55 protein-coding genes, 1 tRNA gene and 4 pseudogenes are annotated in these 56,843 nt (G+C 46.1%); 41 read left to right on the top strand and 19 right to left on the bottom strand.

The window, feature by feature from the left end; all coding sequences use genetic code 11:
- Positions 1-123 precede the first annotated feature (123 nt).
- From EAO36_RS04400 to EAO36_RS04385, 4 genes are all read right to left on the bottom strand, one after another.
- Positions 124-200 (bottom strand) — tRNA-Ala (locus tag EAO36_RS04400).
- 34 nt (positions 201-234) lie between these two features.
- On the bottom strand, positions 235-930 hold the full coding sequence (locus EAO36_RS04395; protein WP_120947312.1) for a 1-acylglycerol-3-phosphate O-acyltransferase: 696 nt from the start codon (positions 928-930) through the stop codon (positions 235-237).
- Positions 920-2,008 carry a hypothetical protein gene (locus EAO36_RS04390; RefSeq protein ID WP_235852365.1) on the bottom strand — a complete coding sequence of 363 codons (1,089 nt, stop codon included), beginning with the start codon at positions 2,006-2,008 and terminating at the stop codon, positions 920-922. The genes EAO36_RS04395 and EAO36_RS04390 overlap by 11 nt, the downstream gene beginning before the upstream one ends.
- A 3-nt stretch (positions 2,009-2,011) precedes the next feature.
- Entirely contained in the window at positions 2,012-3,388 is a 1,377-nt protein-coding gene (locus tag EAO36_RS04385; RefSeq protein WP_120947314.1) for a S41 family peptidase, read from the bottom strand.
- 158 nt (positions 3,389-3,546) lie between these two features.
- Here EAO36_RS04385 and EAO36_RS04380 point away from each other — a divergent pair.
- A pseudogene (locus EAO36_RS04380) lies at positions 3,547-4,784 on the top strand (anaerobic C4-dicarboxylate transporter).
- On the opposite strand, the gene nusA reads toward EAO36_RS04380, so the two are convergent.
- Positions 4,761-5,903: a transcription termination factor NusA gene (gene nusA, locus EAO36_RS04375; RefSeq protein WP_120947315.1), complete on the bottom strand. Its 1,143-nt coding sequence runs from the start codon at positions 5,901-5,903 to the stop codon at positions 4,761-4,763. The pseudogene EAO36_RS04380 and the gene nusA sit on opposite strands and share 24 nt — an antisense overlap.
- A 143-nt stretch (positions 5,904-6,046) precedes the next feature.
- On the opposite strand from nusA, the gene EAO36_RS04370 reads away from it, so the two are divergent.
- The gene (locus EAO36_RS04370) at positions 6,047-6,676 is read left to right on the top strand and encodes a tetratricopeptide repeat protein (RefSeq protein WP_120947316.1); all 630 of its coding nucleotides are present in this window, start codon (positions 6,047-6,049) and stop codon (positions 6,674-6,676) included.
- 13 nt (positions 6,677-6,689) lie between these two features.
- Here the strand turns inward: EAO36_RS04370 and carA are convergent, their stop codons facing one another.
- Together carA and EAO36_RS04360 are read right to left on the bottom strand one after the other, a co-directional pair.
- Positions 6,690-7,814: a glutamine-hydrolyzing carbamoyl-phosphate synthase small subunit gene (gene carA / locus EAO36_RS04365; RefSeq protein ID WP_120947317.1), complete on the bottom strand. Its 1,125-nt coding sequence runs from the start codon at positions 7,812-7,814 to the stop codon at positions 6,690-6,692.
- A complete protein-coding gene (locus tag EAO36_RS04360) occupies positions 7,814-8,365 on the bottom strand; it encodes a DUF507 family protein (protein WP_162983020.1) in 552 nt (183 codons plus the stop codon). Before EAO36_RS04360 ends, carA begins: the two co-directional genes overlap by 1 nt.
- A gap of 186 nt (positions 8,366-8,551) precedes the next feature.
- Here EAO36_RS04360 and traF point away from each other — a divergent pair, with 186 nt between their 5' ends.
- The 5 genes and pseudogenes from traF (at position 8,552) to hypD (ending at position 13,020) form a co-directional block, all read left to right on the top strand.
- Positions 8,552-10,015 carry a conjugal transfer protein TraF gene (gene traF, locus EAO36_RS04355; RefSeq protein WP_120955751.1) on the top strand — a complete coding sequence of 488 codons (1,464 nt, stop codon included), beginning with the start codon at positions 8,552-8,554 and terminating at the stop codon, positions 10,013-10,015.
- Positions 10,016-10,022: 7 nt separating this feature from the next.
- The gene (locus tag EAO36_RS04350; RefSeq protein WP_120947525.1) at positions 10,023-10,874 is read left to right on the top strand and encodes an ATP-binding cassette domain-containing protein; all 852 of its coding nucleotides are present in this window, start codon (positions 10,023-10,025) and stop codon (positions 10,872-10,874) included.
- A 67-nt stretch (positions 10,875-10,941) separates the two neighbouring features.
- Entirely contained in the window at positions 10,942-11,670 is a 729-nt protein-coding gene (hypB, locus tag EAO36_RS04345) for a hydrogenase nickel incorporation protein HypB (protein WP_120947320.1), read from the top strand.
- A 9-nt stretch (positions 11,671-11,679) separates the two neighbouring features.
- Positions 11,680-11,913 (top strand): HypC/HybG/HupF family hydrogenase formation chaperone, encoded by a 234-nt coding sequence (locus tag EAO36_RS04340; RefSeq protein ID WP_120955750.1) that lies wholly within the window; start codon positions 11,680-11,682, stop codon positions 11,911-11,913.
- Positions 11,900-13,020, top strand: a pseudogene (hypD, locus tag EAO36_RS04335) (hydrogenase formation protein HypD). The gene EAO36_RS04340 and the pseudogene hypD overlap by 14 nt, the downstream one beginning before the upstream one ends.
- Here hypD and EAO36_RS04330 read toward each other — a convergent pair.
- The 9 genes from EAO36_RS04330 to EAO36_RS04290 form a co-directional block, all read right to left on the bottom strand.
- Complete coding sequence (locus tag EAO36_RS04330; protein WP_120947526.1) at positions 13,004-13,852, bottom strand: sulfite exporter TauE/SafE family protein; 849 nt, start codon at positions 13,850-13,852, stop codon at positions 13,004-13,006. The pseudogene hypD and the gene EAO36_RS04330 sit on opposite strands and share 17 nt — an antisense overlap.
- Before the next feature lie 2 nt (positions 13,853-13,854).
- Positions 13,855-15,111, bottom strand: a complete 1,257-nt coding sequence (locus tag EAO36_RS04325) for a hypothetical protein (RefSeq protein WP_162983260.1) — start codon at positions 15,109-15,111, stop codon at positions 13,855-13,857.
- Positions 15,062-15,742: a hypothetical protein gene (locus EAO36_RS04320; protein ID WP_120955748.1), complete on the bottom strand. Its 681-nt coding sequence runs from the start codon at positions 15,740-15,742 to the stop codon at positions 15,062-15,064. The genes EAO36_RS04325 and EAO36_RS04320 overlap by 50 nt, the downstream gene beginning before the upstream one ends.
- Positions 15,729-16,475, bottom strand: a complete 747-nt coding sequence (locus tag EAO36_RS04315; protein ID WP_162983259.1) for a hypothetical protein — start codon at positions 16,473-16,475, stop codon at positions 15,729-15,731. The genes EAO36_RS04320 and EAO36_RS04315 overlap by 14 nt, the downstream gene beginning before the upstream one ends.
- Positions 16,426-17,160, bottom strand: coding sequence for a hypothetical protein (locus EAO36_RS04310; protein WP_120955746.1), 735 nt, complete (start codon positions 17,158-17,160; stop codon positions 16,426-16,428). The genes EAO36_RS04315 and EAO36_RS04310 overlap by 50 nt, the downstream gene beginning before the upstream one ends.
- 64 nt (positions 17,161-17,224) lie before the next feature.
- Positions 17,225-17,494: a hypothetical protein gene (locus tag EAO36_RS04305; RefSeq protein WP_162983258.1), complete on the bottom strand. Its 270-nt coding sequence runs from the start codon at positions 17,492-17,494 to the stop codon at positions 17,225-17,227.
- A 19-nt stretch (positions 17,495-17,513) separates the two neighbouring features.
- Positions 17,514-17,777, bottom strand: a complete 264-nt coding sequence (locus EAO36_RS04300; protein ID WP_162983257.1) for a hypothetical protein — start codon at positions 17,775-17,777, stop codon at positions 17,514-17,516.
- Between the two features lie 184 nt (positions 17,778-17,961).
- On the bottom strand, positions 17,962-18,801 hold the full coding sequence (locus tag EAO36_RS04295; protein WP_120955743.1) for a hypothetical protein: 840 nt from the start codon (positions 18,799-18,801) through the stop codon (positions 17,962-17,964).
- A gap of 61 nt (positions 18,802-18,862) precedes the next feature.
- Positions 18,863-19,645 (bottom strand): hypothetical protein, encoded by a 783-nt coding sequence (locus EAO36_RS04290; RefSeq protein ID WP_235852364.1) that lies wholly within the window; start codon positions 19,643-19,645, stop codon positions 18,863-18,865.
- 277 nt (positions 19,646-19,922) lie between these two features.
- On the opposite strand from EAO36_RS04290, the gene EAO36_RS04285 reads away from it, so the two are divergent.
- From EAO36_RS04285 to EAO36_RS04180, 22 genes and pseudogenes are all read left to right on the top strand, one after another.
- On the top strand, positions 19,923-20,315 hold the full coding sequence (locus tag EAO36_RS04285; RefSeq protein ID WP_120947329.1) for an NAD(P)H-quinone oxidoreductase subunit 3: 393 nt from the start codon (positions 19,923-19,925) through the stop codon (positions 20,313-20,315).
- Positions 20,297-20,806, top strand: a complete 510-nt coding sequence (locus EAO36_RS04280) for a NuoB/complex I 20 kDa subunit family protein (RefSeq protein ID WP_006015822.1) — start codon at positions 20,297-20,299, stop codon at positions 20,804-20,806. Before EAO36_RS04285 ends, EAO36_RS04280 begins: the two co-directional genes overlap by 19 nt.
- A gap of 8 nt (positions 20,807-20,814) precedes the next feature.
- Entirely contained in the window at positions 20,815-21,612 is a 798-nt protein-coding gene (locus EAO36_RS04275; RefSeq protein WP_120947330.1) for an NADH-quinone oxidoreductase subunit C, read from the top strand.
- Positions 21,612-22,840: pseudogene (gene nuoD, locus EAO36_RS04270) on the top strand (NADH dehydrogenase (quinone) subunit D). Before EAO36_RS04275 ends, nuoD begins: the two are co-directional and overlap by 1 nt.
- The gene (locus tag EAO36_RS04265; RefSeq protein WP_120947332.1) at positions 22,837-23,091 is read left to right on the top strand and encodes an NADH-ubiquinone oxidoreductase subunit E family protein; all 255 of its coding nucleotides are present in this window, start codon (positions 22,837-22,839) and stop codon (positions 23,089-23,091) included. Before nuoD ends, EAO36_RS04265 begins: the two are co-directional and overlap by 4 nt.
- Positions 23,079-25,406: an NADH-quinone oxidoreductase subunit G gene (locus tag EAO36_RS04260; protein WP_120947333.1), complete on the top strand. Its 2,328-nt coding sequence runs from the start codon at positions 23,079-23,081 to the stop codon at positions 25,404-25,406. The genes EAO36_RS04265 and EAO36_RS04260 overlap by 13 nt, the downstream gene beginning before the upstream one ends.
- The gene (nuoH, locus tag EAO36_RS04255; protein WP_120947334.1) at positions 25,403-26,392 is read left to right on the top strand and encodes an NADH-quinone oxidoreductase subunit NuoH; all 990 of its coding nucleotides are present in this window, start codon (positions 25,403-25,405) and stop codon (positions 26,390-26,392) included. The genes EAO36_RS04260 and nuoH overlap by 4 nt, the downstream gene beginning before the upstream one ends.
- A 9-nt stretch (positions 26,393-26,401) precedes the next feature.
- Positions 26,402-27,031 (top strand): NADH-quinone oxidoreductase subunit NuoI, encoded by a 630-nt coding sequence (gene nuoI, locus EAO36_RS04250; protein ID WP_120947335.1) that lies wholly within the window; start codon positions 26,402-26,404, stop codon positions 27,029-27,031.
- Positions 27,024-27,583, top strand: a pseudogene (locus EAO36_RS04245) (NADH-quinone oxidoreductase subunit J). The gene nuoI and the pseudogene EAO36_RS04245 overlap by 8 nt, the downstream one beginning before the upstream one ends.
- A complete protein-coding gene (gene nuoK, locus EAO36_RS04240; protein ID WP_120947336.1) occupies positions 27,580-27,882 on the top strand; it encodes an NADH-quinone oxidoreductase subunit NuoK in 303 nt (100 codons plus the stop codon). The pseudogene EAO36_RS04245 and the gene nuoK overlap by 4 nt, the downstream one beginning before the upstream one ends.
- Positions 27,883-27,884: 2 nt before the next feature.
- Positions 27,885-29,735 carry an NADH-quinone oxidoreductase subunit L gene (gene nuoL, locus EAO36_RS04235; protein ID WP_162983256.1) on the top strand — a complete coding sequence of 617 codons (1,851 nt, stop codon included), beginning with the start codon at positions 27,885-27,887 and terminating at the stop codon, positions 29,733-29,735.
- A gap of 1 nt (position 29,736) precedes the next feature.
- Complete coding sequence (locus EAO36_RS04230; RefSeq protein WP_120955742.1) at positions 29,737-31,275, top strand: complex I subunit 4 family protein; 1,539 nt, start codon at positions 29,737-29,739, stop codon at positions 31,273-31,275.
- Positions 31,272-32,795 carry an NADH-quinone oxidoreductase subunit N gene (locus EAO36_RS04225; RefSeq protein ID WP_120947338.1) on the top strand — a complete coding sequence of 508 codons (1,524 nt, stop codon included), beginning with the start codon at positions 31,272-31,274 and terminating at the stop codon, positions 32,793-32,795. The genes EAO36_RS04230 and EAO36_RS04225 overlap by 4 nt, the downstream gene beginning before the upstream one ends.
- A gap of 46 nt (positions 32,796-32,841) precedes the next feature.
- Complete coding sequence (locus EAO36_RS04220; RefSeq protein ID WP_235852363.1) at positions 32,842-35,157, top strand: DUF7494 domain-containing protein; 2,316 nt, start codon at positions 32,842-32,844, stop codon at positions 35,155-35,157.
- Between the two features lie 156 nt (positions 35,158-35,313).
- Complete coding sequence (locus EAO36_RS04215; RefSeq protein ID WP_013891231.1) at positions 35,314-35,655, top strand: 4Fe-4S binding protein; 342 nt, start codon at positions 35,314-35,316, stop codon at positions 35,653-35,655.
- Positions 35,652-36,782: a 2-oxoglutarate synthase subunit alpha gene (locus tag EAO36_RS04210; protein ID WP_120955741.1), complete on the top strand. Its 1,131-nt coding sequence runs from the start codon at positions 35,652-35,654 to the stop codon at positions 36,780-36,782. Before EAO36_RS04215 ends, EAO36_RS04210 begins: the two co-directional genes overlap by 4 nt.
- Positions 36,782-37,606 carry a 2-oxoglutarate ferredoxin oxidoreductase subunit beta gene (locus tag EAO36_RS04205; protein WP_120947341.1) on the top strand — a complete coding sequence of 275 codons (825 nt, stop codon included), beginning with the start codon at positions 36,782-36,784 and terminating at the stop codon, positions 37,604-37,606. The genes EAO36_RS04210 and EAO36_RS04205 overlap by 1 nt, the downstream gene beginning before the upstream one ends.
- A 1-nt stretch (position 37,607) precedes the next feature.
- Positions 37,608-38,174: a 2-oxoacid:acceptor oxidoreductase family protein gene (locus EAO36_RS04200; protein ID WP_120947342.1), complete on the top strand. Its 567-nt coding sequence runs from the start codon at positions 37,608-37,610 to the stop codon at positions 38,172-38,174.
- A 6-nt stretch (positions 38,175-38,180) separates the two neighbouring features.
- Complete coding sequence (gene lysA, locus EAO36_RS04195; RefSeq protein WP_120947343.1) at positions 38,181-40,118, top strand: diaminopimelate decarboxylase; 1,938 nt, start codon at positions 38,181-38,183, stop codon at positions 40,116-40,118.
- Between the two features lie 2 nt (positions 40,119-40,120).
- Positions 40,121-41,005, top strand: coding sequence for a DUF2156 domain-containing protein (locus tag EAO36_RS04190; protein ID WP_205586159.1), 885 nt, complete (start codon positions 40,121-40,123; stop codon positions 41,003-41,005).
- Between the two features lie 29 nt (positions 41,006-41,034).
- On the top strand, positions 41,035-42,795 hold the full coding sequence (locus tag EAO36_RS04185; protein WP_120955739.1) for a hypothetical protein: 1,761 nt from the start codon (positions 41,035-41,037) through the stop codon (positions 42,793-42,795).
- A gap of 276 nt (positions 42,796-43,071) precedes the next feature.
- Positions 43,072-43,917, top strand: a complete 846-nt coding sequence (locus EAO36_RS04180; protein ID WP_120955738.1) for a nucleoside 5-triphosphatase RdgB (dHAPTP, dITP,XTP-specific) — start codon at positions 43,072-43,074, stop codon at positions 43,915-43,917.
- On the opposite strand, the gene EAO36_RS04175 is transcribed toward EAO36_RS04180, so the two are convergent.
- Genes EAO36_RS04175 through EAO36_RS04165 form a run of 3 tightly spaced genes read right to left on the bottom strand, consistent with a single transcriptional unit; the run spans position 43,914 to position 47,830 of the window.
- Complete coding sequence (locus EAO36_RS04175; protein ID WP_120947346.1) at positions 43,914-45,590, bottom strand: methyl-accepting chemotaxis protein; 1,677 nt, start codon at positions 45,588-45,590, stop codon at positions 43,914-43,916. The genes EAO36_RS04180 and EAO36_RS04175 overlap by 4 nt on opposite strands.
- A 58-nt stretch (positions 45,591-45,648) precedes the next feature.
- Positions 45,649-47,217 (bottom strand): ribonuclease Y, encoded by a 1,569-nt coding sequence (gene rny, locus EAO36_RS04170; RefSeq protein ID WP_120947347.1) that lies wholly within the window; start codon positions 47,215-47,217, stop codon positions 45,649-45,651.
- On the bottom strand, positions 47,165-47,830 hold the full coding sequence (locus EAO36_RS04165; protein ID WP_120947348.1) for a 5-formyltetrahydrofolate cyclo-ligase: 666 nt from the start codon (positions 47,828-47,830) through the stop codon (positions 47,165-47,167). Before EAO36_RS04165 ends, rny begins: the two co-directional genes overlap by 53 nt.
- A 91-nt stretch (positions 47,831-47,921) precedes the next feature.
- Here EAO36_RS04165 and greA point away from each other — a divergent pair, with 91 nt between their 5' ends.
- The 12 genes from greA to EAO36_RS04105 form a co-directional block, all read left to right on the top strand.
- Complete coding sequence (gene greA / locus EAO36_RS04160) at positions 47,922-48,416, top strand: transcription elongation factor GreA (protein ID WP_120955737.1); 495 nt, start codon at positions 47,922-47,924, stop codon at positions 48,414-48,416.
- Complete coding sequence (dut, locus tag EAO36_RS04155) at positions 48,403-48,837, top strand: dUTP diphosphatase (RefSeq protein ID WP_120947350.1); 435 nt, start codon at positions 48,403-48,405, stop codon at positions 48,835-48,837. Before greA ends, dut begins: the two co-directional genes overlap by 14 nt.
- A gap of 8 nt (positions 48,838-48,845) precedes the next feature.
- Positions 48,846-49,466, top strand: a complete 621-nt coding sequence (locus tag EAO36_RS04150; RefSeq protein ID WP_120947351.1) for a hypothetical protein — start codon at positions 48,846-48,848, stop codon at positions 49,464-49,466.
- Positions 49,463-50,653 carry a hypothetical protein gene (locus EAO36_RS04145; RefSeq protein ID WP_120947352.1) on the top strand — a complete coding sequence of 397 codons (1,191 nt, stop codon included), beginning with the start codon at positions 49,463-49,465 and terminating at the stop codon, positions 50,651-50,653. The genes EAO36_RS04150 and EAO36_RS04145 overlap by 4 nt, the downstream gene beginning before the upstream one ends.
- On the top strand, positions 50,650-51,291 hold the full coding sequence (locus tag EAO36_RS04140) for a type III pantothenate kinase (RefSeq protein WP_120947353.1): 642 nt from the start codon (positions 50,650-50,652) through the stop codon (positions 51,289-51,291). Before EAO36_RS04145 ends, EAO36_RS04140 begins: the two co-directional genes overlap by 4 nt.
- Entirely contained in the window at positions 51,291-51,995 is a 705-nt protein-coding gene (locus EAO36_RS04135; protein WP_120947354.1) for a sulfite exporter TauE/SafE family protein, read from the top strand. Before EAO36_RS04140 ends, EAO36_RS04135 begins: the two co-directional genes overlap by 1 nt.
- Positions 51,995-52,519 carry a D-glycero-alpha-D-manno-heptose-1,7-bisphosphate 7-phosphatase gene (locus EAO36_RS04130; RefSeq protein WP_120947355.1) on the top strand — a complete coding sequence of 175 codons (525 nt, stop codon included), beginning with the start codon at positions 51,995-51,997 and terminating at the stop codon, positions 52,517-52,519. The genes EAO36_RS04135 and EAO36_RS04130 overlap by 1 nt, the downstream gene beginning before the upstream one ends.
- Positions 52,520-52,559: 40 nt before the next feature.
- The gene (gene rfaD, locus EAO36_RS04125) at positions 52,560-53,528 is read left to right on the top strand and encodes an ADP-glyceromanno-heptose 6-epimerase (RefSeq protein ID WP_120947356.1); all 969 of its coding nucleotides are present in this window, start codon (positions 52,560-52,562) and stop codon (positions 53,526-53,528) included.
- Positions 53,528-54,985, top strand: a complete 1,458-nt coding sequence (rfaE1, locus tag EAO36_RS04120; protein ID WP_120955736.1) for a D-glycero-beta-D-manno-heptose-7-phosphate kinase — start codon at positions 53,528-53,530, stop codon at positions 54,983-54,985. The genes rfaD and rfaE1 overlap by 1 nt, the downstream gene beginning before the upstream one ends.
- A complete protein-coding gene (gmhA, locus tag EAO36_RS04115; RefSeq protein ID WP_120947358.1) occupies positions 54,955-55,521 on the top strand; it encodes a D-sedoheptulose 7-phosphate isomerase in 567 nt (188 codons plus the stop codon). The genes rfaE1 and gmhA overlap by 31 nt, the downstream gene beginning before the upstream one ends.
- On the top strand, positions 55,514-56,317 hold the full coding sequence (locus EAO36_RS08930) for a sulfatase-like hydrolase/transferase (protein WP_120955735.1): 804 nt from the start codon (positions 55,514-55,516) through the stop codon (positions 56,315-56,317). Before gmhA ends, EAO36_RS08930 begins: the two co-directional genes overlap by 8 nt.
- Before the next feature lies 1 nt (position 56,318).
- The coding region (locus tag EAO36_RS04105) for a sulfatase-like hydrolase/transferase (RefSeq protein WP_328588042.1) at positions 56,319-56,843 on the top strand (525 nt) is incomplete at its 3' end.

Raw genomic sequence — 56,843 nt, 5'->3', positions numbered from 1 at the left:
TGGTGATAATAGCATTTTGCTTGTGGATAATGACATATCCCGTTAAATACAACAATACAAGTACTATCTGTGCTTATTTAGAATTTTAAGCAAAGAGTTTGGGTTTTTGTCTCAAAAGAAAGATGGTGGAGTGTAGGGGGCTCGAACCCCTGACCTCAACGCTGCCAGCGTTGCGCTCTCCCAAACTGAGCTAACACCCCAAAAGCGCAATTATAGCATGTTCGCCCATAAAACTCAAGAACCCAACTCTTGGTAATGTTGCAGATACGCCTTCTGCATACGCTCTTCTAGTTCCACATACCAATCTGTATTAAAATCAGGCTCATAAGCGTCTAATAGTACCATTCTTAAGCGTGTGTGCGTGGATTCTAAAGGTTTGCTATTAAAAATCTTGCGCGTATTGAGGAGCAAAATGGGTTGGATTTTGAGCTTGAAACGCTCGGCTAATAATTTTGCCCCGGGCTTAAAGGGCAAAAACTTCTCCCCACCCTGCCCCCTCGTGCCCTCTGGAAAGATCACTAAGGGGCGATTTTGTTCCAATTTTTCCTTAGCCATTTTGAGCAAAGAGGCTAGCCCCCTTTTATCCTGCCGATCAATTAAAATCATCTGCGGGGTTTTGAGCGCATAGCCATAATAGGGGAGATCGCCTAATTCCTTCTTAGCCACCCAACAGATATTGCGCGGATGGTAGGCCTCTAGGCAAATAATATCAATAATGCTTTGGTGGTTGAGCACAATTAAATTGGCACTCAAATCAAATTCGCCGACCTTCTCTAAGGGCGCACCCATCAAAAAGAAAAAGGAGCGGCACCACTTGCGCGTGCTGCGGCAATTATTGTGCTTGCGGGTTAAAAAATTCATCAAAATAATAAAACCCAGCCCTAACCCAACAACCAAGAGGGCATAAACCCCACGAATCCTACTCCACATTTGTTTTTTTCACCCAGCCAATTCTCTCATCTTGAGTCAAGATTTTATCATATTGCGCATGCGATTCGATAATTTTAACCGGTATGGAATGTGTGGTGATGGTCAGAATTGTCGAGTTGTCCGTGGGTAAGATCTTGATCTCGGTATTGGGCAAGAGCACCGCACTTTTATAACCCGAAAAGATATTCCACAACAACACCCCCACCAAGAGTAATGCCACTACCAAACTTGTATTTTTGTAGCGCGTAACAAAATACAGCACCGCCACAAATAGCAACAAAAACCCCAATACAAAATTGGAAAACAAGAAAAGATTATTTTTAGGCTTGAGGTTGCTCTGTGTGCTAATGGTTTCTACAATAGGGATCAAGGAAAATTGCACAGGTTTAAATTGCTCTTGAGTGAGCGAAAAATAACTAAAGGAGAGTTGGCGCATACTCTTGGGTAAAATACAATAATAAATCCCATGCGATTCGCCCGTGCCAAAATGCGAACTCTCAAAGCCTTGTTTAGTCTCTACCGGGATTTTCAAATCCTCTAAATTGGCCTCTTGTGCCTTGATCTCAAAAACTAAAATGTTATTTTGGCTATCATATTCTTTTACCTTGTGGCTCACAACTTGGAAATCACGCGCGACTACGCCGATATAATTGGGATTTTGGGAGAGATCGACCACTTGTAGGGGGATGCTAGAGACGCTGGAAGTATCCACATAGCCCTGTTCTTGTGAAAAAGCACTCACCTTTAAAGCAGGCACTACAGCTTTTAAACCCATGACCTTGTATTGGTAGATCGCACTAAAATTATCATTCCCCAGAGACTTCCACTGAGGGGTGAAGTTCAGGCGTTTGAGTTGTTTGGGATTAGGGATTTTAAGCAACTCCGCACCTAGGAATTTGGCTTGTGAGAACAACAATAAATTATAGGTAACAGAGATGGTCTGCCCCACATACACTGGCTTACTGCTCAGGTCTTGGGCATTTAAGGCTTTTAGGTAGATGACCTTAGCCTTCTCAGTGCCCGGATCAGCCCAACAAGGGAGGAGCACTAAAAGTACAAAGAAAAAAAACTTCAACACGGCCTACTTTTTAGCAACTTCTTTAGAGGCCATGAAAATATCCCAAACTTTCAGCATGTCAATCCCAATTTTAAGCTGGATGTCCCCACTGATGTCTTTTGCGCTCATCACGCTCTCTTTGCCTTCTGACTTGCCCTGTTTATTGTTTTTTTGATCCTTGGCATTGAGTTCTTGGAGCTCTTGTTGCAAGTGGTGTTTGAGATCGGCCTCTTTAAGACTAAAGGTGTTTTTATCTTGGGGTACAGGACCAGCAGGGATCACAATGTCAGGTTTGATGCCAACGGCTTGGATTGTGCGCCCACTAGGCAAATAATAGCGCGCAATGGTGATTTTAATTGCCTCCTCTTTGCCCACCGGGAAAGTGGTTTGCACGCTCCCCTTACCAAAGGTGTCTTCCCCAATGATGATCGCGCGCTTGTGATCTTGCAGTGCTCCCGAGACAATCTCGCTGGCACTGGCTGTCCCGCTATTAACTAAAACCGTGATGGGTAAGTTCGCATAAGGGGCGTGGCCATTGGCGCGGTATTCGATGTCCTCAGACTGCACCCGCCCTTTTTGGGAGACAATAACGCCATGCTTGATAAAGAGATTGGATAGATCGATGGCTTGGTTGAGTAGCCCGCCCGGATTGGAGCGCAAATCCAACACTACACCCTCTAAGCGGTGGGCTTGCTTGGCTTTTTTAAGCTCGGCCATGGCACTTTTAACCACATTGCGATCAAAGGAATTGACACGCAAGTATAAAAACTTCGTGCCCTCAATCCACTTGGCATGCACGGATTTAATTTTGATAATATCGCGCAATACTTTAACTACGATGGGCTTAGGCTCAGACTTACGCACAAGGGTTAGCTCAATGGGTGTTTTGGGTTTACCCCGCATCAAATTCACCGCATCGTCAATACTCATATTGAGCGTGCTTTCAGCATTGATTTTTAAAATCACATCGCCCGCCTTGATCCCGGCTCTAAAAGCGGGGGTATCATCTAAGGGCGCAATGACGGTTAGCGCGCCATCGCGAATCCCCACGGTGATTCCCAGCCCGCCAAACTCGCCATCAGTTTGGGCCCTAAAATCACGGAACTTCTTAGCGGTCAAATAGGAAGAATGCGCATCCAAGTTGCTGAGTAAACCATCGATGGCCTTATCCACGATATCATTAATGCTCACCTCATCGACATAATAATGCTCGATCTGCTCCACCACATTGGAAAACTTTTTGAGTGCATTGAGTCGCTCTTGAGTGGTGGGCTTGCTATTTTTTTTGAGGTGCTTGCTGTGCTGTTGGGTTTGCGCCTCATCTTTGGCTTGCAAAGCATTGGTAACCAAAAATACGCTCAAACACGACACGAAAAAACCCGTCATAAAAAACTTATTCATCATTTCCCCTAACACATTGGTATTAATATTTTATCTAAAACTCCTTTAGGTTATAATTTAAGTTTGCCATATTCTAGGTGGGAGCATGTGCGGTGTTGTTTGGATTGGAATTGTTAGTGGTCTTGGGGGCAATCTTTCTAGGTGTGCGCTTGGGTGGGATGGGGGTTGGCTATGCGGGGGGCTTGGGCGTGGTGGTTTTGAGTTTGGGCTTTGGGCTCAAACCTGGAGTGATTCCTTGGGATGTGATTTTGATTATCATGTCGGTCATCGGGGCGATTGCGGCGATGCAACTAGCTGGAGGGTTGGATTACTTGGTGAGTCTAGCTGAAAAAGTCTGCGCAAAAATCCTAAATATATCAATTACCTAGCCCCCTTAGTAACTTATACGCTCACAATACTAGCGGGTACGGGGCACACTTCTTTTTCGGTGTTGCCCGTGATTGTGGAAGTGGCTAAGGGGCAAAATATCAAACCCTGCCACCCGCTCTCCTTGGCCGTGGTTTCTAGCCAAATTGCGATCACCGCTAGCCCGGTTTCAGCAGCCGTGATCGCCATGAGTGGCTTTTTAGAGCCCTTGGGGGTTTCCTACCCGATCTTGCTAGCCATTTGCATCCCCACCACCCTAGTTAGTTGCTTGCTCACCTCTTTAATTATCAGCACCCTTCTACCCAACCGCTTAAGCGAATCGTTTGACAAACACACCCAAAACATGCCTAGCCACAAAGATAGCCCTAAGAGTGCGCAACTCTCGGTGCTTATTTTTGTCTTGGGCATTGTAGCGGTGGTGCTCTACGCGACTGCGATTTCTAAAAATGTGGGTTGGATCAAACCCGTAGTTTTGCATAGAGATGCCGCTATTATCAGTTTTATGTTAAGCATTGCAACCTTGATCGCACTGTTTTGCAAGATCAAATGTGGTGACTTGGTGCAAACAAGCACTTTTAAGGCGGGTTTGAGCGCGTGTGTGTGTGTCTTAGGCGTGGCGTGGCTGGGGGATACCTTTGTGAAAGCCTACATCGATCCCATTAAAGCCCTTGCCTCCACCATGCTGAGCCACTACCCCTTTTTGCTAGCCGTGGGGTTGTTTTTGACCAGCATGCTCCTCTACTCCCAAGCAGCCACCACAAAGGCGTTGATCCCCAGCGTGATTGTAGCGATGGGGCTAACCCCCGAGCACCCACACGGGGTTTATATTTTGGTGGCTTCCTTTGTGGCAACTTCGGCTCTTTTTGTGCTCCCCACCTACCCCACGCTTTTAGGTGCGGTGCAAATGGATGACACGGGGAGCACACGCATTGGCAAATACATTTTCAATCACCCTTTCTTTTTGCCCGGGGTCTTGATGATCGCCTTGTCTGTGGGTTTGGGTTTTTTACTCGCCCCCTTGTTGATCTGAGGGTGTGGCCGGGGTTTTGCTAAAGAGCGACTCGAGCATGCTCAAGCCCACTTTTTCGGGCACTTTGGGCGCGCTCTCTTTGGGTTCTAACACATCAAAATCAATATCATAGCCGGTCAGCATGCACGCTAGGCGCACATTCACACCATTACGCCCGATCGCCTTGCTCTTTTGATCGCCATAAAGGGTTACCAGCGCGCTTTTTTTGCCCTCCTGTGCAAGCTTAATCTTGATCACATGGGCAGGTGAAAGGGCGTTAGCGATGTAAATTTCGGGCACTTCATTATAATGCACGCAATCGATGTTTTCGCTACAAAGTTCCTTGCTAATGGCATTGATTCGCACGCCCCGCACGCCCACGGTCGCCCCGATGGGGTCAATTTGGTTATTCAGCGAACGCAGGGCTAACTTGGCGCGATCTCCGGGGATACGCGCAATGCCCATCACCTCAATTTCTTTATCAGCAATTTCAGGGACCTCTAGGTGCAAAAGGGCTTCTAAGAATTTAGGCGTGGTACGGGAAAGTTCCAAGATTAAGCCTTGCTTGCTGAAACGCACATTCTTTAAAATCGCGCGCACGCTATCGCCCACCTTGAAAGTCTCCCCCTTGATGCGGTTTTTAAGGGCTAAGACCGCTTGCATGTTTTCAATCTCGACATAGGTATTTTGTGCTTCATCCACGCTCAACACCACACCCTTAACAATCGTATTCAGCATGGCCTTATATTTTTGGAAGTATTGGTCTTCCAGGCTTTTTTGGATATTAAATTCCAAATCCTTAAAAAGGGCATTGACTGCACTGCGCTTCATGTCCTTCAAACTAATTTCATAGTGCAAAATATCACTGGGTTTTAAGGACGGATCGTCTCTGTGGGCTTGGCTGAGTGCGATGGTGTTAGTGGGGTCTTGATTTAACCTAGGATCGTCATCGGCGCACACTTCCACCGCATGCAAGAGGGCTAAATCCTTGTTCGAATCATCAACCACAAAATTAGCGCGGGTGTCAATGCACTCCCTAGCCACTTTTAAAATGCTATTTTTCACCACGTCTTTGATCACCTCTGGGCTCAAGCCTTTTTCATAGGCGATCAACTCTACAATGTCTAGTATTTTTTCCACTCTGTTCCTTAATAATGTTGTCAGATTGTTTAGAATTGAAAGAAAGTAGCGGGCTATTATAGCAAAAACTCCTCTAAAATTGAAGGCTTGTGTTAGAATAGGGTGGTTGGTTGTGGCTGACGATTAATTTTTAAGGAGCAGGCATGGTATTGGGTTTAAAACATTTGGCATGTGCGGTACTCTGCGGGGCGTTGTTAGCCAGCACGCCCGTGTGCGCTCAAGATAATTTGGTCAATCAGGGCAAACAAGCAGAGAAACAACACGAATATCATAAGGCCTTTGAGCTTTACAAAAAGGCCAGCGATCAGGGCGACCCGCTAGGCACGGCCTATTTGGGGCACTTGTATAAAAAGGGTAAAGGCGTGGCTAAGGACTACAATAAAGCTAAGCAGTATTTTGAAAAGGCGATTGAGATGAGTAAGGCTAAAGGCGAAGAGGGGAGTGCACCAGCCATTATCTTCGCCAAGCTCCATTTGGCCAAGATGTATCAAGAGGGCAAGGGGGTACCCCAAGATTACAAACATGCCTTCCAAATTTACCAGAATTTAGCTCTAGATTTAGCACGCCAACAGGGCACGCTAGATTTGCAAGCCCTCAAAACCAAGCACTACAACGCTTATGGACGCAAAATGTTAGGGATTGTGCTTTACCACTTGGGCGAGGCTTATAAAAAGGGGTATGGTGTCCATGAGGATTCTCAAAAAGCCCTAGCTTTACTCAACAAAGCCGTAACTTTTGGGAGTCACCATGCAGAAAAAGAGCTCCACCAATAGACTTACCCCTTGATTATTGGGTGCTTGCATGGCTTACTAACCTTGCAAATTCTTTGAAGATATACAGCCCATCTCTAGGACCCGGACTGGCCTCGGGGTGGTGTTGCACCGAAAAAATGGGGGAATCCAAGTAACGCACGCCTTCAATGGTGCCATCAAAGAGATTTTGATGCGTGATGGTGGCTACTTGGCTAATGCGATCGCCCACGCAATAATTGTGATTTTGCGCGCTGATCTCGATGCGCCGTGTGGCTAAATTGAGCACCGGGTGGTTGCTCCCATGGTGCCCAAAGCGTAGTTTGTAGGTGGGGAATCCATGCGCAATGCTCAAGAGCTGGTGTCCTAGACAAATACCAAACATGGGGATTTTGGCCTCAATAAGGGTGGCGATCTCGTGAGTAGCGCGTGTGAGTTTGAGTGGATCGCCCGGACCATTGGAGATCAAAATCCCGCTAATCTCTTTTTTTTGGTAGGCTTCTAAAAGCGCGCTAGCCTTGCTATCGGGGGCAAAACAAAGAGGCTTCAAACCCACTTGCACCAAATTGTTTAAAATATTTTGTTTGACTCCAAAATCCAACACGCCCACACAAAAGGGCGGGTTTAGGGTGGGATAACCCAGTGCCCCAAAATCAAACACCCCCTGCGTGTCGGGTTTGGGGTGGGTTAGTGAGGGGATGAGGTGCAAATTAGCTATTTTGGTGGCGTGATCCAGCAAAGTCTGCAACTCCTGCCTTTCTAAATCTTGGGTGGAGATGATCGCCTGCATCGCCCCTTCATCTCTAAGCATCCCCACTAAGGCGCGCGTATCCACTCCACTCACCCCCAAAATCCCATGTTGGTTTAAAAACGCCCCCAAACTCTGCTTGGCTCTAAAATTAGAATAACGCGTAGGGTAATGGCGCACAACCACCCCAGCACAAAAGTTGTGTTGTGATTCGCAATCTTGCCCATTGATTCCCACCACCCCAATCTCAGGCGCGCTAAAGACCACAAACTGCCCTCTGTAACTCGGATCGCTTATAACTTCTTCATAGCCACTCATCGCCGTGTTAAACACCGCTTCGCCCACCACCACCCCGGGCGCGCCGAAGCTCTGTGCCTCTAACAAAATGCCATTTTCAAATAAGACACGCGCCATTATAAAAAGCCTTTGCGCCTCAACTCTTCCTCATACATGCGCTCAAAAACCAATTCGTATTCATCACTACCCACGGGGAGCTTACGTTTATAATGCTTGATCTTTTCGCTCACCTCTAATTCCACGCTCTCATAGAGTTTGGCATAGGTGTCGATGGATTTAAAAATGAGATTGCGGATCATATTTTCAGAGACCGAGAACATAAACAGGTCCTCATCTAGGATTTTTTCTAAAATCTGATGGGAAAGGACATTACAGCGATCTTCCCAGCCGAGCACAAAATCCCTTTGGGCGGCTACACGCCTTTTAGCCTCCCAAAACAACTGCCGCTCATCCATGCGCATGAACTCGATTTCATCAAGTTTTTCTTCTAGCAGGTCGCGGACCTTGTGATCGATGGCACTCTCTTGATCCACATTGTCTTGCACCACTTGGTAAGTTAGCGTGGTGAGATTCTCTAGCGTGCCTTTGAGTTCTAGTAAGGGCGATTGGATTAAATCTTGAGCGATCTTATTCGCGATATAACGGACATGGTTGGCTTTCAATCTCATTTTTTGCCCCATTTTTAGAAAAATAGGTTTCATTTTAACCTATCTTAGGTTAAAGCCAATTAAAGAGAAGGCGGGCTATTTTGGCGATCTTTAAATTAGAATATGCTACAATCTAGGCATAACTAGTTTAACACTGAGTAAATACTGAGTCCAAAGCTGGTTTAATATCAAAGTAAAGGAGTGTGGTTGTTGTGTCTGCAAAAAAGAGTGTTATTTTATTGTGCTCTAGCTTGTGGAGGACTGGAAGGACTTGAATTTGGTGAGATGGGGGATACCAGTTTTGGAATGGGGGGAGCTGGGGTCGCTTTAGAAAACTCCAGTTGGGGACTCTATTATAACCCTGCACTCTTGGATATAGACTCCCGAACGAAGTTTGGGTACAGCTTTGGGGCCTCTATAGGGCAGGAAAATTTTTTAGAGTTGGGTGCCCAAGCACTCAGTGGGTCTGCCTTAGGTAAAGATGCTGAATCTTTAAATCAGTTGCTCCAATCCCATGCTGAGGGCATGGGAAGATTTATTATGGGTCAGAGTTCTAGTGTTACAATTAATGCCAATGAAGGGAAGGCGGCCAAGGCTCTAGTGAATGGGGCCAATGCTTTCCAAAATTTATTAAAAAGCAATGGGATACATCTATCTTCTCAAAATGGTATCGTGGTGCAAATCCACCCCAAAGTGAAGCGCAAGGGAGGGATTGGGACTTTTGGAATCGGGATTTTTGCCAGTGCCTTTGCAGGGGGTAGTGTGCTAGCAAACCCCAAATATAACCAAATCATTGTCCCCACCTCCACCCTTGGTTTGCCCCCCTTGCCCCCGGGTGCGCATGTGCCTCCCTTTATCCAGATTGGGGCTAATAAAAATAGCCTCACTCTGAGCCAAAGCAACCAAAACGCATTTCTCAATAGCTCCATCCTCTCACCCAATGCCAAAAATACTGCAGCCATTAGGGGCTTGGCTATTGGGAGTGTACCCTTTGGTTATGCTTATGGGTTTGATTTCCACAAAGGGGGCAAACTCTCTGTGGGCGTAGCCTTGAGGTATCTTTACACCCTAAGCTACGGGGTGGGCTTAACAGGGAATATACAAAGTTTAATCGGCCAATTTAACTCTTTGGTTTCTAATTTTAACTTTAATTTTAGCGATGTGGTGCAACAAAGCCACTTTGGGCTAGATTTAGGCACAGCTTACCGCATTAAGGGCTTTACAATCGGGCTTGTGGGCAAATACTTAAACGCCCCCAAAATCCGCTATAACTCCGGCATCTCAGATATGCGAATCGATCCACAGGTGCGCTTGGGGCTGGGTTATCGCTGGAAGTGGCTGAATTTAGCCGTGGATTTTGATTTAACCAACAATAAAACGCTGATGATTGGTAGGCGTAGCCAAATGATTGGCGGGGGCATTATGGCAAATTGGAAATGGTTTGGCATCAAATTTGGGGCGATGGGGAATGTCTCTAAAGAGGGGCTCAATCAGGGCGTGATTTTGACCGGGGGCTTGCGCCTCTTTAGGGTGTTGGATATTTCCGTGCAATCTAGCCTCAAGATGATCGGATTTAACAATTCACAAGATTCGGGTCCTGTAGGCTTTTTGGGTAACTTGAAAATCCCCACCTACTTAGCCTTCCGTATTGGTGGGGGTTGGGAGTGGTAGCCCTCCTATGCTCCACATTGAGTTTAGCAAACAGCTAGAGGGGGCTAGGGGTCCCTTTGAGCTAGAGGCTAACCTAGATTTAAAAACCCAACAAATTAGCGTGCTGTGTGGCCCTTCAGGGGCAGGCAAAAGCTCCTTTTTGCGTGTCTTAGCCGGGTTGGAGTTAGTCAAAAAAGGGCGCATTTGCTTTAAAGAGTCTGTGTGGCTGGATACCACTCAAAAAATTTGCCTCCCGCCCCAAAAACGCCCCTTGGGCTTTGTCTTCCAAGATGGCGCACTCTTCCCACATTTAAATGTCTATGACAATATCATTTTTGGCAACCCACGCCACCAAGCGCACATTGAGGAAGTGATTAGCTTAATGGGTTTAGAGGGGCTTTTAAAACACCCCACCCCCATGCTCTCTGGCGGGCAAGTCCAACGAGTTGCCCTAGCGCGCGCATTGGTGCGTATCTTAGGTCAGCCCAATGCCCTTTTATGCCTAGATGAACCCTTGAGTGCTTTGGATGCAGATGCGCGGGCGCATTTGCAAGAACAACTCAAATATATCAGCGCGCATTTCAAACTCACAACTTTAATCATCACCCACGATCTGCTAGAAGCCTACAAACTCGCCCACAATTTGATCTGGATTGAAGAAAAGCCCCAAAAACACACATGCCTTATGCGTGATTTTAAAACCCAAGAGGGTTTATGCGCACGGGTGCTAGAGATTAAGGGGCAGAGTGTGGAATTGGTTTTAGAAAGACAAATTGTCTCTTTACCCCTCAATTCTTTACAAACACCCCAAACCTTAAAAGAGGGGGATTTATGGGTGTTGATCCCCCAGCGTGCAGAGCGGGTGGATTGGCATCTGTAAATCAGAGCGTGGGTATTAGATTTAATCTTTTGTGCTAGTATGCACCAAAAATTTTTAGGAGTAACACATGCTAGACACTAGAACCCAATCGCTCAATAACAACCCCAATTTGAGCAAAAAAGATGTCAAGGTTGTCGAAAAAATCTTAAGTAAAAATGACTTAAAAGCGTTGGAGATGAAAAAACGCTACGCTCAAGATAGCTTGTATGTGCTTAATTTTATGAGCTCCCCGGGTAGTGGTAAAACCACACTTTTAGAAAATCTCGCTAGCTTTGAGGATTTTAAATTTTGCGTGATTGAGGGGGATTTACAAACTAATCGCGATGCCGATCGACTGGTTAAGAAAGGTGTAGTTGCCCAACAAATCACCACGGGTGAGGCGTGCCACCTAGAGGCTGCCATGATTGAGGGGGCTTATGATATTCTCAAGCAAAAGGGGGCGATCGCACAAAGTGATTATTTGGTGATTGAAAATGTGGGGAATTTAGTTTGCCCATCTAGCTATAACTTGGGTGCAGCGATGAATATTGTTTTGCTCTCCACACCCGAGGGCGATGACAAGGTGCTCAAATACCCCACGATGTTTTTATGCGCCGATGCGGTGGTGGTGAGCAAGGCTGACTTGATGGATGTTTTTGGCTTTAGGGTGGCGCAGGTGCAAGAAGACATGGACAAGCTCAAACCCCAAACACCCATTTTTACCTTGAGTGCCAAAGACCCCCACTCTTTGCAAGCCTTTAAGGACTTTTTGGTCCAAAGACGCGATCAGAATTACCAATCCGAGCATTCTTTTTAGGGAATCTTCGTGTGTCTAGCCATCCCCTCTAGGGTGATCGCCATTGAGGGTAGCACCGCCCTTGTAGAGACACTGGGCGTGCAACGCGAGGCAAGCTTGGATTTGATGGGCGAGCCGGTAAATGTGGGGGATTTTGTGCTCTTGCATGTGGGCTTTGTGATGGGCAAGATAGACCAACAAGATGCCCAAGAGTCCCTAGCTCTTTACGAGCAAATGATCGCAAACATGGATGATGACTCCTAATCTCATTGATGCCTTTAGAAATCAAGATGTGATTCTGGCTTTCATAGCCAAGATTCAAAACTTAGCCCAGCAACTCCCCCCACCCTTACGCCCCCTAAGCATTATGGAAGTGTGTGGGGGGCACACGCACACTCTAATGCGCTATGGATTAAGCGCGATCCTAGAACCTGCATTAAACTTTGTGCATGGTCCGGGTTGCCTGTGTGTGTGATGCCTAAGTTACGCATCGATCAAGCCATTGCTTTAGCGTGCATGCCCAATAGTATTGTTGTAACTCTAGCCGATCTCATCAGAGTCCCCGGAAGCCAAGCCAGCTTGCAACAAGTCAGAGCGCAAGGTAAAGATGTGCGTTTTGTCTATAGCCCTCTGCAGGTTTTGCAGATTGCACAAGATAACCCCAGTAAAAAAGTGATTTTTATTGCCATCGGTTTTGAGACCACAACCCCTATGAGTGCAAGTTTAATCCAGCAAACTAGAAAGCGCAAGCTCAATAATCTCTTTTTCCATCTAAACCATGTGCTTGTACCCCCTAGCGTACGCACTATTTTAAATTCTAAACACCAAATCCATGCGCTCATTGCCCCCTCCCATGTGAGCGTGATCAGCGGGGCTAAGATTTATGCTCCCTTTGTGCAAGAACACCAACTCCCCGTTGTGGTGGCTGGGTTTGAACCGGTAGATATGCTGGAGGGGATTTATATGCTGTTAAAACAGGTGCTAGAAGGGCGCGTTCAACTAGAGATTCAATACAGCCGTGTAGTGAGCATGCAGGGCAACTTGAGGGCACAAAACTTAGTTGAAGAGGTGATGCAGGCACGCGCATTTGCATGGCGTGGATTAGGGGAAATCCCTTTTTCTGGCATGGGTTTGCGTCCCAGTTATGCCGATTTGGATGCTGAGATTGTGTTTAAAGAATACCTGCCCCAAAATGCCCGCCTTGATCACAAATCTTGTTTGTGTGGGGATATTTTAAAGGGCGTGGTTAAACCCCTTGATTGCTCCCTTTTTGGCACAGTCTGTACCCCCACCCACCCTATTGGCGCATGCATGGTGAGTTCTGAGGGGGCATGTGCAGCCTATTATCGCTATTCTAAACCCACGCCTTAATCAGCTGGAATAAAGTTGCCATAATGCTTAGGGCGTAAATGCAAAGTAGCAATATTTTATGAATCCTCTCACTAGCTAGCATGATGAGTTTAATCCCTATGCCCACCCCTAAGAGCGCGCCTAACCCCGTGATCGATCCAGCCTGCAGGGCGCGATCATCTAACACGCCGGAGTGGTATAAAGAGATGACCCCTGAGAGAGAGGAAAAGATCACAAAAAAGAGCCCCAAAGGCACGATCTTTTGGGTGCTGTAGTTTAAAAAATAGCCCAAAAAAGGCACCATTAAAATCCCCCCGCCCATGCCAAGAGGGATAGAAAAAATCCCAGTTATCAAACCAGCTAAGGCTAGCAGGGCATGTTTTTTATCCACGCCCCACCCCCAGCGCGTGGAGCTAGCAACTGGGGTCATGGGTTGGGCGTGGAGTTGGAAGTGCGCGTCTGTGTAGTGCTTGGAATGTGCGCTGGGGCGTGAAAAGGCGTATTTGATGAATGTATAGCACACCACCACCACAAAGACTCCCATTAAAATGCGATCATCAATGAACTTGAGTAAAAAGCTCCCCAAAATTGCCCCCACCAATCCCCCAATAGCAGCAAAACTCCCCTCTTTTAAGTCCAACAAGCCCTTTTTATAATTGATGATCGAGCCAATTAAAGAGGAACAGAGCATTTGGGATAGAGAAATCCCCACCGCATGGCTGTAGGTAAAACCGGCAAAAATAGCCGCAGGCACAACAATCTCGCCCCCGCCAATGCCAAAAAAGCCCGCCGTAACGCCCGTAACAAAACCCACCAAAGCTAAGATCAAGGCTTGGATCCAATCAAGTGCCATGCTCATGGTTCAAGTAAAGGGGTTTGGCATAAGCCATGTAGCACGCATGTCTGTCTGAGTTCCTCTAAAAGTGGGGTGCTAAGAGCCTGCATGGGGATTTGCCGCTTGTCTCTCTCTTGGTTGTAATACAATTTTTCTCCTATTTTGTGCGGGATTTTAAGGACATCTTGGGCTAAAAACACTTCATAGTATTGGCGCAAATAAAACTGACCTTGAATAGCTTGAAAAACAAGGTATCGTTGGATGGCTGACTTTGTATCTATTTGGATTTTCAACAAAGATTCCTCACATGAAAGCTTAATGTCAGGCTCTTTTGTGAAAACTTGCAAACAAAACCCCTTGCGCGCTTCTTGCCCATGGAAAATCCCCAAGCAAAAAATGCTTTTATTTTTGTCTTGGAGGCTGTCTATGCCTAGCAAATACTTTTGTTGGTTAGCGATGAAGGCTTGAGAGACTAGCCACACTTTCTTAGAATTTGTTGGCATGCCTACTTGTTGGGCTATCTCTTTAAGCCATGGGGCAATGTGGGCGCGCATTTGCTCAAGGCTTAAGGGCTCTTCTTGGCGCGCCTTTAAACAGGGTTGGCTTTGTGCGCATTCTGTTTGCAAACGCGTTAAGAGTGTATCGCTGATACTATCTATTGGGATTGGAGCAGGGCTATACTTGGAGCTGTAATACAGAGTGGCGCTCTTGATCCCCACTCTAAGTTTGTCATAGAGTGGGGAGATGGGGGTTTGGGTAGGGTAGTTTTGGCGGTAAAAGCGTTGCAAGAAAAAGGCTTGATCTTTTCTGGCAAAAATCAGATGGTTATATTCCAAATGCCCGTTTTGCTCCCTGCTAAACTCAATGTGCAATAACCCTTTATCTAGCCAAAAGGGACTAATATACCAACCCTTAGAGCGCGTGCTGACTAGACAAAAATTTGTATGAAAATCTAATCGAGTGCCCAAACCCACACAAAACCCGTTTTTGCTGTAATCTTGGTTGTGTGCAGCATAGCCAAAGAGAACAAAGGGATCGGGGGTTTTAAACTGAAGAGTGCCCTTGACAACATAAGAGAGGTAATCTTTTGGGTTTAGCTTAGGGTTTGGGGCTAATGCCTTAGATAGTTGCGTGCCCAGAGCGTCTAGCGCGCTAGAATAGTCTGTCAGGCAGGCACAAGGTTGCGCACCACCCCAAGCAAGACTGAGTGCTAAAATCCATGCCCACTTACTCAATCCCATTTTTATCCGCCCATGTTTGGCAATCACCTTTCTCATAGCAGTGATCTTGCAAGTCCTGCAACACGCTGTGATTGATTGTATCCATATAAATTCTCTTGCCATCGCGTTTTTGGGCATAAAAGGGATCGATGTCTTTATCGCTGTCGTTGATACGGCTATAGCTTTGCAAGACATAGCGATTTTTAAAAGGCTTGAAGGTTAGAATCTCTAGGCTTCTGTGCTCCCAGTCGCATTCAATCGCATATTCATTGATGCGCAAAATAAAAGTGTCTTGTTTAAAATCCATACTAATTTGTGAAAAGGTGGCGTTAGAGTTGAGCTCTAAGCAAAAGCCTTTTTGCCATTTAGAGCCCTTGAAAAAACCAAAACACATGGTGCTCCAGTTGATTTTACCTAGTTTCTCATTGATATCATCCACACTTGGCCACAAGGTGCGCAACATAAAGCCCCGATAGAGGGTCTTGCCCACATGGGTTTTACTCTCCTCAAAGACCTCTATGGGATGACCGCTTTGTTCCCTTGGATCGTTAAGTGAAAACTCACTACTTTGATCCCTAAGCATCTTAACGACACGCGGAGGTTCAAATTCCTCAGACTCTGCTAAGCCCAAGAAAAAATGGACTAGCAACAAAAGCCCAACAAGCCTGCCTAGTCTATTCAATCCCATGTTTCTCCGACCATGTTTGGCAGTCATGTTTTTTATAACAATGATCCTCTAGTGTGTCTAGCACGCCATTATCAATTGCGTCCATATAAATTTTCTTGCCATCGCGTTTTTGGCGATAAAAGGGATCGGGATCGTCATTATCAATAGTGCCCGTGTAGCTTTGCAGAACATAGCGATCGCCCTCTTGCTTGAAGAGTAGAGTCTGTGATTTGAATGTGGTGCTATCACATTCTATGAAAGACTCCTCAATTTCTAACACAAACGCATCTTTTTTAAATTCCATGCCAATTTGCGAGCTCTTAGATGCGGGGTATAAAGACAAACAAAAACCCTCAAATGTTTGGGATCTCTGCAGGGTGTTTTTGGTAATATTAAAGCACATCAGGCGCATATTAATCGCATGTTCCTCATAAGCATCGTGTGCATATGGATTAGCATTTGCGACCAACAAACGCATCACAACACCACAATACAGAGTCTTCCCTACATAGGTTCGATTCAGCTCTAGGATATGGGCTGTCTTAGAAGGATTGGCAATAGCAGAGGGGACAAAATTAGAATCAAGCTTTTGGGCAAAACGCTCTATTTTGTCATCTAAATCATAGGAATTAGAATCATAAGCACACCCTACCCCCCACGCCACATTAGCTAGAAAGCACAAAAGCCCCAATAGCGCGCTTAATCTAGTCAATCCCATTTTTATCCGACCATGTTTGGCAATAACCTTTCTCATAACAACGATCCTCCAAATCATCTAATACATTATTATCAATTTTATCCATAAAAATTCGCTTGCCATCTCTTTTTTGATCATAAAAAGGATCGAGTCCAACACCATCGTCCCAACGGCTGTATGTTTGCAACACATAACGCTTATGCCCCTTAAGGGGCTTAAAGATTAACTTTTTATTCTCAAAGTGTTCGTGATCGCATTCGACATAACGATCATCAAAGCGTAAGATAATGGCATCCTTTTTAAACTCCACATGGATTTGTAATTGGGTGGATCTAGGAAATAGATACAAACAAAAACCCTTAAATACAGAAGAACCCTTTTTAGAAGTCTTAGTTAGCTTAAAGCACATGGCGTGCATCACAGCGTATTTGTAGTATCGCGACCCTTCATCGCTTTCTAAGTCTTCCAAGCTGTCCGCACCAAAAAGGCGCGCCACAAAGCCACAATACAGCGCGCCACCCACATGAGTTTTATATACATCTGATGCATAAGCGACTTGCTTTGGTTGGTTAGGATCGATGAGATAATTTTGATCTAGGCGGATTTTTGGGTTGATAGGCATTTTTATAAACGCCTGTGCCTGCGCTCTTAGGGCAGTGGCTTGATCAGGATTACACTCCAAACCCCACGCCACATTAGCTAAGAAACACAAAAGCCAAAAGGTGCGCATTATTCTAAACATAACCACTCCTCATAAGTAACCCAAGAGTCCTAATATTTTAGTATCCGCAAGGCAATGATCATATTTACTTATCTGTTTCATCTTTCCAGCCCTCGCCCGCTTCAAAGTCGGAGTCCTTTTGCCACTCTGTTTCCTTGCAATGCTTGGATTTATAGCACTGCTCTTTTAGCTTATGGAGCAACGCATCGTTTATGCTAGATAAGAAAATGTTTTGCTTGTCCCTAGCTTGGCTGTAATAGATATTTTTGCCCGGTTGGATTCTAAACACTTCTCCTGTATCCGGATCTTCCCCCTCAATGCCACCATACTCTTCATAAACATACGCGTCTAACAAAAACCCTTTAGAACTTGGCTTAAACACAAAAGATTCTATGGATGGTGTCAGGATAGCCATCTGCAACCGCAAGACTCTGCCACACTTCCAAGCTAAAGCGATGCTTTTTAAAAACCACACTGGCTGTTAAACTCAGAAATTGCGCATCATTGAACGCATTACGGTGCAAGTAAAAGCTCTTTTGTTGCGTGGATTTATCTAATTCTTTCCAACTCTTTAAAATCCCCGCACAAATGAATGTGGGAACATTTTTACCTGAAACTCGAAGATCCTTAGTTGTCATGTTTTGTGTTACAAGATCCCCATAAAATACAGCTACGCGCAAAGGTCTGTTATCTACTTGCCCAGCAAAGATCGTTTTAAGAGAACGGCTATACCTAAAGCCATAAGCACTAACAAACCCCCACAAACAATTTAATCTGTTCCATCGATCACTCCACCCTTCTAAACTCTATATTACCCCTTATTCATCGCACACGCTTTAAACCATCAAGCCACCACGGCTGTTTAGGCGAGAAGTCAAAAGCCCTATATATCTCTACCTCTAAAGGCTTACAACGCTTGGATTTGTAGCAACGCGTTTGGAACTTCTCCAACAAGGTAGGCGTGATTTGCTTCATCAAGATCGCGCCCCCATCTCTTTGGCGGCTGTAATAGAGATTAGAACCTGCTTCGCGGATTGTAACAGGCTTGATTTTAGCCATGTCCTTAAGAAAGCGGGCATCCACGCATTCAGAAATCCCATCAGAATTTATCGTCTCATACATTTCATCGTAGCGGTATTGCTCTAAAAAGAAACGCCCCTTTTGCATCGAGAATACAAAACGCTTATAGGTTACATTGGGGAAAAGCCCCTGTTCCATGTCTTTTGCCTTGCAATCTTGCTGGCGCAGGGTAAAAATAAGGCGTTGATTTTTAAAAGACACTTGGGCACTGGAGAACACAAAAGAATAGGGCAACTCATCTTCAAGTTGCAAACAAGAACCTTGGTGCCATACTAAGTCTTTGAGCACGCCAAAGCACACGGTTTTAATCCCATTGCTAGCACCAGTGGCAATGGCTAATCCCCACATCACAAACACACGCATGCGCGGCTTTTTTATCTCAAATATTTGGGTATTGTAATTATGCCACCACTCACGAACATCCCCCACAGAGTCCGCTTCAAAGCGGTAGGCATCACACCAGCACCAGGTTGGATCAAACTCATACCCCTTTCTACACCCGCAATCTTTGCGCCTCCTGCTATCCAAGACATGTATGAACTCCTGTGTCTGTTGCAAGAGCGCACGCTGGAACAGCGCCATATTTGAGCCATCACAAAGACCCACCCACACGCACAGAAATACAAGAAACTTTGCCATTCAATCACCTATCTTGACAATACCCCTTCTTAACGCAACGATCTAGCAAATCATCTATGATATCGCGATCCATTTTATCCATAAAAATTTGTTTGCCATCTCTTTTTTGGCGATAAATGGGGTCCATAGGGTAGTCTTCTTCTTCGTCGTCCAGTTGCCCATTGATGGCTTTTAAGAGGTAGCGATCCCCATGTGGCTTAAAACTCAAAGTGGCTTCGTAAGTTGATATACTGCGCCCACACTCATAGGAGTCCTCTCTGATGTGCAAGAGAAACGCACCCTTTTTAAACTCCATGCGAATTTCAGAGAAAGGAGCGTCTGCATTTAACATCAAACAAGAGCCCTTGTACCATTTAGTGCCTTTAGCAAATCCAAAACACATAAAACTCAATTCAAGTCCAGCCGTAGTACCGCGATCGCCATTATTGTAGATAATATTCCCGGGCCGATAACCACGCACCACAGCCCCGCAATAAGTGATCCCCCCCACCACGGCTTTATGATTCTCAAGCACGAATTGCGGACCATATGTACTCTGATCGCCATCACCATTAAGACCATGATTTTTGTCCGCAAAATCCCTTGCTTGGTTAAGCACATAGTCCCAATGGTAGTGTGGATTGGGATCACAACCCACCCCCCACGCCACATTAGCTAGAAAGCACAAAAGCCCCAATAGCGCGCTTAATCTAGTCAATCCCATTTTTTCCGACCATGTTTGGCAATAACCTTTCTCATAACAACGATCCTCCAAATCATCTAATACATTATTATCAATTTTATCCATAAAAATTCGTTTGCCATCTTTTTTGGGGTGGCAGGCAACCCAAACATGGGGATTTGTAGCATATTTGTACTTGTATTTTGATTACAAGGTGCATGCAGAACTCTAAAGATACCATGGTCAAAAAGGGCAAAGCCTTATAGCAACAAAGACTAGAGAGGCATGGGGAGATGATTTGAAAAACTTAAGAGTGTTTTATGGATTAGGGGTATTTTCAAAGTTTTAATTAATTAAATTATGCTTTAATACTTATTTAGATTGGTTTAGTTGGAGTTAGTGTTTGCAAGCAGAGGGCATTGTAGAACACCCCTACTTTGGGGTTTTTATCTTATTGGTCTTTAGTTTTTTAGTCTTTAATTGGACTTTAAAAATCCAACGCTATATCAGCCGTGCCTTAGCCAAACGCAAGAATGAAAAGCTCAAACTTGCACCCTATGAGTGCGGGCCCATTGCTTTAAAACAACAAAACCGCATCTCCCACCAGTTCTATGTGATGGCGATGCTTTTTATCCTCTTTGATGTGGAGATTGTCTTCATGTTCCCTTGGGCTTTGGATTTTAAAGAATTGGGCTTTTTTGGTTTTTTTGAGATGTTGAGCTTTCTTTTCTTATTAACCGTTGGCTTTATCTATGCTTTAAAGAGAGGAGCACTCGAATGGCACAGCATGAAATAAGTTATTTGAAAAATAGCGGGTTGCCCATTGCTCTTAGCACTTTGGACAAGCTTTTGAACTGGGGGCGTAGCAACTCGCTTTGGCCCCTCACTTATGGGCTAGCGTGTTGTGCCATTGAGATGATGGCAACGGGGGGCTCGCGTTTTGATTTCGATCGCTTTGGGACGATCTTTAGAGCCTCGCCTAGACAATCTGATGTGATGATCATTGCCGGCACTCTGACTAAAAAGCATGCCGAATTTACTCGTAGGCTCTATGACCAAATGCCCGAACCCAAATGGGTGATCTCTATGGGATCATGTGCGAATACGGGGGGGATGTTCAACACTTATGCCACCGTGCAGGGGGTGGATCGCATTATTCCAGTGGATATCTACCTACCCGGTTGCGCGCCCCGCCCGGAAACTTTGCAATATGCCTTGATGGTGTTGCAAGATAAAATCCGCCGGGCTAAAGCCCTCCCCACCCCTAATCCCAAACGCTTGATCTAAGGCTGATAATGATTAGAAAACAACGCCCCAATGCCAATGTGCAAAAACAAGTGCATTATTCTGATAGATTCCATGTAGTCCCTAACACACCCAAGAAATCTTTGATCGGCACGCCTTATGAGGTGATCTACAACCATTTGAGCTATTCTTACCCGATTTTGCAACACTTTTTAGAATTAGATTGTGCGGTCTTTTGGGTGCAAAAAAGCGACTTGGCAGGCGTGGCGGGCTATCTCAAACGCTTAGGCTATGAAACTTTGAGCGAGATGAGTGCGATTGACTTTTTGGAAAAAAGAGGGGAGTTTGAACTCTTTTACCAGTTTGTCTCTTTTGCACCCCATTTTGCAGGCAAACGACGGGTGCGCTTGAAATGCACGCTAGCAGAAAATGAGCCAATGGACAGCTTAAGCCATCTTTTTAGGTCGGCCCTGTGGAGTGAACGGGAGGCCTATGATATGTTTGGGATCATCTTTAAAGATCACCCACATTTGTGCCGTATTTTAATGCCAGAGGATTGGGTGGGACACCCCTTGCGCAAGTCCTACCCGCTTAAGGGGGATGAACATGCCGCATGGTATGAGGTGGATAAGATTTTTGGCAAGGAATATAGAAAGGTGATAGGACCCGAGCAGAGGGATAGCGCACGGGTGGATGAAAAGGATACTTTTAACTTCTCTAAAATTGGGCATGAACAGTCCAAGGGCTTGCCTTTGGAGGACAACCCTAGCAAATACGCCTTCCAAAAGTCCTTGTTTGTTAAAGACTTGCACACCAAAGAGCCCACAGAGCTCAAAAAGCGTCCCTAATGGCACAGATTTTTACCAAGCTCAAACCCCAGTTTGAAAATGTGATTTTTGAACGCGATGATGACCAAATGGTGATCAACTTTGGTCCCCAACACCCCTCTTCACATGGGCAGTTGCGCCTGATCTTAGAGCTAGATGGGGAAAAGATCATTAAAGCTACGCCTGATATTGGCTACTTGCATAGAGGCTGTGAAAAGCTGGGCGAGAACATGATCTACAATGAATACATGCCCACCACCGACCGCCTAGACTACACCTCATCGACCAGCAATAACTATGCCTTTGCCTATGCGGTGGAAAAACTCTTGGGGTTAGAAATCCCTAGACGCGCGCAGGTGATTCGTACGATTTTATTAGAATTAAACCGCGTCATCTCCCATGTTTTTTTCTTGAGCGTGCATGCCCTTGATGTGGGCGCGATGTCGGTGTTTCTGTATTGTTTTAAAACCCGTGAATACGGGTTGGATTTGATGGAGGATTATTGCGGGGCGCGACTCACACACAATGCCATCCGCATTGGGGGTGTGCCTCTAGACTTACCGCCTAGTTGGCTAGAGGGGCTTAGAAGCTTTATTGCCGAAGTTAGGGGGATGCACAAACTCATCAGTGGCTTGTTAGATAGTAACCGCATTTGGCGCGCACGCCTAGAGAATGTGGGCACTCTCACCCAAGAGATGGCAAAATCATGGGGAGCGAGTGGGATCATGTTGCGCGCACCGGGATTGCCTATGATGTGCGCAAAGAAGAACCCTATGAGCTCTACCCCGAATTGGATTTTGATATCCCAGTGGGTTCTAATGGGGATTCTTACGATCGCTACTTGCTCTACATGTATGAAATCGAGCAGTCTTTGCGGATATTAGAACAGCTGATCCCCTTGTATGCGCCCACCAACACCACGATCATGGCACACGCCCCCCACTACATCAGCGCACCCAAAGAGGATATTATGACCCAAAACTACGCCTTGATGCAACATTTTGTCTTGGTTACTCAGGGCATGCGCCCACCCAAGGGCGAGGTCTATGCGCCCACCGAATCACCCAAGGGCGAATTGGGCTTTTTTATCCATTCAGAGGGCGAACCCTACCCTTACCGCTTGAAAATCCGCGCCCCGAGTTTCTTCCATATTGGATCGTTACAAGATGTGCTTGTGGGGCAGTATTTGGCGGACGCAGTTACGATTATTGGATCGAGCAACGCCGTTTTTGGAGAGGTGGATCGATGAGGCGTTTTGATTTACGCCCCTTAAGAGATGAGCCCAATGAAGCGGTCTTGAATCGTCTAGGGGCGATCATGGATAGTAGCGTGGCTACAGATGAGGTGGTGATTTTTATGTTAGAAGTGGTGGATTTTGATATTGTGGAGCAAAGTGCCGCATTTATCCAAAAAAGGGGCGATCTCTTGCTCAATTCTTTACGATTTAACCGCGTAGATTGGACTTTAGTGGTCAAAAAGGTGGGTGCATGCCAAGCGTAGAAATAGATGGGCAAAGCATCGAGTTTAAAGATGGGCAAACCATTTTAGAGGCTGCTAGGAGTGCGGGGGTGTATATCCCTGCCATTTGCTATTTGAGCGGGTGTAGCCCCACCGTGGCGTGCAAGATGTGCATGGTAGAGGTGGATGGCAAGCGGGTTTATGGCTGTAACACCAAAGCCAAACCCAATAGCAAAATCTGCACCAACACCCCCGCTATCAAAGCCGAGCGCAAGATGATCATGCAAACCTATGATGTCAATCACCCTTTAGAGTGTGGGGTGTGCGATAAGAGTGGGGAGTGCGAGTTGCAGGATATGACCATGCGCATGCAGGTAGAAACCCAGCCCTTTGCCGTGCGCGATAATCTAAAACCCTTTGCCTTTTGGGCACAGGCTTCTTATGACCCTAACTTGTGTATCATGTGTGAGCGTTGCGTAACCACTTGTAGCGATAATATCGGGGATAGCAATTTAAAGGCGCTGAAGGCGGATCTGCACGCCCCAGATAAATTCAAAGCCAGCATGCCCAAAGATCCCTTTAGCGTGTGGAATCGCAAACAAAAGGGGATGATTGGCTTTGTGGGCGATACACCTTGTTTTGATTGCGGGGAGTGTATTGCGGTGTGCCCGGTGGGCGCGATTGTCTATAAAGATTTTAGCTATAAAGCCAATGCTTGGGAACTCAAACATATTGACTCAACTTGCATGCATTGTGCGGCGGGGTGTTTGATTGACTATGAAGTGCGCCATTTTGACACTTTAGGTGAGGATCAAAAAATCTTCCGTGTGGGCAATGACTTTTACCATAACCCCATCTGTGGGGCTGGGCGTTTTGCCTTTGATTGTTCCTCCAGCAAGGAGGGTAGCCCTGACTTATTGGAGGCGGTGCAACGATTCAAGGAGGCTAAGTCTGTGCTCATCGGGGGCGATCTACTCAATGAAGAAGCCTACTTGATAGAATATATGCGCGCCAAATTAGGCTTTAAGCTTTATAATGAGCCCGTGCGTCTGTTTCAGGAGTTTTTAAACACATTTAGTGTGCCTTGTGAGTCCACAGAGAACATCAGGAATGCCAACGCGATTTTCACGCTGGGCACGCAAGTTAAGAACGAAAACCCGCTCATCAAATACGCTATCTCTAATGCGCTCAAAGTCAATAAAGCTAGTTTGATCTATGCCCACCCGATTCTAGATCAAGACATCACCAAGATTTGCCGTAGCGTGTTGCCCATTTGTTTGCATGGCGTAGAAGAAGTGATTTTGGGGGCTTTGATGTTGGCTTTAAACGTCTCTAGTCCATGTCTAGAGTCCATCTTGGCGGGTGCCTATGAAATCCCCCAAGCATCTAGCGATCCTGAAAAACCCGCTAAGCCCAAGACTTTTTACAAACTCTTAGAAGAGAGCGGACTTAGTTTAGAAATCTATGACAAAATGCAGGGTTTTTTGGCTAAGGCTAATCAAATTGCCCTTGTGGTGGGCAAGGAAATCTACACCCACGCTAGGGCCCAAAATATGGCATTGATGCTCCAAGAGATTGCCAAACACCCTAAAATAAAGATCATCTTGATCCCCCCCACACCCAATGCGCTAGGCATCGCCTCAATCTGCCAGCTAGACAAACAAGAGAGCTTGGAGAGTCCTAGCGTGGGTGTGCGCACACGGGCGGATTATACTTTGGATAGTGATTTTAACCAAGCCTACCGCGTGGATTTTATTCTGCCTAGTTTTAACCAGCTAGAGGGGAGCACCACCAATTTTGAAGGGCATCTATTGCCCTTAAGACCCGCACTCAAATTTGAAGGCTACGATCTAAGCGACATTGCCCAACATTTTGGGCTTTTGGGCGAGAGTTTGGTAGATTATACCCATCTGTTACCCCAAGAGAAGGGTTACCAGCCTATCGCTTATGATGATCTGCTCAATACCTATGGCAATGATAAAAGCAATTTAAGGGGTTATGCCCTTAAAATCACCCAACAAGAAAACCCAGCCCAAGCCCAGCCCATTAGCCCAAGCACACCCCTTGTTTTTAACGCCTATTGCCAATACCCCCAAAGCCAATTTGGCTTGGGCACTCTTTTTAGCCAAAATCTCCAACTCAAAGAGGGGATCTACACTTCTAAAGCACACTTGGAGAGCTTAGGGCTTGCTGAGGGGGCGCGCATTTGCCTCAGTTATAAGGATTTAAAATTAGAGGGCCCGCTTTTTGTCGATCACGCCTTGGAGCAAGCGGTATTTGTGGTTAGCCCAAGTTTGGATGTGGCGGGTATTTTCAAAGATAGCTGGTTTGCTAATTTGCAAGTGGAGAGTGTATGAGTGCTTACATCATAGAGACTTTGCTAAAAATCTTAGTGGTTATCTTGGTCTTTGCTGGTTTGGGGGCTTTTGGGACTTATTTGGAGCGCAAGGTGCTAGCCATTTTCCAACGCCGACTAGGTCCGACTTATGTCGGTCCCTTTGGGCTCTTACAAGTGATTGCCGATGCGATCAAGCTTTTCACCAAAGAAGATGTGATCCCCCAACATGCTAACCGCTTAATCTTTTCTTTAGCCCCCGTGATTGCGATGGTGAGTGCCTTCGTGTGCATGGCCCCCATTCCCTTTTTTGGGGATTTCACTTTATTTGGCTACACCATCAAGCCCATTATCTCAGATATTAATGTTGGTCTGCTCTTTTTCCTAGCAGTTGGCTCTGCAGGTATTTATGCACCCCTGCTAGCCGGGCTAGCCTCTAATAGCAAATACGCTTTAATTGGATCAGCGCGCGCAGCCATCCAGCTTTTAAGCTTTGAGGTGGTGAGCACCTTGACTATTTTAGCCCCCCTCATGGTGGTCGGTTCGCTCTCGTTAGTGGAGATCAACAACTACCAAGCCGGCGGGTTATTTCATTGGCTGGTCTTCAAGCAACCCCTAGCTTTCTTTTTATTTTTAATTGCCAGCTATGCCGAGCTCAATCGTACTCCCTTTGACCTCTTAGAGCATGAAGCCGAAATTGTGGCTGGGTTTTGCACCGAGTATAGTGGCTTGCGTTGGGGCATGTTTTTCTTGGCTGAATACGCCCATCTTTTTGCCTTTTGTTTTGTGATCTCGCTGATTTTCTTTGGCGGGTATAATCCGTTGTGGATCATTCCGGGTGGGGTGATGATCTTGCTGAAGGTCTGTTTCTTTGTGTTTTTGGCGATGTGGGCGCGCGCGACTTTCCCCCATGTGCGCCCCGATCAACTCATGCGCTTGTGTTGGAAGATCATGTTGCCCTTGTCCTTGGTCAATATCTTGATCACCGGACTTGTCATCTTAATCTAAGGAGAAAGCATGGCGCAACAACGCTACAAATGGATCGCCCAAGAACCCAAGCCGGCGACCACCCCCCAAAAGTTCTTAGGCACGCTCAAATCCACCTTTGGGCTGGATCTCTTCAAGGGCTTGGGGCTCACCATTAAAGAATTTTTTAGCAAAGAGGTTACGATCCACTACCCCATGGAGGTTTTGCCCTTAAGCCCGCGTTACCGGGCCGTGCACCACTTGCAACGACTCTTGGATTCGGGTTCTGAGCGTTGCATTGGTTGCGGGTTGTGTGAAAAGATTTGCACCAGTAATTGCATTAGAATTATCACCCACAAGGGCGCAGACGAGCGCAAACACATCGATAGTTATACGATCAACTTAGGGCGTTGCATTTACTGCGGATTGTGCGCGGAGGTCTGCCCCGAGTTAGCCATTGTGATGGGACAGCGCTTTGAAAATAGTAGCGTGCAACGCTCCCAATTTGGGGGCAAGGCGGAATTTTTAACCGATGTGCAAAGCGCAAAAGATCATAGCCATGTGGAGTTTGCTGGCTTTGGAGCACCCAGTGTAGATGCTAGCCAAAGGGTGCAACAAACACCCCTAGATTATGCCAGCAAAGAGGAGCAAGCTCCTAAAGAGGAAAACAAAGATGCTTGATACAATCGCCTTTTACTTCTTTGCCATCCTCACTTTGAGCATGGCCTTAGTGGTGATCACCACAAAAATATTTTATACGCCATGAGTGCCCTAGCTGTGGCCATGGTTTTTGTTGCTGCTTTTTTCTTTCTGCTCAATGCGGAGTTTCTGGGCGTGGTGCAGATTTTAGTCTATGTGGGGGCGGTGATTGTGATGTATGCTTTTGGCATGATGTTCTTTAATGCCTCAGAAGAGGTCTTTGAGCGTGCGCATGCACCTAAGTTAGTGTGGTTTTTAGTTGCAGGTGTTGGTTTAGTGCTGGTGTTAGCTTTGGGTGCACCGGCAGTCAATAGCCATGTGAGCGCGCAAGCTTCCATGTGGGCCACCCAATACCATGCCCAGCAAGACTTGCTCACCAACCCCAAAGATGTCCCCCAACTCAAACTACTAGGCTATGCTCTCTTTGGGAAGTATTTGATCGTTTTTGAGGCCGGGGGACTGATGCTCTTGGTGGCTTTGGTGGGTGGCATAGCCAGTGCTTTGCGGAAAAGCCATTTAAAGGATGAGGCGTGATCACATTGGGGCATTACTTGGTTTTTGCAGGGCTGTTGTTTTGTATCGGGCTAGCGGGCATGTTGAGGCGTAAGAATATCTTAATGTTGTTTTTTTCTACTGAGATCATGTTAAATGCCATTAATGTCGCATTAGTCGCCACCGCGCATTATATCCACAACATACAAGGGCAAATCTTTGCTCTTTTTATGATCGCCCTAGCTGCTAGTGAGGTGGCGGTAGGTTTGGGCTTGGTGATTTTGTGGTTTAAAAAGCACAAAAGCCTAGACATAGATACACTCAATAGCATGAAAGGCTAGAGATGGACGCATATTGGCTCTTATTGGCGGTGTTGTTTTTGCCCTTAGGCGGGGCGATCTATGCGGGGCTTTGGGGAGGGTGTTGCCGGCATTTGCATGTGGGGGTGATTAACTCCTTGCTCTTGTTTGTGTCCTTTTTGAGTGCTTTGGTGCTGTTGATTCAGGCACTGCAAGGATATTCTTACGAGGCGTTTTTGCTTGATTGGATCACTATGGGGGATTTCCATATCGGCTTTTCTTTCATGCTCGATCCCATTAACGCCGTGATGATTGTGGTCGTAACATTGGTTTCTTTCTTGGTGCATGTCTATTCCATTGGCTACATGCAACATGACAAGGGCTATAACCGCTATTTTAGCTATCTCTCCGGCTTTGTGTTTTCCATGCTTTTTTTGGTGCTCAGTGATAACTTTTTAGGGCTCTTTGTAGGCTGGGAGGGTGTGGGGCTATGCTCCTATCTCTTAATCGGCTTTTGGTATCACAAGAGCAGTGCTAATAGTGCCTCCATTGAAGCCTTTGTGATGAATCGCATGGCAGATTTGGGCATGCTCATGGGTATTTTGTTATTGTATTGGAGTGTGGGATCGCTCCAATATTCTATTGTCTTTGCCAATATCGCCTCAATAGACCCCTATGTGCTCTTTTGGATCGGAGTCTTGCTCTTTGTGGGGGCGATGGGCAAGAGCGCGCAATTCCCCCTACACACTTGGCTAGCCAATGCGATGGAGGGACCTACACCCGTATCAGCCTTGATCCATGCCGCTACGATGGTTACAGCAGGGGTGTATTTATTGGTGCGCGCCCACCCACTTTATAGCGCAATCCCCCAAGTGGGTTATGCCATTGCATGTTTGGGGGCATTTGTTGCTCTCTTTGGAGCCAGCATGGCATTAGTCAATAAAGATTTAAAGCGCATCATCGCCTATTCCACGCTCTCCCAACTAGGTTATATGTTTGTAGCAGCAGGTCTAGGGGCTTACTGGGTTGCACTCTTCCACCTCTTCACGCATGCCTTTTTTAAAGCCCTCTTATTCTTGGGGGCGGGCAATGTCATGCATGCCATGCACGATGAGCTAGACATTAGCAAAATGGGTGGGCTTTACAAACCCTTAAAAATAACCGCGGTTTTCATGATCATCGCCTCTGTAGCCTTGTGTGGGATTTACCCTTTTGCGGGCTTTTTCTCCAAAGACAAAATCTTAGAAGTGGCTTTTGGATCGGGACATCATGGGCTTTTTTTGGCTCTGCTCATTGGAGCAGTTTGCACCGCCTTTTATAGCTTTAGACTCTTGATGTTGGTCTTCTTTGCGCCCAAAGTGCATACCATTGAACACCCTCATGAAGCCCCCAATTTCATGCTCACTGCCATGTTGCCCCTTGTGATCTTAGCCATCATGGCAGGCTTTTTTGAACATTCCTTTTTTAATTTTGTCTCCCAAGCGATCAGTGTACCCTCCTTTTTGGATCACTACCCCTCTAAGGGGCTGTTGGTGGGCTTGAGCCTTGTTTTGGTCTCTGTAGCAATCATTTATGCCTTTAAAAAATACCAAAAAGGCATTATTTGCAAAAACAAGGGGCATGGCTTTTTTTACAACTTGCTTTACAACCAATACTATATCCCCCAGCTTTATGCGTGTTTGGCACGGAGTTTTTTGCGCTTTTGTCTGTTTTTGTGGCGCAAGGTGGAGGTGCGCTTGCTCGATCAGTTTATTGATGCGTTGGTGAAAATCCCCGCCTTTGTGGGCACTCTAGTAAGACCCATGCAAAGTGGGAATTTGAGCGCGGCTTTAAGATGGATGACTCTTGGGGTGTTGGTGCTCTTGGGGTGTGCCTTGTTGAGATTTTGGAGTTAGTATGAGCTCAGGTAGTTATTTGTTAAATCTGCTGGTTTTCTTCCCACTCTTGGCTGCATTGCCCATGTTCAAGATTGGCGAACAACACGCGCGCGCCTATGCAGTCGTGGTGGCGGGCATTGAGCTTTTGTTGGTGCTGTGCCTATGGTTTCTCTTTGATTCAAACACGGGGAATTTGCAATTCCAAAGCAATACCGACTTGCTTGGCAATGGGCTGTTTCTCTTTATATTAGCTGTTGATGGCATTTCGCTCTTTTTGGTGATTCTCAATGCCCTAGTGATTTTCCTAGCCACCCTAGCGGTGTATGAAAACAAAAAACACATGCTCTTGTCCCTCTTGCTCTTAGAGGGTATTTTGATGGGCGTTTTTTTAGCCCAAACCTTATTGGTGTTTTATGTGTTTTGGGAGGTTTCGCTCTTGCCCGTGCTCTACATGATCGGGCGTTTTGGGGTCAAGGATCGAGTCTATTCGGGGCTTAAATTTTTCATCTACACCTTTTTAGCCTCTTTAATCATGTTGGTGGGCTTCCTCTACTGGGCTTATGCGAGTTATTTGGTTGTGCGCTCTGGAGCCACCCCTTTTTCAGATGCAGTCTGGGGTTCAATCTGGGGTTCCAATGCAATCTGGGGGATGACCTTTAGCGATTTTGCTAAAATGAGTGCCTACATACCCTTGCAAACACAATTTTGGGTATTCTTAGCTCTTTTTGCAGGTATAGCGGTCAAAATCCCCATTTTCCCTTTCCATAGCTGGATGCCCCATGCTTATGGAAATGCCCCCATTGTGGGTTCCGTTGTGCTCTCTGCCCTGCTTTTAAAAATGGGGACTTATGCTCTTGTGCGTTTGCTCTTGCCTCTCTTGCCCCATTTGCTCCCCCAATTTTTATTGCCCTTGAGCTTGTTAGCTTTGTGCATGGTGATCTATGCGGGCATCTTAGCTTGCGTGCAGACTGAGATGAAACGCCTCATTGCCTATAGCTCCATGTCACACATGGGCGTGGCTCTTTTGGGGCTCTATGCGCTCAATGTGGAGGGTGTGGGGGGGGCGATTTTTACGATGTTCTCCCATGGTCTGGTCAGTGCAGGCTTGTTTATGCTGGTGGGCATGCTCTACCAAAGGAGCCAATCGAGCAAGATTGTCGCCTATCAAGGGGTGGCACATTCCATGCCCGCCTTTGCCACCTGTTTTATGTTCGTGTTGCTAGCCAATGTGGGCATGCCCTTAACCAGTGGCTTTGTGGGCGAGTTTTTAAGCTTGCTGGGCTTTTTTAATGTCTCCCCCCTCATCACCCTACTAGCAGGGAGCACCATCATTTTATCCGCCATCTACATGCTCAATCTGTATAGAAAAGTCTTTTTAGGGGTGCCTAACCGCCGTTCCCAAGCCCTCAAGGATTTATGCGGGCGTGAAAAATTCATCTTAGCCACTCTCATTGTTGCGATTTTGTTTTTTGGGATTTACCCCAAGCCCATTTTAACACCCATTGAAAAGAGCGTGCAGGTTTTGTTAAACACAGCGCAACCCCTTAAGGATCAATGATGGACTCTTTACTCTCTTTTCCAGACACACAAACCATGCAAGAGTTTAACATGCTCACTTTCCTGCCCCTTCTCATCAGTGCGGGCGGGGGGATTTGCTTGCTCTTGTTGAATGCGTTTAAGCGCAGTTTTTCAAGAGACCTCAATGTCTCTTTGGTGATCGTGTTCTTAGCCTTGAATTTATTGGCCGTGTGGGTGCATTGGTCTGGGTTTAATTTCAGATATTTTGGTGCATGGGAGCAATGGTTGGTTGGCCACGCTTTGGACAATGATGCCATCACCTTTATTGCCCAAACCTTAATCGTGCTGGCTAGTTTGTTACTCATTATCTTAGTTTTCTCCAAAGAGAGATTTGCTGAGTTCCAAACTCCCGAATTTTACCCCCTCTATTTGTTCATGGTGGCTGGCTTTGAGCTGATGGTTTCTACCCAACATCTCTTACTGATCCTCATTGGCTTAGAAAGCGCGTCTTTGGCAATGTGCGTGCTGATGGCATTGAATAATAAAAAAGTGGGCATTGAGGCTGGCTTAAAATATTTCACGATGAGCATGCTGGCTAGCGTATTCTTTGTCTTGGGGGCGGCTTTATTTTATCTCAAGACGGGGCAATTTAGGCTTTGGCATTTTGGGGATTATAGCTCCAACCCCTATTCGCTGTTGCTCACCACGCTTTCTTTAGCGTTTATTATTGGTGCACTGGGCTTTAAGGTCTCTTTAGTCCCCTTCCACACTTGGATGCCCGATATTTATGAGGGGAATAACCCCGTCTTTGCTGCCTTTATATCCATTGTGCCTAAAATTGCAGGTTTAACGGTCCTCATGCGCATTGTGCACTACGCTCTAGTGGCCCCACTCGAGTCCTCGATTTTAACTCTTGCTACGATCTTAATTGCCCTCACTATCACCATCCCCAATGTTCTAGCTCTCTTGCAAAAAGATGCCAAGCGCATGATGGCTTATAGTTCGATATCCCATGCGGGCTTTGCACTCTTAGGGGTGATCACCAATGGCTCCATCGTCTTCACCTACTGGATTTACTTTCTCTTCACCAATATTGGGGCGTTTGCGTTTTTTTGGTTGCTCGCCAACAAGCAAGACTCCCTAGCTTCCAACTATGCTTACCCCTATGAGCGTTTCAATGGGCTGATCAAAACCCATCCCGCATTTGCCTTGCTGGGGGCTATTTTTATTTTTTCGCTAGCCGGAATCCCCCCCTTTTCGCTTTTTTGGGGCAAGCTCATTGTTTTGCAAACCCTGATGAGTCAAGGCATGTTTTTGCCGATGGTGATTGTGATCAACAGCGCGATCAGCGTGGCCTACTACTTCAAGCTCCTAGTTGCCATGTTCTTCAAGCCCGCCCCGCAAAGTCCTGCCCCCTTGAGCAATGCAAGCCCCGCCATTAGCGCACTGGGTATTTTAATGGCGATCTTATCTTTGTGCCCATTGACTGGTTTGGGCTTTTACTGGGGGCTGGGGGTAACCCCCTCGTGGGTGTGGCCTTTCCGTCTTTTGATGCCATGAATCGATGTTAAAAGCCATAGCTCTTTTGATTCTGTGGGGGTCACTTTTGAACGCCCTGAACATGAGTATCACTAAGGGGCGGGAAAAAGAACAAGATTTTGCTACCCTCACCCTCACGCACAGCACGCCCTTTAAATGCGAACAAACCAAGATACCCCTTCAAGAAATTACTTGTGTTATTGATGCCATCCCCAAGGCTGGTTTCACGCCTGTGGATACAGAGTTTTTCAGCATCTCCTACACCATGCAAGAGCGGGTTTTTCATTTGCACATCAAGCCCAAATACCAAGAAAAACTCTTTGCCCTCCCCTATGACTACAAGCAACATATCCCCATCCAAGAGCTTAAGCCCAACATGTCCAAAACATGGCAAATTGTGGGCTACCACCTCAAAATCCCCTTTTTGACTCCACAAGACCCCTTAGGGGCTTCCAACAAAGGAATCAATTTCCCCATTCTCATTGAAAATGCCCAAACCCCCTTGATTCAAGAATTAGACGTGGATAATAAACCCCTCACCTACTCTAGAGGGCAGGATTTAGAAGAGTATTTGGGTGTGAAACAAGCCATCCAGCAAAAAGAATATCTGCAAGCCCTCAAAGCCATTAGCCGTATCTTTAAGGTTTATCCTAACACCCTCTTTAAAAAAGACCTCTATCTCTATGAGATGATTGCCTTGAATAGCCTTAAAAAGAAACAAGACCTGATCATCCAAATTGGGGATCAATGGCTCAGATTCTACCCCTCTGATTCCCAAGTCCCCTATGTGCTCTACATGATGGGCAAGGCTTATAGCCAAATTAATTATGACTTGCAAGCCACAGCGAGTTTTAAGCGCGTGATTGCAGAATACCCCAAAAGCCGTTATGCCGCCCTCTCCCAAATGCACCTAGCCCAGCAAGCGAGCAATCGAGGGGATAAAAGTGCGGCGTTGGCTGGGTTGCAAAAGGCTTATAGCCAAGCAAGAGACATTGAGAGTGCGAGCGACATTGCCTTCAACTGGGCACGTTTTGATCTCCAAGACAATGGGGGCAAGAATACCCAACTGATCTTAGATAAAATTTTAGATGCCAACCCTCTTTTTTTCGCCCAAAACCCGGTCAAATCCTATGAAACCCTCCTAGATTTAAACGCCAGAGCTATTTTTACACCTGCCATTAAAATTGCCCAAATCTTAGCCAAACAAGAGGACAATCCCGTTATTAAAGAAAAGGCTGCTTTTGAATTGGGTGCACTCTATGCCAGAAATAACCAACCCGATGAAGCCCACCGCGCTAATCTAGCCTACTTAGACAATTACAACAACGCCATCCATGTGAGTCTAGTCAAAAATAGAGACGAAGAAGTTTTATTCTCCATGCATGGGAATTTTGATGACAAAATGGCGCGTTATGACCAAATTTTACAAGAGTTTCCCCCCCCATCCAAAGAGCACCAGAAGGCTCTTGATCACAAAGCCAAGTTATTATTATCCCACAAATACTATACGCAGGTTTTAGCCCTAGCCCCTGATTTAAAGAACGATTCGCCCTACATGCAAGAGGCCTTGTTGCATTTGAGTCGATCGGCTTTACAAAATGGGGATTGCCCCAGATTTAACACCTATGCGGTACAAATCCACCCTCTAGAAACTAAAAATTTTGATCCCCCTGAACAATTAAGTGCCTTTGATTGTCTCTATGATGCCGCCCTCTACCAACAGGCTGCTATCTTCTCTAATGGGGCATTGCAACACAACACGCCCGATAAACTTGCTTGGCTCTATCGTCAAGGGCGTAACCTCTATGCCCTCAATAATTACCAAGACTCCGTGCTGGCCACTAAAGATGCATTCACACTAGCCACCATCAACAAGCAAAAAAAATATTATGACATCGCCTTCACCTTGTTTTTTGATTACATGCAAACCAATAACGCCCCGGAGGCATTTAAGATTTATAACAAATTGCAAGAACACTTTAAAAACGATGAGCGCATGATCGAGGTTTATGCCCTCTTACTCGAATATGAAGGCAAGAGCAAGAACAACCCCACCACTTTAGAAATTTACGCTAAAAATCTCATCTCTTTGCAAAAACAATATAGAAACAACAGCTACACGCCCTATGCCCAAGAACAGCTGATCGGCGCGTTGATTAGAGGGGGTAAGCTCCAAGAAGCCTTGCAAGAAAGCAATGCCCTTTTAGATAGGAAGCTCAACCCCAAAGATCGCCAAAGGGTTTTGTATAGCAAAGCCACCATCTTAAGACAAGAAAATGATTTACAAGGGGCTCAAGAGAGTTTTAAGGCGTGCCTAGATATTCCTCTTGATTCACCTTGGAAGGATTTATGCTCCCAAGCCCTCAATCTATCCAAACCCTAAAGGTGGTACTGGGTTTAGATGATCCCACAATCTACAAATTTGCCATAGAGCGTGTCAAGTCCCACATAATGCCCTTCTTGTTAGTTCTAATTCAGTATTTAAATGCTAGCATGCTGACTCCAAATTTTAAACGATCTAAGGGCATAAGGAGTTAAAATGTCTAAAATGCTAGCCCCTGAGGGCGTGCCGGTTTGGGTGAATGAGCAGAGGTGTAAGGGCTGTGATCTATGCGTCTCGGTGTGCCCAGCGGGGGTGCTTGGCATGGGTGTGCGCTTGGACCATGTCTTGGGCAAGGTGGCTAAGGTCGCCTACCCGGAGAGTTGCATTGGGTGTTGCAAGTGCGAGCTGGGTTGTCCTGATTTTGCCATTTATGTTGCTGAGAAAAAAGACTTTAAATTTGCTAAAGTTTCTAAAGAGGCTGAGCAGAGAGGCATTAAGGTACGCGCCAACCATTATATGTTGTTAGAAGAGAGTGTAGCGCAAGGGAGGGGACAATGAGGGAATTAATTTCAGATGGGAATGAATTGGTCGCTCAGGCTGCCATTGATGCGGGTTGCCGCTTTTTTGGGGGCTATCCCATTACGCCCAGTTCGGATATTATGCATGCGATGAGTTTGCTTTTGCCCGCCCATGGGGGGCATTTTATGCAAATGGAAGATGAGATTGGGGGGATTTGCGTTTCTTTGGGAGCAAGCATGAGCGGGGTTAAATCCATGACGGCTAGCTCGGGTCCGGGGATCTCTTTAAAAGTGGAGCAAATTGGCTATTCTTACATGACCGAAACACCCTTAGTGATCGTAGATGTGATGCGATCAGGGCCTTCAACGGGCATGCCCACACGGGTCGCTCAAGGGGATATTAGCTTTTTAAAACACCCCATCCATGGTGATTTCCAATCTGTAACCTTGGCTCCGGGCAACTTGCAAGAAGCTTACACAGAAACCATCCGCGCCTTTAATTTGGCTGAAAAACTCATGACTCCGGTTTTCTTGGTGCTGGATGAAACTATCGGGCACATGTATGGGCGGGTGGAGTTACCCGACTTGGAACAAGTGCAAGAAAGCATCATTAACCGGCGTGTATTTAAAGGTGATCCTAAGGATTATAAACCCTATGGGGTGCCCTTAGATGAGTCTGCCATCCTCAATCCCTTTTTTACCGGCTACCGCTACCATGTAACTGGGTTACACCACGATGCTATTGGCTTCCCTACAGAGGATGCCAAAGTGGGGGGTGCACTAATGGATCGCCTCTTTAATAAGATCAATTCCCAAGCCGAATCGGTGAATTTGAATGAAGAGATCGACATAGAGGGGGCGGACTTGTTGGTGATTGGGTATGGTTCTAGTGCCTTGTGCATCAAAGAAGCCCTAAGAGATTTAAAAACACAGAATTATCCTAAGAAAGTGGCCTTTTTTAGGCCCTTGACCTTGTGGCCCAGCCCGGATAAAAGATTGCAAGAACTGGGCAAGCAATTTGAAAAAATCTTGGTGGTCGAGCTCAATAAAGGGCAGTATATCCATCAGATCGAACATGTGATGCACAGAAAAGTAGAGGGCTTGTTGCAAGCTAATGGCAGACCCTTTAGCCCCAAACAAATCATGGCTAAAATCAAGGAGTTGTAATGGCGTTTAACTACGATGAATATTTGCGGGTGGAGCGCACGCCCACGCTTTGGTGTTGGGGTTGTGGAGATGGGGTGATCTTAAAATGCATCATCCGTGCCATTGACGCACTAGGCTGGAATATGGATGATGTGTGCTTGGTGAGCGGGATTGGATGCAGTGGCCGGATGAGTTCGTATGTGAATTGCAACACCGTGCACACTACACACGGGCGTGCATTAGCCTATGCCACCGGGATTAAAATGGCTAATCCTAGTAAGCATGTGATCGTGGTCTCTGGCGATGGGGACAGTTTTGCCATTGGGGGGAATCACACCATCCATGCTTGCAGGCGTAACATTGATTTAAACTTGGTCTTGGTGAATAATTTTATCTATGGCTTGACCAATTCCCAAACTTCCCCCACCACGCCCAATGGCATGTGGACGGTAACCGCCCAAAGTGGGAATATTGACAACCACTTTGATCCATGCCAAATCACGATGGCGGCCGGGGCGACCTTTGTAGCCCGTGAGAGTGTCTTAGACCCCAAGAAGTTGGAACGGGTGTTGATCGAGGGCTTTAAGCATAAGGGCTTTAGCTTTGTGGATGTGCACAGTAATTGCCATATCAATTTGGGGCGCAAAAATAAAATGGCCCAAGCGGCCCAAACTTTGGAATGGATCGCCTCTAGGCTGGTGAGCCAACGCGCTTATGAGCAACTAAGCCCTGAAGAAAGGGAGGATAAATACCCCACCGGCATTTTAAAACAAGACCTCTCTAAAGTGGAATATTGCGAGGCGTATGCTGGGGTGATCAAAAAGGCTAAAAAAGAGAGGAGCTAACATGGAATTGCAATTGCGTTTTACCGGTGTGGGGGGGCAGGGGGTGCTTTTAGCGGGTGAGATTTTAGCCGAAGCCAAGATCGCCTCGGGAGGGTTTGGGACCAAGACTTCCACCTACACCAGCCAAGTTAGGGGCGGGCCTACCAAAGTGGATATTATTTTGAATTCTGAAGAGATCATTTACCCCTATGCCAAAAGCGGGGAAATTGATTTTATGCTCTCTGTGGCACAAAGTAGCTACATGCTGTTTAAGGACGATGTCAAAGATGGGGGGGTTGTGGTGGTCGATCCTAACTTAGTTAAACCCAGTGCACAAGATGAAGCAAGATTGCAACTCTATAAAATCCCCATTATTAGCATTGCTAAAGATGAGGTCGGCAATATCATCACGCAATCGGTGGTGGCGTTGGCGATCACAACTATTTTAGTGGAATGCGTGGATCGGGAGCAGGTGATCCAAACGATGATCTCTAAAGTCCCCGCAAAAGTGGCCGAGCTCAACAAAAAAGCCTTTGAGATTGGAGAAGCCCACGCCCTCAAAGCCCTACAAGCCCAAAAGATTTCTTAAACCCCCATGCTGGAACTAGCCCAAATCCAAGAGATCGCCACCCAGCACGCCACGCCCTTTTATCTCTACGATTTGGATCGCATAGAAAGCAGATTTGCAGATTTTAAAGAAGCCTTTAGGGGTAAAAAATCTTTAATTTGCTATGCGCTCAAGGCTAATTCTAATTTAGCCCTCTTGCAACACTTGGCAAAATTGGGCTGTGGGGCCGATTGTGTTTCCATCTATGAAGTGCGTAAAGCCCTTTTAGCTGGGATCAAGCCCTACCACATCATTTTTAGCGGGGTGGCCAAATTAGAACATGAAATCAGCCTTGCCCTCACTAGCAAGATTTTATTTTTGAATGTGGAATCCTTTGAGGAATTGCGCCTAATTGAGAGCATCGCTAAAGAGCTTAAGATGTGTGCGCGAGTCTCGGTGCGCATTAACCCCAACATTGATGCGCTCACCCACCCCTATATCTCTACCGGACTTTGGGAAAATAAATTCGGGGTGGAGGAAAAAGAAGCGGTACAGATGTTCATGTTTGCCAAGCAGTCCGCCTTTTTAGAGCCCGTTGCGATGCAGTTTCATATCGGTTCCCAGCTCACAGATTTAGCCCCCATCGCAGAGGCTTGCACCAAGATGGGAGCATTGGCGCGTTTTTTGGTGGCTAGTGGGGTGGAGCTCAAATTTTTTGATGTGGGCGGGGGGCTAGGGATTGATTATAGCCAAGAGCAAAATCAGAACTTGATCGATCTGAATGCCTATGCTAGTGCTATTTTCCAAGCCCTCAAGGAATTAGATTTGACTATCATTTGTGAGCCCGGGCGCAAAATTGTCGGGGATAGCGGGGTGCTGGTTAGCCAAGTCCAATACACCAAGCACAATGAACGCAAGCATTTTGCGATCATCGATGCGGGTATGAATGATTTTTTGCGCCCTGCCCTCTACCAAGCCACCCACCCCATCTATACCACCAGCGATCCGCACAACCCCAAACAAACTTACGATCTAGTGGGGCCCATTTGTGAGAGTGCGGATTGCTTTGCCAAGGGAGTCGAACTACCCACACTCAAACGGGGAGATTTGGTGATCTTGGATAAAGTGGGGGCTTATGGGGCAAGCATGGCTAGCCATTATAATAGCCGCCCTAAAATCCTAGAGCTAGGCTTGAGTAAGGGCACGCTTAAAGTGCTCAAACCCAAAGAAAAATTAGCCCACATGATCAGCGATGAGTTGAGTTGTTTAGGCGTGGAGAGTCTAGAGCAAAGCCGCACCCAAATTGATCATCTGGATCAACAAATTAGCGCGTTGTTGCAACAACGCTTGCAGATCGCGCGCCAAATCGCCCAGCACAAACAGAGTTTAGGACTCAAGAGTTACTACCCCGTGCGGGAAGCCCAAATTTTTAAGGGAGTGGGTAAGGGCTTAGAGAGCATTTTTACAGAAATCTTGGGGGTTTCTAGGAGTTTAATTCGCCCGGAGAAAATCGGGTTTTATGGCTTAGAAGGGGATATACGCCGTGCCTTTGGGCAAAGTGCGTTCTTGCAGGAATTAGACCCCCTAGCTTTGATTCAAGCCCTGCAAGAGGGGGGAATAGACTTTGGGGCACTCTTAGTGCAAGAGTGCTTAAAAGATGTGTTGCCCGCCCTACTTCTTGCCAAAATCAAGGCGATCCACTCTTTGGAATTTGGTAAGAAGCGTTGGTATTTGGTGGTGGCTAGGGCAGATTTTGCTTTACGCACAGAAGGCATCTTAGAGAAAAAAAGCGCATTGTATTGCTTGGGCGCGGCCTTAGAATTTTTAACCCAAAGCCTCAAGCCCGCCAAACTCTGCCATGCCCACCCTTTGGGCGAACATCTATTATTGGAAGTGGCGCACACTATACCTCTCCAAAATATCCTAGATGCCCTCACTTTTTGCCAACCTACCAGTTTGGGCACTTATGCCAGCGTGGAGTCCTAAATTTGGATTTTAAACCCATTAAACTTGCCAATAAACCCCTAATTGATGGCTTTTTAGCCCGCGATGCCTTTGAGGTGGCTGATGTGCATTTTAATAATTTATATCTGTGGCGCAAAGCCAGAGAAATTAGCTACGCCATAATCCATGACTGCTTGATCATTGCTACCAAATACCCCGACAGCACGCCCTTTTATTTTTACCCCATTGGGCTTGGGGATAAAAAAGCCGCCCTGCAAGCTTTGATCGAGCGTGCCCCCCATCCCCTAGAGTTGCGCGCCCTACAAAGCCAACATGTGGCCCAGTTAGAGGCATTTTTTCCTAACGCCTTTGAGATTACCCCCATGCGGGATCGTTTTGACTACATCTACAGCGTGCCCGAGCTCATCGCCCTAAGTGGCAAGAAATTCCACAAAAAGAAAAACCACCTCAATGCGTTTTTAAAAACTTACCCGCATTTTAGCTTTGAGCCCATTGGCCCCCACAATATAGACCCACTCATGGAGGTTTTGCAAGAATGGCATGCTCTAGATGACCCCCAAGACTTAGGGCTAGCCCAAGAACATAGGGGCATCTTAGAAGCCCTGCAAGTTTATGGCCAGTTGGCTATGCAAGGGGGGGTGATCAAAATTGGGGACAAAATCGTGGCGATGAGTTTTGGGGAGAAAATCCAAGAAAACATGGCACTGATTCACATTGAAAAAGCCAGCCCCCATGTGCGCGGGGCTTACCAGATGATCAACCAACAATTTTTAGCCCATGCCTTTAGCACTTGTGAATGGGTCAATCGGGAGGAAGATTTGGGCATTGAGGGCTTAAGACAAGCCAAAATGGGCTATAACCCCGCTTACCTACTAGAAAAACACCACGCCATTTTGAAAAATCCATAACCATTGCCCAAGATTGGCTACAATGGGGCATGCAAAATCCCAATTTCCAAACCCTCTCTGAAGAACCCTTAAAAGCGGCACTTTACCAACGCTATTTTAAAAGTTTGGTTTATAGCGCGCATAAGATCGACTTTGTGATCAGCAAGAAACACCCACAAGGCTTGATCCCCCTGATTTGGGCGGAGGGCAAGAAAGGCAAAAGCGATCTGCAAAAGTCTTTCACGCAATTGCTCTTAACCATTGGCAAAAACCGATTTTTCACGCATGAAACCCCGCTTTACTTGGGGGTTTTTGACGCTTATAACTTTGCCTTTGTGCGTTATAACTCGGATATGACCGCCCTTTTTTACCAAGACATCAATTTCAACACCACGCCCAGCAACCACAACAGCCCCGAGTTTTTGCAATGCCACCAACTTTTTCAAGATTTCTTCAAGCCCCTTTGCTTCCAATTTGCCACCCAAGAAAAAGAGCTCACAGAATTTGTTAAAAACCTAGCCCATACCCCTTTGGAGCAAATCCCCATTGACACGAATAACTTCGTGCATGTCTATCACAAGTGGCTAGAGAGTGTCAAGCCCAGTATCAGCATTGATTGGAAAAAGGCGGGGGATATTTTAGATACAGATTTTTATCTGGCCGATTTATTGAGCGCAGAGAATAACACCTTGCTAGACCTCAACACGCTTTTAAAGAAAGATCATTATTCTTTTAACAAAATCCAAGACCTAGCCGGGTTTTTTAACTCCAATAGCACGGGCTTTAAGGACAACCAGCAAGCCCACAAAGAGTTTTGGAGCGTTTATAAACGCCCACCCGCACAAGAGTTTTGGGATCATATCCTAGAGAGACGCGATCTCTTAGTGCCCCTTGATGTTAGAGAGCGCAAGGGGGCGTTTTTCACCCCCAAAATTTGGGTGGAAAAATCGCAAGAATATTTGCGGGCGTGCTTGGGGGCGCATTTTCAAGAGGAATATTACATTTGGGATTTAGCCGCTGGCACGGGTAATTTGCTCTTGGGCTTGAGTCGGCCCGAGCGCATTTATGCGAGCACTCTAGATCAAAACGATGTGGGGATTTTAAAACAAAGGACAGCAAACAAACAACTCCCCATCTTAGAAAATCACATTTTCCAATTTGACTTTTTAAACGACTCGTTTGACAAGCTCCCAGACCCACTACAAGCCATTTTAAAAGACCCCAATAAACGCGCCAAACTCATCATTTACATCAACCCCCCCTATGCCGAAGCGGGGAGCAAGACCCAAATCACCCAAACGGGCAAGAATAAAGGGGGCGTGGCTAATTCGCCCATTGCTAAGACATATGCTAGAGAATTAGGCAGGGCAAAAAACGAATTATTCGCCCAATTTTTCATGCGGATTATTAAAGAGATTGCCCCTGTTAAATCCCAACCAAAAGAAGCCCCCCTTGCGGGGGAGAGCTCTTATGAAGGACTATACCACACAAATTTAAGCCCTAAAAAAGAGAGCTTAATGTATAATACGCGTTCAGAGCCCTTACCATGTTTAGCCATGGCTGGCTCCTTAAATTGGGATGTTGCCCCCTTACAGGGGCACACTGATTCTACTAAATCCCCCCTTAAAATCCATGGTCCCATCTTAGCCAGTTTCTCCACACTCAAATACCTCAATTCCTCTAATTTCAAAACTTTTCGGCAACATTTTAAGGCGCGTTTTTTGGGGGGCTTTATGGTCCCAGCCTCTAGTTTTGATAATGTCAAGGGGAGTTTTCCTATTGGGTTTTTGGTGTGGGATTTGGGGGGCTAATTTAAAACCCCCTAAGAAAAAGATCGCTACAATCTCATTAAGGACATGGCGGCTTTCTTTTAGACCACATTTGGAGCACTTGTAAGCGTCTTGCTTATTTGGGGTTGGGGGTGCAGAGGGTGGCACTCCAGAAAGGAAGCCACCATGCAAAGATTGGTAATAGTGCTAGTGATCTTGGCAGTGTTGGTCTCACAGCTTAACTAGATCACTTGGGGCGGGTTTGCCCGCCCTAAACACTGGCACTATTATTCCGTATCCTCACTTTAAGAGACTTGAATGCAACCCATTTTCTTAGACATTTACGATTTGGCGGGGAATTTTTTGGGGGTGAAGGGGTTTGGAGCGCATTTGGATCGCACCAAAAGCATTATAGAGTGGTTGCGGGGCTTTTATGACAAAAAGGGCGACACCTTAGCCTATATGAAAATGGCAGGCTCAGACATACAACACAATAATACGGTAAATCTTGACAACACCCTAAGCCCCAATGACATTAAAAAACACCTTTTTACTTGTGTGAGCGCTCAAAACCTCCTCCCCATGTCTGTCTATTTTGCCGTGCGGCTTTGCATTAAACCCACTTGGATCAACGATCGCGATCAATTCTACGCCCCCTATAATGATACATGGCAACATGATTTGGAATTTTTACATGATTGCCTGGCTTTCATGCTTTTGCACACCCAAAACCGCATCTCTTGTGTGCATGGGGATAACCATTTCATCCCCTTTAGCGAAACCTCCATTAATGCCAAAGCTGCCTATAAAAGCCATGCGCTCCTAGACTTTCTAAAAGGCAAGAAGAGCCACCTTTTTAGCACCCCCACACCTCTCATCTTTAGCCCATTAGCCCAAGAGGTCTTGCAAGCCGGGCAGGCTCTGTATGCCTATTACCACCACCAAGCCGGGCACACCCAAAATTATAACCCCAATGCCGGACTCTATGACATCAAGGAATTTTTCAGCGGGCGCAATGCTAGGGGCGTGCTTAACCCCCCTAGCAAATCCAAAGATGAGCACTATAAAACCCTCTATGCCACCCTCAAAGACACGCTCAACGCCCTAGCTAAGCAAATCCAGCCCAAAGTTTGGGCTTATGGCTTTTTAAGAGAAGACCTTTAAGTTTTAAACTGGTTGATGTCGGCATCTAAGTCTGTGGTGGAGGTGTGTAAGGAATTTGCCAAATTGGCAATTTGCGTGGCATCGTTGAGGGTTTTATGCGTGGTGTTCTCCACTTGGGTGAGCTTGCCTGCCATATCCTTAATGCTCTGCCCGGTTTGTGTGTAGTTAGCGATAAAATCATGGGTGTTTTGCACCACCACGCCCACATCTGCGCTCATATTCTTAAATTTCTCCTGCACTTCCAAGCTCCCGACACTCAATTCCTCGATCTTTTTAGAATTTAAGTTCATCTGGGTGCTCACATCATTGATCTCTTGCACGATAAGCCCGATGGTGGAATTGATCTCTGCTAGACTCTTTTGGGTTCTACCTGCCAAATTGCGCACCTCATCAGCCACCACGGCAAAGCCTCTGCCATGCTCGCCCGCACGGGCGGCTTCGATGGCGGCATTCAAGGCTAATAAATTGGTCTGATCGGCAATGTCGTTAATGATATGCAAAATATTTTTCACGCTATCGGCATTTTTGCTCAAATGTTCCACTTTGGTGGCTAACTCCTCCTCTGTCTTGGCCGCCTCTAGAATATGCGCTAGCATGGCGGCTAGGGATTCATTGGATTGCTGGATAGCTTGTTGGGTTTGCAACAATTTATCCCCCACCCCCTTAGCCTCTTGCACAGACTGGAGCACGCCAGAAGATAGCTCATTGGATTGCAAATGCAAGGCATTGATCATGCTGGCATTTTCCTTCATGCTGACATGGCTACTGGTGATCACATTATTGAGCTGATCGGCTAGGGCTTTGTTATTCACGCTATTATTTTTCATGCTTTTCACAAAAGCTTGGATATTTTCTACAAAGGTGTTGATTCCAAGCCCGGCTTGCCCGATCTCATCCTTGCGGTTATTAACCTCAATGCGCTTGGTCAAATCCTTATCCCCCTGCCCAAAATTGTGTATTTTAGTAACTAGATTGTTCAATTGCCTCACAACCGTTACACGCATAAGGATCGTGGAGACGAGAATCAAAAAAGCCACCACGCCCCCAATCCACTGCATCAAAACCCGTGAGTTAGCCAAAACTTCTTTTCGTGATTGCTTCTCTAGCACATCAAATTCTTTCAAAATATCGCTGTAATAAGAAGTGGTGACAAGAATCATGCCACTGGTGGAATCATAATGGCTATAAGCTACCTTGGGCTCGGGCACGCCCCCGGCCACTTTAGGCATTTTATAGTGGATGAACCCACCTCCCTTATTGGCTTCCTCCACAAAACTTTTGACATACCGCACACCATCTACACTCGTCAAATCCAACCCAATCTTACCCACTGTGCTTGGATTGACCGGATCAAAGAGCACTCTCCCTTCCCTATCCACCGCCACGATATAGACAATGCTCCGATCATCATTGATGTCTTTTAAATAGCTTAGAGTGGATTTTAACGCCTCCTCTTTGGGTTGGATGCGGTAATAGTGTTTAATCCCCTCTTCAATAAGTTCGTACATGTAGCGCAAAGAAGCTTCTTTTTTTGCGATTCCATCTTCTTGCATAACCTTCACAAGATTTTTAACCAAGTTGTGTTGCTTGTAGTCTGCCACCACGACTATAACCACGCCCATAATGACTAGGAACAACAAAATGTTCCCTAAAATCTTAGTTCCCAAATTCACCCTGCCCCTTTCAAACAAAATTAAGGCCCATAGCCTCGCATTTCTAGCAAGACTAAGTTTAACGTGCCACTGCTTTGGCATGCCTTTCTCGAATCACATGCACCACCACCTCACCGGGATATTGCAAATTGTTTTGGATTTCTTTAGCAATATCCCGGGCTAAAAGGGGGATTTTGGCATCGTTGATGGTTTCTGGGCACACAATGACGCGCACTTCACGCCCCGCATCCATGGCAAAGACCTTTTCCACACCGCTTTTTTGGCTGGCAATGCGCTCCAAATCCTGCATGCGGTTTAAGAAGTTCTCTGATTCTTTGCGTCTAGCTCCCGGGCGGCTAGCAGAGAGCGCATCGGCCGCACACACGGCTGCACATTCAATGCTCTTGATCTCCTCGCGATCGTGGTGGGCAAAAATGGCATTGAGCACAACGGGGTGTTCGTTATGCCGTCTACACACCTCAGCACCCAATTCCACATGATCGCCCCCATGTTCGGGTGTCAAGGCTTTACCAATGTCATGCAAAATCCCCGCGCGTCTGGCTAATTTGCAATCCCCCCCCAGTTGCTCGGTGATAGTCCCAGCCAAAATAGCAACCTCTATAGAGTGGATCAAGGCATTTTGCCCATAACTGGTGCGGTAACGCATACGCCCCAGCAGGTGTTTTAATTCTTCGGGCATCGAATCAAGCTTGAGATCTAGGATCACTTCCTCAGCTTCTTGCAAAATTGCCTCCTCCATGCCTGCTTCCACACGTTTATAGACCATCTCAATGCGGGCAGGCTGGATACGCCCATCTTGAATCAACTGCTCTAAAGTCCTTGTAGCGATCTCACGCCGATACAGATTAAAGCAGCTCAAAGTGATGGTTTTAGAATCTTCATCAATGATCACTTCCACGCCACTAATGCGTTTGAAGGTGTCGATGTTTTTGCCTTCTTTGCCAATGATGCGCCCAATAAAGTCACTATCGGGCAAAGCAACCACGCTGGTTAAATTCTCCATCGCAAAACTGCTAGCAAAGCGTGCGGTGGCTTGGGCGATGATAAAATGCGCGCGCTCTTTGGCTTCTTTTTTGGCTTGTTTTTCATACCGGCGGATTAAGGCACTTTTTTGCAAGATCAAATCCTCTTCCAGACGGCGCAACACGATCTCTTGAGCCTCCTCTTTGGTATAACCTGCACATTCCATGAGGGCGTTTAAGGCTTCTTGTTTGAGTTTGGCGCATTCTTGAGAAATTTGTTCTTGGGTGTATTTTTCTCTTTGGAGTTCTTGTTGGAAGGCTTGGAGCTCTTGTTTAGTTTGGTTAAGCTGTTGGTTTTGGAGATTCCATTGCTTTTTTTGCTGGTTTTCATAGGATTTGAGCGCGTCCAATTTGTTTTGGTAATCTTGGGCATTTTCTTGCACTTGGCGGGCATATTCTTGTTGGAGTTGCTGGATCAAGGTTTGGGACTCGACCTCTTTAGTTTGGTAGAGCACTTGGGCTTGATAAAGCAACATATCGGCCTTAGCTTTTGCCTGCTTGAGGATACTTTGGCGTTGGGTGCCCAAAAAACGCCGAGTCAGCCAAAAGACACTAGCACCCGTGAGGACGCATAAGGACAGCGTGTTTAAAAATATATTTGTCATGGGATTTCCTTTTGATTTTGTTTTTAGGTTGGTATAGATGGTTTTGATCCACACATAAAGAGGCAGAAATGTCATGGGCTTGCCCTAAGAGTTGGGGTGTGTAGAGGAGTTTTCTGCTGATAAAAATCGTGTAGGGGCGTGTTTTGAGAGTGGCAAAAAAGCGATCGTAAAAGCCTTTGCCAAAACCAATACGCCGATAAGCCCCCTCTAAGCCCAAAATAGGTACAAGCACCACATCTAAAGTCCGGGTCGCTAAACTTGAGAGGCATGGCTCTAAAATTTGGTAAGCATTTTTTTGCAAGGGCAGGCGGTAGGGTGCAATTTTCAAACCCTGTGCTTGGGTGATGGGCACTAACAATTTTGCTTTAGGGCGCAACCATTTGATCAAGGCCCTAATATCAGCTTCTCTTGGCATGGGAGAGTAGATTAAGATATGGCGGGCTTTAATTGCGGTTAAAATCGCTTTTAAACGCGCCACGATCTTGTGATCCCTAATGTCCCATGCGTTCTGAGCACGCCATACCCTCTTGCATGCTGCCCGAAAACTTTCTTTAGAAAAGTGGGGGTCTTTTAGAGTTTGGATGTTACGCCTTTCAAGTTTGCTAAAACGCATATTAACACAACCCCCCTAGCTTTTGCTTTAGGCGTATTTAATAGCCCTTTAACCATGCTTTTTATATAATCCCAGTTTGCGTTAAGGAGAGTTGATGAAAGAACCCATGAGCGTTTATGGCTATGAAAAGATTCGTACCGAATTAAAGAGGCTCAAGGAAGTTGAGCGCCCCTATATTGTCAAGGAGATCGATCGGGCCAGAGAGCATGGCGATTTAAAAGAAAATGCCGAATACCACGCGGCTAAAGAGAAGCAAGCTTTTATTGAAGCGCGCATCAATGATTTGAGTCGTCTTTTGGCCAATGCCCAAGTGATCGACCCTTCCACTTTGAGTCACCAAAAGGTGAGTTTTGGGAGCACGGTTAAAATCCTCAACTTAGATACAGATAAAGAATATTCTTACACCATCGTGGGGAGTGTGGAGAGCGACCCAGCTAGGGGGTTGATCTCTTGTGGCTCGCCCATTGCTAAAAGTTTGATGGGCAAGCAAAAGGGCGATGAGGTGAGTGTAGTTTTGCCCTCAGGAGAAAATGAGTTTGAGATTTTAGACATCTATTATCAAGACATCAACTATGCCCAAGATTAAAATCCAAAAACTCCATCCGGATGCTAAAATTCCGCGTTACCAAAGTCCCGGGGCTAGCGGATTTGATCTGTGTGCTTTGCAATCCTTAGAGATCGCCCCGCAAAGTATCGCTTTGGTGCGGACCGGGTTAGCTATGGAGCTAGAGGTGGGTTTAGAGGTGCAGGTGCGTTCGCGTAGTGGTCTGGCTTTAAAGCACCAAATCATGGTTTTAAACTCTCCGGGCACCGTTGATAGCGACTATCGGGGGGAATTGCAAGTGATTTTGATGAATTTAGGCAATGCGCCCTTTAGCATCAAAGCAGGCGATCGCATCGCCCAAGCGGTGTTATCTTCTGTGTGCAGGGCAGAATTTGAAGAGGTGGGGGCGTTGGGAGCGAGCTTGAGAGGAGCTAGGGGCTTTGGGAGTTCTGGGATACAATAGGGAGATAAATGGGTATTAAAGAAAATCTCAAACAAGTTCAAGAGGAGTTTAGAGGTGATGAGAAACTTCTAGAGAGTGCTTTTCGCCTAGAGAAACTCTACCACAAATATAAGTATGTTTTGTTGGTGGTTGTGGTGGGGGTGGTGCTTTGGGTGGTCTATACGAAGTTTTTAGAATACAAGCAGGAGAAAAAAAACCAAGAGATCACGGCTGTTTATAACGAGGTGTTGCAAAACCCCAACAATGTGGCTGTTTTAGATCGGCTTAAAACAACCTCACAAGAACTCTACGATCTCTACACCTATGCTCAAGCCCTCAAAAGTCAAGATGCCCAAGCCCTCCTAAGGCTTAAAAATTCTCCAAACTCTTTAGTGCGATCCCTAGCCACCTATTACTACGCCTCTTACCAAAAAGATTTAAAAACCTTGCAAACGCTGAATTTACCCAAAATGCAAGATTTGATCGCCTTGCAAAAAGCCTATTTGCTCTACCAAGAACACAAACAACCCCAAGAGGTCCAAAAGGTCTTGAACGTAATCGATCCCACATCTAGTCTTTACCAAATTGTGAGCATCCTCAAGCACTACCCCGCTCATGGCGTACAAGGGGCGAGTAAGGTTAATCCATGAGGGGGGTTTTTTGGATTATTCTGCTCTCTTTGATCTTTTTTGGGTGCAATGGGCGTAAAAATTTTACCCCCCCCGCCTCTAAAATCAAGGGTGTTCTCTCCTTTGATCGCCCCCTAAATGATAGTCTTGTTTTTGTCAATCGCTATGGTGCAATCTTAAAAAATGGGGGTGTGATTGACTTGGAGGGCATCACGCCCTTAAAATTAGGCAAAGATTTGGATAAAGAAACCTCTTTTTTGAATAAAAGCCAAGATTACTACATCTTAGCACGGGATTGTTGGCGCACACCCCAAGAAAGCAAAACCAAAGCTCCCAAGAAAAAAATGAAAGTTCTCACCGATAAACAAGCCCAGGCAGAGATCGTGGAGAATATCCAAGCCATCGATCAAAATGTGATCTTGCACGATCGTTGCCACCACTTGGAGCTTGTGGCGATCTCAAGTGCCAAGCCCTCAATCCTCATCCCTTTAGATGCCTATCCATTGAGTGCTAACCTTAAAAAGGATCGCCTAGCCATTGTTACAGCGGATAATTCTGCCAACATTTATGACACCAAGACTAAAAAGCTCATTTTTAGCGAAAAAGGCTCTTCAAGTGCGGCGATCAACTCTTTGGTGGCTGCACCAGTGTTTTTGGACACGGTGGTGGTGTTCCCCATGTTAGATGGGCGTTTGTTAGTGGTGGATGTGAGCGCAAAAGAACCGCGCGTAGTGCGTAATATCGTGCTCAATAGTGAGAAGTTTTTTAACAATGTGATCTATCTAAAAGTCCAAGATGAAAACATGTTTGCGGCTACGGGCAAGCGTTTGGTTTCAGTCATCTCCGGGCAGGAATTTAACTTTGATGCAGACATTGTAGATGTGCTCTACCACAACCATCATATTTATGTGCTAACCTTAGATGGGCGGATTTTACAGATGGATCAAACCCTCAATGACAAGAGCATGGAAGAGGTCAAGTTGCCCTTTGCCATCCTTAACTCCCTTGTGGTAACCGATAAAAAGCTCTTCACCCTAGAGAGACAGGGCTATTTGGTCGAAGTCAATTTGGAACAATTCAATGATTACCGCGTCTATCGCCTCAAAGGGGTTTCCAAAAGCTTTTTGGGCAAGTTGGACAAAATGAGCTTTTATAGCAAAGATAAGATTTATTACGATCGCGCCTATTTGGATTTGAGCCACCCATGATTTTGTGCGACATTGGCAACACCCATTTACACTTTTACAATGGTTCTAGGGTGTGGAAGAATAGCCCCAATGCTCTAGATACCAACAAACTAGAGGGCGATCTCTACTATATCAGTGTGAGTCCCAAAAATGAGGAACTCTTGATCAAGGCTTACCACCCTTGCTATAACATCGCCTCTTTATTGCATTTAGAGACCACCTATGAGGGTTTGGGCGTGGATCGCAAGGCGGCATGTTTGGGCTTGGGGCTTAAAAGTGGGGTGGTGATCGATGCAGGGAGTGCCATTAGTATAGATGTGATGGATCATGGCGTGCATGTGGGCGGGGTGTTGTTGCCTGGGTTTGGGGCTTACCAACAAGCCTACAAAAGCATCTCTAAAGTGCTTAATCACCCCATCAATGTGCGCATACCCCTAGACATTCTCCCCCAAAACACCGCCCAAGCCTTGAGTTTTGGGGCTTTAAAATCGGTGTTATTAGTGCTCACAGAGATCATCGGGGATAAAAAAGCTTATTTCACGGGGGGTGATGGGAAGTTCTTGGCCACCTTTTTCCCCCAAGCCATTTATAATGAATTATTGGTTTTTGAGGGTATGCAACACGCCATCGCCCAAAAATTAGAGAGCCTCAAGGCTTAATGGAGCTTCTAGCCTATTTTATCAATGGCTCTTTAATGTCTTTGGGGCATTGTGTGGGGATGTGTGGGGGGATTGTGCTGGCTTATTGCCAAAGCAAATTCAACCCCACCACCTCTTTAAAACAACAAATGCTAGGGCATACCCTCTATTCTTTGGGGCGCATTAGCATGTATGTCTTGGTGGGAATCTTAGCCTTCTTGGGTTTTAGAGGGCTTTTAGAATGGGTTAGCCATGTGTGGGATTTGGATCGCACGCATTTACAAGCCATTATTTTTATTGTCATGGGCATCTTGATGATTGGTTTTGCTCTGGGCTATGCCTTGAGATTTAAAGCCAATCTTGCTATGGGTTTTTTAAACCGCCTCTTTAGAGCCACTCTAGGTGCACCTCGACTTTCTAGCTTGTATGTTTTGGGCTTGATCAATGGACTTTTGCCCTGTTCAATGGTCTATTGGTTTGTTTTGAGTGCTTTAGCCCAGCCCAATGCCATGCGTTCGTTGGAAGTGTTATTGACTCTTGGATTTGCAACCTTCTTGCCCATGTTTGTCTTTGGCTTGCTCTTGGGGCGGTTTTTAAACTCAGCTCTTAAGGTCTTGTTTAAAAAACTTGCCTTTTTGATGATGTTGGGCTTTGGGGGTTATAACATTTACATGGGCGTGGTCATGTTGCAAGGGCACACCCACCACATGCACATGGGGCATTGATGGGGCAAAAGGCGTTGTTCTTGGATCGCGATGGGGTGATCAATGTCAATAAGGGTTATGTGTCCCACCCATTAGATTTTGAGTTGCTCCCGGGTATTTTAGATGTTTGCAAAAGGGCTAAGGATTTGGGATATCTCTTGATCGTGGTAACCAACCAATCAGGCATCGCCCGGGGGTATTATTGCCAACAAGATTTTTTGGAATTAAATGCCCACATGCAAGCGTTGTTGCGTGCCTATGGGGGGGTCGGTCTAGATGCCATTTATCACTGCCCTCATCTGCCCCGTGCGCGCTGTGCTTGCCGCAAACCCAATTTAGGCATGCTTGAGCTTGCCTTGCGTGATTTTGCAATTAATCTTGATCAAAGTATCATGTTAGGCGATCAATGGAGTGATATGCAATTTGGCTTGGGCGCAGGGTTTGGGATCAATCTTTGGCTCAAGCCTAGTAGTTCCTTTTTGCCCCATAGAAGGCTTTTTAAAATAGATCATCTCCAGCAGGTCCCAGAGTTTTTAAAGCTCTAGGCTTGGCTTGTGTGTTATAATCCTAGCAGAAAGGACTGGCATGGCATATATTCCTAATACTTTAGAAAATAAAACGATCGTGATCACCGGGGGAGCGGGCTTTATTGGGAGCAATCTAGCTTTTTATTTCCAAAAGCACCACCCCGGGGCGCGTGTGATTGTGCTGGATCGCTTTAGAGGTGGAGAACCCAATAGTTTGGGGCATTTTAAAAACTTGATTGGCTTTGAGGGCGAGATCATCAGCGCAGACATCACGCATAATTTAAATGCACTTAAAAAAATCGAGTTTGATTATCTCTTCCACCTAGCGGCTATCTCGGACACCACCAACACCAACCAACAACTGGTGATGCAAACCAACCACCACGCTTTTTTGAAACTCTTAAGAATTGCTGAAAAACAAGAAGCCCGAGTCATTTATGCCTCTTCGGCTGGGGTTTATGGCAACACAAACGCGCCTAACCGCGTGGGTTTTGATGAAGTGCCAGAAAATATTTATGGTTTTTCCAAGTTGCACATGGATAAAAGCGCGCTCAGTTTCGCCCAAGAGAGTTTCATGCCCATTGTGGGCTTGCGTTATTTTAATGTCTATGGTCCGGGGGAATTTTACAAGGACAAAAGCGCCTCCATGATTTTACAACTGGGCTTGCAAGCCCTGCGCCACAAAGAAGTGAAACTTTTTGAGTTTGGGGAACAACAACGCGATTTTGTCTATATTGAAGATGTGATCCAAGCCAGCGTAAAGGCGATGGTGGCAGCCAAAAGTGGGGTTTATAATGTGGGTTATGGCATGGGGCGTAGTTACAATGAAATTGTGGAGATTTTGCAAAAGGAATTAGGGGATTTCAAGGTTAATTACATCAAAAACCCCTATCCCTTTTTCCAAAAACACACTTGTGCGGACATCCAAGCCACACATGCTGATTTGGGCTATGCCCCCATCTACAATCTAGAGCAGGGGATTCAGACTTACTTGCCCGTGATCAAAAAATACGCCAACCCCAGTTAATGTTAGACGCATTCTTAACCCCCCCTACCACTCCACCCCATGTATTGGTCGTGGGTGATCTCATTGTGGATCGCTACATTTGGGGCACTAGTGACAGACTCTCCCCAGAAGCTCCTGTGCCAGTTGTGAAAGTGCAAAAGGAAACTTACAGCTTGGGGGGGGCTGGGAATGTGGCGGATAATTTAATCGCCCTAGGAGCGCGCGTGAGTCTGTGCGGGGTGGTGGGGGCTGATGAGCCCAGAGGGTGGCTTTTAAACAAATTAGCCCAACTTAATATCTCCACCGCTGGGGTCTTAAGCGATCCTAACCGCCCCACTTCTTTAAAAAGCCGTGTGATGGTTGGCAAACAGCAAGTCTTGCGTATCGATTGCGAAAGCCAAGACCCCTTAAGTCTTGAACTTGAACAAGCGATCTTGAATCTAGCTAGCTCCTTGTTGCAAACAGCCGATGCATTGGTGCTCTCAGATTACAATAAGGGGGTCTTGAGCGTGTCCTTGTGCCAAGCCTTGATCACTCTAGCTAATAAGGCTAAAAAGCCCATCTTGTGTGATCCTAAGGGCGTGGATTATTCCAAATACAGCCATGCCAGTCTCATCACCCCCAATAAAAAAGAAGCCCAAGTCGCTACAAGGCTTGAGATCACAGATGATGCCAGTTTGCAACAAGCCCTAGAACATTTTAAGACACACCAGCACATTGCCACCCCTCTTATCACCCTAAGCGAACAGGGCATGGCGTTTTTGGATCACCACCAATTAGTGAAAATCCCCACCATCGCTAGAGAGGTCTATGATGTGAGCGGAGCAGGGGATAGCGTGATTGCCGCTTTGGCTTTTTGTTTGGCTTTGGGCTATGATTTGCACCAAGCGTGTTTGTTTGCCAATGCCAGCGGGGCGGTGGTGGTGGGCAAGGTGGGGAGCGCGCGGGCTAGTTATGCTGAAGTGCTCGAATTTTTGCAACGCCACTACCACCAAGGGCAAAAAATCTTGGATCGCCACGCCCTCAGACCTCTTTTACAAGCCAGCCACCCTAAACGGGTGGTTTTCACCAATGGGTGCTTTGATCTCTTGCACAGAGGGCATGTCCATTATCTGCAAGAGGCTAAAAAGCTGGGGGATATTTTGGTGGTGGGCTTAAATAGCGACTCTTCGGTGCGTTCTCTTAAAGGGACAAGCCGCCCCATTCACGATCAAGCTAGCCGTGCCTTTATCTTGGCCGGGCTGGAATGCGTGGATTTTGTGGTGATTTTTGAAGAACAAACACCCCTAGAGATCATCAAGGCCCTTGAGCCTGATATTTTGGTCAAGGGGGGGGATTATCAAGGTCAAGAAGTGGTGGGGGGTGATTTAGTAGAACAAGTGGTTTTGATCGATTTTGTCAAAGGCAACTCCACCACGGATATTATTCATAAAATACAAGGAATGGCATGCAAGACTTCATCCAACAAGAATTTTTAGCCCACATACAGACCGCTCAAGAGAGTTTGCAAGCTTTAGGCTTCCCCTTAGAGCAGAGCGCGCGCGCGCTGGTGGGCACGTTACAAAAGGGGGGCAAGATTTTGGTTGCGGGCAATGGGGGGAGTGCCGCTGATGCCCAACATTTTGCCGCCGAGCTGACAGGGCGTTACAAGAGAGAAAGAGCGGGTTTGCCCGCCATAGCTTTGAACACAGACACTTCAGCCCTAACCGCCATCGCTAATGACTACGGCTATGATCGGGTTTTTGCTAGGCAGGTGGAGGCTTTGGGACAAAAGGGGGATTGCTTCATTGGCATTTCTACTAGTGGCAATTCGGCCAATATACTCTTAGCCCTGCAAAAAGCCCAAGAGTTGGGTTTGAGCACTTTGGGTTTAAGTGGTCGGGGCGGGGGTAAAATGCGCGCCTTATGCGATTTTAATCTCATTGTGCCCAGCACAGACACCCCCAGAATTCAAGAGATGCATATTTTACTCATCCACATGCTTTGCGATCAAATTGAAAGAGTATTTGCCTAGCTTGAGCCTCGATCGGCGTTTTTTCTTGGCATGGGGGGTTTTTGTAGGAGCGGCGTTTTTCTCCCCCGATGCGCACATGAGCTATGTACTTAAATTTGTCTTAAAAGTAGCTTTTTATAGTGGGGCGTTTTTTTATACCCTCTATGCCTTGTTTGCCCTTTTGCCTCCAAATTTCCAAGAATGGGCGAAAAATGTTCTCCTAGCCTTGAGTCTTATTTGTGCCTTTATACGCTTTTTTGCGGGTTATGTCTTTAACATGGATTTTAACCAAGTCCTTTTGCAGACCCTATACAACACTAACCTAGCCGAAACCCTAGCCTTTTTAAAATCCCAAACTTCCTCTATCCTCTTAATCTTAGCCCTTATCTTTGGCTGCGCATTGTTTTTATGGGTGTGTCGTTTTGAGTGGGTGATTTCTAGGCGACTCAATCTATTTTTACTGGGTTTCATCGGGTTTGGCATAGGTGCACATGTGGGGCGTACGGCGTATTTATCTGCCCAAATAGGGAGCCTTAACCTAGCCCCACCCGAAGTGTTGGACACCTTGCCCCTTATCAAAGAAACTAGGGCAGTTTATTTTAGTTTGCAAGCGGGGTCTAGTGTAGTGCAAAACGCCCTAAACCAGCCTTACCCTAAAGATTACCTCAAAGTGGATGTTGATAGCGTGCCCAATGTGGTTTTGATCGTGGGCGAGAGTGCCTCTAAAAATTTTATGGGAATCTATGGTTATCCTGTGCCCAATACGCCCTTTTTAAGTGACTTAGAAGAGAGAGAGAGAGAAGACAAACTCGCTTAATCTGCCTAACCTCTTTGTCTTTGACAATGTCATCTCTGCTTTTAGCAACACGGAGGCAAATTTCCAAGTTCTATTAAATTATAGCGACACCGAAAATGCCAAGATCCCTTGGTATCGCCAAAAAGATTTGGGCGGTGTTTTTAAATTAGCAGGCTATCAAACCTTTTGGTTAGACAACCAATATCCTGCAAGGAGCAGTAGCGCGACTGAACTTTTACCCCGCCGTTTTGGGGTGGTTTTATGGACATCTTCTTTTAACACCGATGATATGAGTTTGCTGGACTTGTTTAATGCCAAAGTGCACCCAAAACTGGATGCTAAAAATCTCATCGTATTCCACTTAATGGGGAGTCATCTCCTCTACAAAGACCGCTTTCCCCTATCTTTTGCCAAATTCACTCCCAAAGACATCCCCTATCAAGATTTACATGTCCAAAATGACAAAGATAAGCAAATTATTGCCGATTATGTCAATTCGTTGTATTACACCGATCATGTTTTAGGAGAGATTTTTAAACTCTTTCAA

The organism is Helicobacter mehlei, assembly GCF_003660265.1.
Classification (GTDB): domain Bacteria; phylum Campylobacterota; class Campylobacteria; order Campylobacterales; family Helicobacteraceae; genus Helicobacter; species Helicobacter mehlei.
This window is presented reverse-complemented; position numbering and strand designations above follow the sequence as displayed.

What these genes read in the sequence shown, in the direction of transcription:
- EAO36_RS04325 (WP_162983260.1), bottom strand. Translation starts at nt 15,111, where the DNA reads ATGAGAAAGGTGATTGCCAAACATGGGCGGATAAAAATGGGATTGAGT.
- EAO36_RS04265 (WP_120947332.1), top strand. Translation starts at nt 22,837, where the DNA reads ATGAGGCGTTTTGATTTACGCCCCTTAAGAGATGAGCCCAATGAAGCG.
- EAO36_RS04185 (WP_120955739.1), top strand. Translation starts at nt 41,035, where the DNA reads ATGCAAAATCCCAATTTCCAAACCCTCTCTGAAGAACCCTTAAAAGCG.
- gmhA (WP_120947358.1), top strand. Translation starts at nt 54,955, where the DNA reads ATGCAAGACTTCATCCAACAAGAATTTTTAGCCCACATACAGACCGCT.
- EAO36_RS04350 (WP_120947525.1), top strand. Translation starts at nt 10,023, where the DNA reads ATGCTCCACATTGAGTTTAGCAAACAGCTAGAGGGGGCTAGGGGTCCC.
- EAO36_RS04260 (WP_120947333.1), top strand. Translation starts at nt 23,079, where the DNA reads ATGCCAAGCGTAGAAATAGATGGGCAAAGCATCGAGTTTAAAGATGGG.
- EAO36_RS04385 (WP_120947314.1), bottom strand. Translation starts at nt 3,388, where the DNA reads ATGAATAAGTTTTTTATGACGGGTTTTTTCGTGTCGTGTTTGAGCGTA.
- hypB (WP_120947320.1), top strand. Translation starts at nt 10,942, where the DNA reads ATGCTAGACACTAGAACCCAATCGCTCAATAACAACCCCAATTTGAGC.
- nuoH (WP_120947334.1), top strand. Translation starts at nt 25,403, where the DNA reads ATGAGTGCTTACATCATAGAGACTTTGCTAAAAATCTTAGTGGTTATC.
- EAO36_RS04150 (WP_120947351.1), top strand. Translation starts at nt 48,846, where the DNA reads ATGGGTATTAAAGAAAATCTCAAACAAGTTCAAGAGGAGTTTAGAGGT.
- EAO36_RS04330 (WP_120947526.1), bottom strand. Translation starts at nt 13,852, where the DNA reads ATGGCACTTGATTGGATCCAAGCCTTGATCTTAGCTTTGGTGGGTTTT.
- EAO36_RS04135 (WP_120947354.1), top strand. Translation starts at nt 51,291, where the DNA reads ATGGAGCTTCTAGCCTATTTTATCAATGGCTCTTTAATGTCTTTGGGG.
- EAO36_RS04180 (WP_120955738.1), top strand. Translation starts at nt 43,072, where the DNA reads ATGCAACCCATTTTCTTAGACATTTACGATTTGGCGGGGAATTTTTTG.
- rfaD (WP_120947356.1), top strand. Translation starts at nt 52,560, where the DNA reads ATGGCATATATTCCTAATACTTTAGAAAATAAAACGATCGTGATCACC.
- EAO36_RS04210 (WP_120955741.1), top strand. Translation starts at nt 35,652, where the DNA reads ATGAGGGAATTAATTTCAGATGGGAATGAATTGGTCGCTCAGGCTGCC.
- rny (WP_120947347.1), bottom strand. Translation starts at nt 47,217, where the DNA reads ATGACAAATATATTTTTAAACACGCTGTCCTTATGCGTCCTCACGGGT.
- nuoL (WP_162983256.1), top strand. Translation starts at nt 27,885, where the DNA reads ATGGACGCATATTGGCTCTTATTGGCGGTGTTGTTTTTGCCCTTAGGC.
- EAO36_RS04230 (WP_120955742.1), top strand. Translation starts at nt 29,737, where the DNA reads ATGAGCTCAGGTAGTTATTTGTTAAATCTGCTGGTTTTCTTCCCACTC.
- EAO36_RS04395 (WP_120947312.1), bottom strand. Translation starts at nt 930, where the DNA reads ATGTGGAGTAGGATTCGTGGGGTTTATGCCCTCTTGGTTGTTGGGTTA.
- EAO36_RS04290 (WP_235852364.1), bottom strand. Translation starts at nt 19,645, where the DNA reads ATGGATAAAATTGATAATAATGTATTAGATGATTTGGAGGATCGTTGT.
- rfaE1 (WP_120955736.1), top strand. Translation starts at nt 53,528, where the DNA reads ATGTTAGACGCATTCTTAACCCCCCCTACCACTCCACCCCATGTATTG.
- EAO36_RS04300 (WP_162983257.1), bottom strand. Translation starts at nt 17,777, where the DNA reads ATGACAACTAAGGATCTTCGAGTTTCAGGTAAAAATGTTCCCACATTC.
- EAO36_RS04140 (WP_120947353.1), top strand. Translation starts at nt 50,650, where the DNA reads ATGATTTTGTGCGACATTGGCAACACCCATTTACACTTTTACAATGGT.
- EAO36_RS04205 (WP_120947341.1), top strand. Translation starts at nt 36,782, where the DNA reads ATGGCGTTTAACTACGATGAATATTTGCGGGTGGAGCGCACGCCCACG.
- nuoI (WP_120947335.1), top strand. Translation starts at nt 26,402, where the DNA reads ATGGCGCAACAACGCTACAAATGGATCGCCCAAGAACCCAAGCCGGCG.
- EAO36_RS04320 (WP_120955748.1), bottom strand. Translation starts at nt 15,742, where the DNA reads ATGGGATTGAATAGACTAGGCAGGCTTGTTGGGCTTTTGTTGCTAGTC.
- EAO36_RS04280 (WP_006015822.1), top strand. Translation starts at nt 20,297, where the DNA reads ATGGCACAGCATGAAATAAGTTATTTGAAAAATAGCGGGTTGCCCATT.
- EAO36_RS04360 (WP_162983020.1), bottom strand. Translation starts at nt 8,365, where the DNA reads ATGAGATTGAAAGCCAACCATGTCCGTTATATCGCGAATAAGATCGCT.
- dut (WP_120947350.1), top strand. Translation starts at nt 48,403, where the DNA reads ATGCCCAAGATTAAAATCCAAAAACTCCATCCGGATGCTAAAATTCCG.
- EAO36_RS04165 (WP_120947348.1), bottom strand. Translation starts at nt 47,830, where the DNA reads ATGCGTTTTAGCAAACTTGAAAGGCGTAACATCCAAACTCTAAAAGAC.
- EAO36_RS04130 (WP_120947355.1), top strand. Translation starts at nt 51,995, where the DNA reads ATGGGGCAAAAGGCGTTGTTCTTGGATCGCGATGGGGTGATCAATGTC.
- EAO36_RS04295 (WP_120955743.1), bottom strand. Translation starts at nt 18,801, where the DNA reads ATGGCGCTGTTCCAGCGTGCGCTCTTGCAACAGACACAGGAGTTCATA.
- lysA (WP_120947343.1), top strand. Translation starts at nt 38,181, where the DNA reads ATGCTGGAACTAGCCCAAATCCAAGAGATCGCCACCCAGCACGCCACG.
- EAO36_RS04315 (WP_162983259.1), bottom strand. Translation starts at nt 16,475, where the DNA reads ATGAGAAAGGTTATTGCCAAACATGGTCGGATAAAAATGGGATTGACT.
- carA (WP_120947317.1), bottom strand. Translation starts at nt 7,814, where the DNA reads ATGGCGCGTGTCTTATTTGAAAATGGCATTTTGTTAGAGGCACAGAGC.
- EAO36_RS04215 (WP_013891231.1), top strand. Translation starts at nt 35,314, where the DNA reads ATGTCTAAAATGCTAGCCCCTGAGGGCGTGCCGGTTTGGGTGAATGAG.
- EAO36_RS04200 (WP_120947342.1), top strand. Translation starts at nt 37,608, where the DNA reads ATGGAATTGCAATTGCGTTTTACCGGTGTGGGGGGGCAGGGGGTGCTT.
- EAO36_RS04275 (WP_120947330.1), top strand. Translation starts at nt 20,815, where the DNA reads ATGATTAGAAAACAACGCCCCAATGCCAATGTGCAAAAACAAGTGCAT.
- EAO36_RS04225 (WP_120947338.1), top strand. Translation starts at nt 31,272, where the DNA reads ATGATGGACTCTTTACTCTCTTTTCCAGACACACAAACCATGCAAGAG.
- EAO36_RS04370 (WP_120947316.1), top strand. Translation starts at nt 6,047, where the DNA reads ATGGTATTGGGTTTAAAACATTTGGCATGTGCGGTACTCTGCGGGGCG.
- EAO36_RS04310 (WP_120955746.1), bottom strand. Translation starts at nt 17,160, where the DNA reads ATGTTTAGAATAATGCGCACCTTTTGGCTTTTGTGTTTCTTAGCTAAT.
- EAO36_RS04145 (WP_120947352.1), top strand. Translation starts at nt 49,463, where the DNA reads ATGAGGGGGGTTTTTTGGATTATTCTGCTCTCTTTGATCTTTTTTGGG.